The organism is Actinocorallia sp. A-T 12471, from assembly GCF_033875155.1.
Lineage (GTDB): Bacteria > Actinomycetota > Actinomycetes > Streptosporangiales > Streptosporangiaceae > Actinocorallia.
The window spans coordinates 112796-169316 of the sequence record NZ_JAWZTE010000011.1 but is presented as its reverse complement, the minus strand read 5'-3'; the positions used below and the strand labels follow the sequence as shown (position 1 = coordinate 169316).

Annotated in this window: 55 protein-coding genes and 1 pseudogene (2 of these 56 cut by a window edge); 24 read left to right on the top strand and 32 right to left on the bottom strand. The window is 71.0% G+C overall.

The genetic code is table 11. The features are described 5' to 3' along the window. On the top strand, positions 1–1767 hold the 3' portion of the coding sequence (locus R9X44_RS26835; protein WP_319817066.1) for a serine/threonine-protein kinase. Its footprint begins 561 nt before the window's first position; the window shows 1767 of its 2328 coding nt (coding positions 562–2328); the start codon falls outside the window, past its left edge; its stop codon occupies positions 1765–1767. Here R9X44_RS26835 and R9X44_RS26830 read toward each other — a convergent pair. Continuing rightward, a complete protein-coding gene (locus tag R9X44_RS26830; RefSeq protein ID WP_319817065.1) occupies positions 1757–2416 on the bottom strand; it encodes a uracil-DNA glycosylase in 660 nt (219 codons plus the stop codon). The two genes, R9X44_RS26835 and R9X44_RS26830, sit on opposite strands and share 11 nt — an antisense overlap. Positions 2417–2505: 89 nt before the next feature. On the opposite strand from R9X44_RS26830, the gene modA reads away from it, so the two are divergent. Further along, positions 2506–3228 (top strand): molybdate ABC transporter substrate-binding protein, encoded by a 723-nt coding sequence (modA, locus tag R9X44_RS26825; protein ID WP_319817064.1) that lies wholly within the window; start codon positions 2506–2508, stop codon positions 3226–3228. Here modA and R9X44_RS26820 read toward each other — a convergent pair. The 14 genes from R9X44_RS26820 to rimP all read right to left on the bottom strand — a co-directional run bounded on the left by R9X44_RS26820 (position 3225) and on the right by rimP (position 18074). After that, positions 3225–3803: a transglutaminase family protein gene (locus tag R9X44_RS26820; RefSeq protein ID WP_319817063.1), complete on the bottom strand. Its 579-nt coding sequence runs from the start codon at positions 3801–3803 to the stop codon at positions 3225–3227. The two genes, modA and R9X44_RS26820, sit on opposite strands and share 4 nt — an antisense overlap. A 5-nt stretch (positions 3804–3808) precedes the next feature. Beyond that, the gene (gene dapB / locus R9X44_RS26815) at positions 3809–4549 is read right to left on the bottom strand and encodes a 4-hydroxy-tetrahydrodipicolinate reductase (RefSeq protein ID WP_319817062.1); all 741 of its coding nucleotides are present in this window, start codon (positions 4547–4549) and stop codon (positions 3809–3811) included. A gap of 97 nt (positions 4550–4646) precedes the next feature. Further along, on the bottom strand, positions 4647–5975 hold the full coding sequence (locus tag R9X44_RS26810; RefSeq protein WP_319817061.1) for a pitrilysin family protein: 1329 nt from the start codon (positions 5973–5975) through the stop codon (positions 4647–4649). 133 nt (positions 5976–6108) lie between these two features. After that, on the bottom strand, positions 6109–8439 hold the full coding sequence (locus R9X44_RS26805) for a polyribonucleotide nucleotidyltransferase (protein ID WP_319817184.1): 2331 nt from the start codon (positions 8437–8439) through the stop codon (positions 6109–6111). Positions 8440–8708: 269 nt separating this feature from the next. Then, positions 8709–8978, bottom strand: a complete 270-nt coding sequence (gene rpsO / locus R9X44_RS26800) for a 30S ribosomal protein S15 (protein ID WP_319817060.1) — start codon at positions 8976–8978, stop codon at positions 8709–8711. Between the two features lie 178 nt (positions 8979–9156). Further along, positions 9157–10098 carry a bifunctional riboflavin kinase/FAD synthetase gene (locus tag R9X44_RS26795; protein WP_319817059.1) on the bottom strand — a complete coding sequence of 314 codons (942 nt, stop codon included), beginning with the start codon at positions 10096–10098 and terminating at the stop codon, positions 9157–9159. A gap of 124 nt (positions 10099–10222) precedes the next feature. Then, positions 10223–10888: a PAQR family membrane homeostasis protein TrhA gene (gene trhA, locus R9X44_RS26790; RefSeq protein WP_319817058.1), complete on the bottom strand. Its 666-nt coding sequence runs from the start codon at positions 10886–10888 to the stop codon at positions 10223–10225. 179 nt (positions 10889–11067) lie between these two features. After that, positions 11068–11946, bottom strand: coding sequence for a tRNA pseudouridine(55) synthase TruB (truB, locus tag R9X44_RS26785; RefSeq protein WP_319817057.1), 879 nt, complete (start codon positions 11944–11946; stop codon positions 11068–11070). 68 nt (positions 11947–12014) lie between these two features. Next, on the bottom strand, positions 12015–12554 hold the full coding sequence (gene rbfA, locus R9X44_RS26780; protein ID WP_319817056.1) for a 30S ribosome-binding factor RbfA: 540 nt from the start codon (positions 12552–12554) through the stop codon (positions 12015–12017). 3 nt (positions 12555–12557) lie between these two features. Next, positions 12558–12854, bottom strand: coding sequence for a DUF503 domain-containing protein (locus R9X44_RS26775; protein ID WP_319817055.1), 297 nt, complete (start codon positions 12852–12854; stop codon positions 12558–12560). A 119-nt stretch (positions 12855–12973) separates the two neighbouring features. Beyond that, positions 12974–16006: a translation initiation factor IF-2 gene (gene infB / locus R9X44_RS26770; protein ID WP_319817054.1), complete on the bottom strand. Its 3033-nt coding sequence runs from the start codon at positions 16004–16006 to the stop codon at positions 12974–12976. A 109-nt stretch (positions 16007–16115) separates the two neighbouring features. Next, on the bottom strand, positions 16116–16463 hold the full coding sequence (locus R9X44_RS26765; protein ID WP_319817053.1) for a YlxR family protein: 348 nt from the start codon (positions 16461–16463) through the stop codon (positions 16116–16118). A 50-nt stretch (positions 16464–16513) separates the two neighbouring features. Continuing rightward, on the bottom strand, positions 16514–17545 hold the full coding sequence (nusA, locus tag R9X44_RS26760) for a transcription termination factor NusA (protein WP_319817052.1): 1032 nt from the start codon (positions 17543–17545) through the stop codon (positions 16514–16516). Beyond that, positions 17535–18074 (bottom strand): ribosome maturation factor RimP, encoded by a 540-nt coding sequence (gene rimP / locus R9X44_RS26755; protein WP_319817051.1) that lies wholly within the window; start codon positions 18072–18074, stop codon positions 17535–17537. The genes nusA and rimP overlap by 11 nt, the downstream gene beginning before the upstream one ends. Positions 18075–18290: 216 nt before the next feature. Between rimP and R9X44_RS26750 the strand changes: the two genes are divergently transcribed. Together R9X44_RS26750 and R9X44_RS26745 are read left to right on the top strand one after the other, a co-directional pair. Continuing rightward, the gene (locus tag R9X44_RS26750; RefSeq protein ID WP_319817050.1) at positions 18291–18767 is read left to right on the top strand and encodes a hypothetical protein; all 477 of its coding nucleotides are present in this window, start codon (positions 18291–18293) and stop codon (positions 18765–18767) included. Positions 18768–18777: 10 nt separating this feature from the next. Then, complete coding sequence (locus R9X44_RS26745; RefSeq protein ID WP_319817049.1) at positions 18778–19203, top strand: ferritin-like domain-containing protein; 426 nt, start codon at positions 18778–18780, stop codon at positions 19201–19203. Positions 19204–19213: 10 nt separating this feature from the next. Here the strand turns inward: R9X44_RS26745 and R9X44_RS26740 are convergent, their stop codons facing one another. Together R9X44_RS26740 and R9X44_RS26735 are read right to left on the bottom strand one after the other, a co-directional pair. Then, complete coding sequence (locus tag R9X44_RS26740) at positions 19214–20272, bottom strand: SAM-dependent methyltransferase (RefSeq protein WP_319817048.1); 1059 nt, start codon at positions 20270–20272, stop codon at positions 19214–19216. A gap of 23 nt (positions 20273–20295) precedes the next feature. After that, the gene (locus R9X44_RS26735) at positions 20296–21825 is read right to left on the bottom strand and encodes a hypothetical protein (RefSeq protein ID WP_319817047.1); all 1530 of its coding nucleotides are present in this window, start codon (positions 21823–21825) and stop codon (positions 20296–20298) included. A gap of 138 nt (positions 21826–21963) precedes the next feature. Between R9X44_RS26735 and R9X44_RS26730 the strand changes: the two genes are divergently transcribed. From R9X44_RS26730 to R9X44_RS26720, 3 genes are all read left to right on the top strand, one after another. Continuing rightward, positions 21964–23028 (top strand): LLM class flavin-dependent oxidoreductase, encoded by a 1065-nt coding sequence (locus R9X44_RS26730; RefSeq protein WP_319817046.1) that lies wholly within the window; start codon positions 21964–21966, stop codon positions 23026–23028. Then, complete coding sequence (locus R9X44_RS26725; protein WP_319817045.1) at positions 23025–24065, top strand: hypothetical protein; 1041 nt, start codon at positions 23025–23027, stop codon at positions 24063–24065. Before R9X44_RS26730 ends, R9X44_RS26725 begins: the two co-directional genes overlap by 4 nt. Positions 24066–24165: 100 nt before the next feature. Next, positions 24166–25704: an AMP-binding protein gene (locus tag R9X44_RS26720; RefSeq protein WP_319817044.1), complete on the top strand. Its 1539-nt coding sequence runs from the start codon at positions 24166–24168 to the stop codon at positions 25702–25704. Between the two features lie 6 nt (positions 25705–25710). Here the strand turns inward: R9X44_RS26720 and R9X44_RS26715 are convergent, their stop codons facing one another. Continuing rightward, on the bottom strand, positions 25711–26109 hold the full coding sequence (locus R9X44_RS26715) for a Zn-ribbon domain-containing OB-fold protein (protein WP_319817043.1): 399 nt from the start codon (positions 26107–26109) through the stop codon (positions 25711–25713). Further along, on the bottom strand, positions 26106–27248 hold the full coding sequence (locus R9X44_RS26710; RefSeq protein WP_319817042.1) for a thiolase C-terminal domain-containing protein: 1143 nt from the start codon (positions 27246–27248) through the stop codon (positions 26106–26108). The genes R9X44_RS26715 and R9X44_RS26710 overlap by 4 nt, the downstream gene beginning before the upstream one ends. A gap of 122 nt (positions 27249–27370) precedes the next feature. On the opposite strand from R9X44_RS26710, the gene R9X44_RS26705 reads away from it, so the two are divergent. From R9X44_RS26705 to R9X44_RS26685, 5 genes are all read left to right on the top strand, one after another. Beyond that, entirely contained in the window at positions 27371–27871 is a 501-nt protein-coding gene (locus R9X44_RS26705) for a flavin reductase family protein (RefSeq protein ID WP_319817041.1), read from the top strand. Between the two features lie 3 nt (positions 27872–27874). Beyond that, a complete protein-coding gene (locus R9X44_RS26700) occupies positions 27875–29017 on the top strand; it encodes an acyl-CoA dehydrogenase family protein (protein ID WP_319817040.1) in 1143 nt (380 codons plus the stop codon). A gap of 102 nt (positions 29018–29119) precedes the next feature. Continuing rightward, entirely contained in the window at positions 29120–29962 is an 843-nt protein-coding gene (locus R9X44_RS26695; RefSeq protein WP_319817039.1) for a helix-turn-helix transcriptional regulator, read from the top strand. Beyond that, positions 29943–30134: a DUF397 domain-containing protein gene (locus R9X44_RS26690; protein WP_319817038.1), complete on the top strand. Its 192-nt coding sequence runs from the start codon at positions 29943–29945 to the stop codon at positions 30132–30134. Before R9X44_RS26695 ends, R9X44_RS26690 begins: the two co-directional genes overlap by 20 nt. 45 nt (positions 30135–30179) lie before the next feature. After that, on the top strand, positions 30180–30371 hold the full coding sequence (locus tag R9X44_RS26685; RefSeq protein WP_319817037.1) for a DUF397 domain-containing protein: 192 nt from the start codon (positions 30180–30182) through the stop codon (positions 30369–30371). Between the two features lie 54 nt (positions 30372–30425). On the opposite strand, the gene R9X44_RS26680 is transcribed toward R9X44_RS26685, so the two are convergent. Further along, positions 30426–30728 (bottom strand): hypothetical protein, encoded by a 303-nt coding sequence (locus tag R9X44_RS26680; RefSeq protein WP_319817036.1) that lies wholly within the window; start codon positions 30726–30728, stop codon positions 30426–30428. A gap of 186 nt (positions 30729–30914) precedes the next feature. Between R9X44_RS26680 and R9X44_RS26675 the strand changes: the two genes are divergently transcribed. Continuing rightward, positions 30915–32051, top strand: coding sequence for a hypothetical protein (locus R9X44_RS26675; RefSeq protein WP_319817035.1), 1137 nt, complete (start codon positions 30915–30917; stop codon positions 32049–32051). A gap of 45 nt (positions 32052–32096) precedes the next feature. On the opposite strand, the gene R9X44_RS26670 is transcribed toward R9X44_RS26675, so the two are convergent. Continuing rightward, positions 32097–32471 (bottom strand): hypothetical protein, encoded by a 375-nt coding sequence (locus R9X44_RS26670; RefSeq protein WP_319817034.1) that lies wholly within the window; start codon positions 32469–32471, stop codon positions 32097–32099. A 182-nt stretch (positions 32472–32653) separates the two neighbouring features. Here R9X44_RS26670 and R9X44_RS26665 point away from each other — a divergent pair, with 182 nt between their 5' ends. The 3 genes from R9X44_RS26665 to R9X44_RS26655 all read left to right on the top strand — a co-directional run bounded on the left by R9X44_RS26665 (position 32654) and on the right by R9X44_RS26655 (position 35713). Next, positions 32654–33325, top strand: a complete 672-nt coding sequence (locus tag R9X44_RS26665; RefSeq protein ID WP_319817033.1) for a response regulator transcription factor — start codon at positions 32654–32656, stop codon at positions 33323–33325. A gap of 269 nt (positions 33326–33594) precedes the next feature. Further along, positions 33595–35301 carry a sensor histidine kinase gene (locus R9X44_RS26660; RefSeq protein ID WP_319817183.1) on the top strand — a complete coding sequence of 569 codons (1707 nt, stop codon included), beginning with the start codon at positions 33595–33597 and terminating at the stop codon, positions 35299–35301. Positions 35302–35536: 235 nt separating this feature from the next. Continuing rightward, on the top strand, positions 35537–35713 hold the full coding sequence (locus R9X44_RS26655; RefSeq protein ID WP_319817032.1) for a hypothetical protein: 177 nt from the start codon (positions 35537–35539) through the stop codon (positions 35711–35713). On the opposite strand, the gene R9X44_RS26650 is transcribed toward R9X44_RS26655, so the two are convergent. Next, positions 35703–36362, bottom strand: coding sequence for a hypothetical protein (locus R9X44_RS26650; protein WP_319817031.1), 660 nt, complete (start codon positions 36360–36362; stop codon positions 35703–35705). The two genes, R9X44_RS26655 and R9X44_RS26650, sit on opposite strands and share 11 nt — an antisense overlap. 19 nt (positions 36363–36381) lie before the next feature. Between R9X44_RS26650 and R9X44_RS26645 the strand changes: the two genes are divergently transcribed. Next, complete coding sequence (locus R9X44_RS26645; RefSeq protein WP_319817030.1) at positions 36382–36915, top strand: NUDIX hydrolase; 534 nt, start codon at positions 36382–36384, stop codon at positions 36913–36915. 1146 nt (positions 36916–38061) lie between these two features. On the opposite strand, the gene R9X44_RS26640 is transcribed toward R9X44_RS26645, so the two are convergent. Next, entirely contained in the window at positions 38062–38964 is a 903-nt protein-coding gene (locus R9X44_RS26640; RefSeq protein WP_319817029.1) for an SDR family oxidoreductase, read from the bottom strand. Continuing rightward, positions 38954–39730, bottom strand: coding sequence for an SDR family oxidoreductase (locus tag R9X44_RS26635; protein ID WP_319817028.1), 777 nt, complete (start codon positions 39728–39730; stop codon positions 38954–38956). The genes R9X44_RS26640 and R9X44_RS26635 overlap by 11 nt, the downstream gene beginning before the upstream one ends. 101 nt (positions 39731–39831) lie before the next feature. Here R9X44_RS26635 and R9X44_RS26630 point away from each other — a divergent pair, with 101 nt between their 5' ends. The 5 genes from R9X44_RS26630 to R9X44_RS26610 all read left to right on the top strand — a co-directional run bounded on the left by R9X44_RS26630 (position 39832) and on the right by R9X44_RS26610 (position 45915). Beyond that, entirely contained in the window at positions 39832–40578 is a 747-nt protein-coding gene (locus R9X44_RS26630) for an enoyl-CoA hydratase family protein (protein WP_319817027.1), read from the top strand. Further along, positions 40578–41429, top strand: a complete 852-nt coding sequence (locus R9X44_RS26625) for a CoA transferase subunit A (protein WP_319817026.1) — start codon at positions 40578–40580, stop codon at positions 41427–41429. Before R9X44_RS26630 ends, R9X44_RS26625 begins: the two co-directional genes overlap by 1 nt. Before the next feature lie 17 nt (positions 41430–41446). Next, on the top strand, positions 41447–42187 hold the full coding sequence (locus R9X44_RS26620) for a CoA-transferase subunit beta (protein ID WP_319817025.1): 741 nt from the start codon (positions 41447–41449) through the stop codon (positions 42185–42187). Next, complete coding sequence (locus R9X44_RS26615; protein ID WP_319817024.1) at positions 42184–43227, top strand: NAD(P)H-dependent flavin oxidoreductase; 1044 nt, start codon at positions 42184–42186, stop codon at positions 43225–43227. Before R9X44_RS26620 ends, R9X44_RS26615 begins: the two co-directional genes overlap by 4 nt. 222 nt (positions 43228–43449) lie before the next feature. Next, positions 43450–45915 carry a lamin tail domain-containing protein gene (locus R9X44_RS26610; RefSeq protein ID WP_319817023.1) on the top strand — a complete coding sequence of 822 codons (2466 nt, stop codon included), beginning with the start codon at positions 43450–43452 and terminating at the stop codon, positions 45913–45915. A 62-nt stretch (positions 45916–45977) separates the two neighbouring features. Here R9X44_RS26610 and R9X44_RS26605 read toward each other — a convergent pair whose 3' ends face one another. After that, positions 45978–46676: a TetR/AcrR family transcriptional regulator gene (locus tag R9X44_RS26605; RefSeq protein ID WP_319817022.1), complete on the bottom strand. Its 699-nt coding sequence runs from the start codon at positions 46674–46676 to the stop codon at positions 45978–45980. A 384-nt stretch (positions 46677–47060) separates the two neighbouring features. Between R9X44_RS26605 and R9X44_RS26600 the strand changes: the two are divergent. Next, positions 47061–47993 (top strand): annotated as a pseudogene (locus R9X44_RS26600) (FAD-dependent monooxygenase); the annotation flags it as partial. A 324-nt stretch (positions 47994–48317) separates the two neighbouring features. Here R9X44_RS26600 and R9X44_RS26595 read toward each other — a convergent pair. The 6 genes from R9X44_RS26595 to R9X44_RS26570 form a co-directional block, all read right to left on the bottom strand. Continuing rightward, positions 48318–49376: a sulfotransferase gene (locus R9X44_RS26595; RefSeq protein WP_319817021.1), complete on the bottom strand. Its 1059-nt coding sequence runs from the start codon at positions 49374–49376 to the stop codon at positions 48318–48320. Between the two features lie 106 nt (positions 49377–49482). Continuing rightward, a complete protein-coding gene (locus R9X44_RS26590) occupies positions 49483–50478 on the bottom strand; it encodes a LacI family DNA-binding transcriptional regulator (RefSeq protein ID WP_319817020.1) in 996 nt (331 codons plus the stop codon). After that, positions 50475–51854, bottom strand: a complete 1380-nt coding sequence (locus tag R9X44_RS26585; RefSeq protein ID WP_319817019.1) for a GH1 family beta-glucosidase — start codon at positions 51852–51854, stop codon at positions 50475–50477. Before R9X44_RS26585 ends, R9X44_RS26590 begins: the two co-directional genes overlap by 4 nt. Then, positions 51854–52687 (bottom strand): carbohydrate ABC transporter permease, encoded by an 834-nt coding sequence (locus R9X44_RS26580; RefSeq protein ID WP_319817018.1) that lies wholly within the window; start codon positions 52685–52687, stop codon positions 51854–51856. The genes R9X44_RS26585 and R9X44_RS26580 overlap by 1 nt, the downstream gene beginning before the upstream one ends. Further along, positions 52684–53589 (bottom strand): sugar ABC transporter permease, encoded by a 906-nt coding sequence (locus R9X44_RS26575; RefSeq protein ID WP_319817017.1) that lies wholly within the window; start codon positions 53587–53589, stop codon positions 52684–52686. The genes R9X44_RS26580 and R9X44_RS26575 overlap by 4 nt, the downstream gene beginning before the upstream one ends. Positions 53590–53671: 82 nt before the next feature. After that, entirely contained in the window at positions 53672–54970 is a 1299-nt protein-coding gene (locus tag R9X44_RS26570) for an extracellular solute-binding protein (protein ID WP_319817016.1), read from the bottom strand. A 388-nt stretch (positions 54971–55358) separates the two neighbouring features. Between R9X44_RS26570 and R9X44_RS26565 the strand changes: the two genes are divergently transcribed. Continuing rightward, on the top strand, positions 55359–56402 hold the full coding sequence (locus tag R9X44_RS26565) for a thiolase C-terminal domain-containing protein (RefSeq protein WP_319817015.1): 1044 nt from the start codon (positions 55359–55361) through the stop codon (positions 56400–56402). A gap of 62 nt (positions 56403–56464) precedes the next feature. Here the strand turns inward: R9X44_RS26565 and R9X44_RS26560 are convergent, their stop codons facing one another. Beyond that, on the bottom strand, positions 56465–56521 hold the final stretch of the coding sequence (locus R9X44_RS26560; RefSeq protein ID WP_413774990.1) for a TetR/AcrR family transcriptional regulator. The gene runs 618 nt beyond the window's last position; only the last 57 of its 675 coding nucleotides appear in the window; its start codon lies beyond the right edge, outside the window; its stop codon occupies positions 56465–56467.

The following is a 56521-nucleotide window of genomic DNA, read 5'->3' as shown; positions in this document are numbered from 1 at the left end:
GGAGACGAGCCCTCCGCGGCCTCCGACGTCTTCTCCTGGGCCTGTGTGATCGCCTTCGCGGGCACCGGACGCGGCCCCTTCGAGGGCGGGACCATGCCGGAGATCCTTTACCGCATCTCCCACGACCCGCCCCGGCTCGACGGCCTCGACCCCGCCCTGCTCCCCCTCGTCTCCCGCGCCCTCACCAAGGACCCGTCCCGCCGCCCCACGATCGGCGAGGTCCTGACCGCCTTCACCGGCACGACCGACCCCGGCTTCGAAGCCGTCGGCCACCTCCACGAAAACACCCTCCCCTCCATCGAAGCCACCCCGACCTACCCCACCGACGCGCCCCCGCCCGCCGCCCCCACCCCTCTCCGCTCGCTCCCCAACACCGCCGCCCCTCTCCACGTACTCCCCGACGGCTCCGTACCCGGCTGGCCACCACCAGACGACACCCCACCAGCCCCGTCCCTACCGAACACCCCACTCCGCGAAGGCCCACACCCCAACAAGGCCCTACGCGAAAACGCGCTGCCCGACGAGGCCCTACCTGAAGGCGCGCCGCCCGACGAGGCCCTGCGCGAACGCGCACGGGCCGACGAGGCGCTGCCAGCACTCCGCGAAGGCGCGCTGCCCGATGCGGCGCTACCGGGGTTGCGCGAAGCCGCGCAGGCGGGCGAGGCAGTGCCAGCGCTCCGCGAAGGCGCGCCGCCCGACGAGGCCCTGCGCGATCGCGCACGGGCCGACGAGGCGCTGCCAGGGCTACGCGAAGGAGCGCGGGCCGACGCGGCAGCGCGAGTCCTGCGCGAAGGCGCGCCGCCCGACGAGGCGCTACCAGTCCTGCGCGAAGGCGCGCCGCCCGACGAGGCGCTACCAGTCCTGCGCGAAGGCGCGCCGCCCGACGAGGCGCTACCAGTCCTGCGCGAAGGCGCGCCGCCCGACGAGGCGCTACCAGGGCTCCGTGAAGGCGCGCGGGCCGACGCGGCAGTGCCAGGGCTGCGCGGAGGTGTGCTGCACGACGAGGTGGTGCCAGGGGTGGGTGAAGGTGTGGGGGTGGGTGGGGTGGTGCCTGTTGTGCCTTCGCCGCGTGGGGTGCGGCAGGGGGCCGCTGCCGCGCGGGGGGCGGACGGGTCGCCGTTCGTCGCGGTGTCGCCCGAAGGGCCGGTGCGCGAGGCCGACTCCCCCGCGACGCCGCCCACGCCGACGATGTCGCCGTCACGCTGGACCACCGGCGCGGGCGACCTCACCGGCCCGCAGGACCCCGCCGACGAAGCGAGCGCCGAGGAGCCGACCGACCCCGGCGCGTTCCCCGCCGAGGGCGCGGCCCGGGTGGGCCTGCGCACCGGCATGGTCGCGGGCGTGATCGCCGGCCTGCTCGTGCTCCCCCTGCTCGCGGTGCTCCTGTGGGCGCTGACCGACGGCGGCGACGCCAACGGCGATGCGCCAGCACCGCAGTCCGCAAGCCTCCTCGCGGTCCCCGACGCCTTCCTCGGCACCTGGCGCGGCGAGGTCGTCCGCACCGGCGACAAGAAAGCCGAGTACCCGGTGACCGTCACGCTTACCGGCGGCGCGCTCGGCGAGCGGATCGGCACGAGCGAGGCGCGCGGCTGCACCCGCGACCTCACCCTCACCAAGGCCGACGGCGTGCAGCTGCTCGTCATCGAGAGCGGGACGGGCCAGGGCTGCGCGGGCGCGGCACCGGTGACGCTCTCCCTCACCGGCGCCGACCTCGTCTACGGCCTCGACGACGGCGCGACCACCGCCGTAGGCGCGCTCACCAGGTGATCTCCGGCTGCCCGGAGTCCGCGAGCGCCTTGTTGACCTTGCTGAACGGCTGCGTGCCGAAGAAGGTGCGCGCGCTCAGTGGGCTCGGATGCGCCGACTCGTGCACCACATGCTGCGGGTTCGTCACCAGCGCCGCCTTCTTGCGCGCGTACGCGCCCCACAGCACGAACACCACACGCTCTTCCTTGGCGTTCAGCGCGCGGATCGCCGCGTCGGTGAACTCCTCCCAGCCCTTTTTCGCGTGCGAGCCCGCCTCGCCCGCGCGCACGGTGAGCACCGCGTTGAGCATCAGCACGCCCTGCTCGGCCCACCGGGTGAGGTCGCCGCTCGCGGCCGGGGCGACGCCGAGGTCGGCGTTCAGCTCCTTGTAGATGTTGCGCAGCGAAGGCGGCAGCTTGACGCCCTCGCGGACGCTGAAGCTCAGCCCGTGCGCCTGGCCGGGCCCGTGGTAGGGGTCCTGGCCGAGGATGAGCACGCGCGCGTCGGCAAGGCAGGTGTGCCGGAACGCGTTCAGCAGGTCTTCCCTCGGCGGGTAGACCGTGCCCGCGGTGTACTCGGCCTCGACGAAGGAGCCCAGCGCCGCGGTGGCGAGGGGATCGAGGTCCATGGCGTCGCGCCAGTCCTCCGGAAGCTGCTCGATCAAGTCCATGTGCCGACCCTAGCCACCGCCACCGACAGAAACCTGGGTTACGGGTATCTGGGACGCGGGGCGTGCTTCCTCCCGTTATGGTCTTCCCCATGCGTGCCCTGGTGATCGCCCTCGTGCTGCTCGCGTCCACCGGGTGCGCCGCCGGTTCCGGCGGCCCGGTGACGCTGCGCGTCCTCGCGGGCTCCTCGATGACCGAGGTGCTGCGCGACCTCACCGCCGTCTACCACCAGAACGCCCCGCATGTCAGGTTCCGGCTCGACTTCCGCGGCGCGCAGGAACTCGAGGACGAGATCGACCGCGCCGACGTCGTCGCGGCGGGCGACGTCAGCGCGCTCGACCCGGTCCGCGCCGACCTCGCCACCCCCTACCTGGTGGCCGCCGACTCCCTGACGATCGCGGTCGCGCCCGGCAACCCCCTCGGCCTCACCGGCGTCCGCTCGCTCACCCGCAAGAAGCTGCGCGTCGTGCTCGGCGCGTCGGTCGGCCCGCTCGGCCGCTACTCCCAGGACGTCCTCACCAAGGCGGGCGTCCCGGTCGAGCAGCGCTCGGAGGAGGTCGACTCGCGCGACGTCCTCGACCTCGTGCGCTCCGGCCGCGCCGACGCGGGCCTCGTCTACCTCACCGACATGAAGACCGCGGGCGCGGCGGCGAGCAGCGTCGCGATCCCCGCGGCCTTCAACGTCAAGGCGCAGTTCCCGGTGGCCGCCGTCAAGGACTCCAAGCACCTCCCGGAGGCGACGGCGTTCGTGGAGTGGCTCGCGGGCGCGGAGGCCGGGGGCCTGTTCCACAAGTACGGCTTTCAGGCCCCCTAGTCGAGGCTCGAGGGCAGCCTTCCCGCGCACAGGGTGGCGCGGTCCTCGGCGTCGCGCAGCGCGCTCAGCACCGACGGGTGCGGCTGCGCGAACACCTGCGCGTAGGTCGTCTCCCCCGCCGAAGGGTCGGGCCGGTAGGCGAGGATGTCCTCCTCGGCCGAGAACCATGTCCGCAGCCCGGGCCGGTCCCCGCGCGGATCAAGCCTGATCCACCGGTCTTCCAGCTGGACGACGACGAACCCGTGCAGGACGAACCCGCCCTCATCGTCTGAAAGCCGCTGGTAGCCAAACCCCGAAGGGATGCCCGCGAGCCGCAGCAGCGCCACATACAGGTGGTCCTTGGCGTAACACAGCCCGGTCCCCTGTTCCAGCACGTCCGAGGCGCGCCACGGCACCCTGGGGTCGTCGGCGTCGCCGGAGTGCGTGATCTCGTCCCGCACGTGGTCGAACGCCGCGTGCGCGTAGGCGAGGTCACCGTCCGGGAACCGCGACGACAGCTCCTGGATCGCCGGATGCTCGAAGTCGACGGCCTCCGAGGCCCCCAGGAAGTCCCAGGGCTCCCCGACGAACTCCATGACGCTCACAGGCCGAGCAGCGGTTCGAGGCCGATGGTGAGCGCGTCAGGCAGTCCCGCGACCTTGCGGACGCCCAGCAGCACGCCGGGCATGAACGACTCGCGGTTCATCGAGTCGTGCCGCAGCGTGAAGATCTCGCCGTGCCCGCCCAGCAGCACCTCCTGGTGCGCGACGAGCCCGGCCAGGCGCACGGAGTGGATGCGCACGTCTTCGACGCTCGCGCCGCGCGCCCCGTCGATCTCGGCGGTGGTCGCATCCGGCATCGGGGCGCAGCCCGCCTCGCGGCGCGCCTCGGCGATGAGCTCGGCGGTCCGGTAGGCGGTGCCGCTTGGCGCGTCGGCCTTGTTCGGGTGGTGCAGCTCCACGACCTCGACGGACTCGAAGAACGGCGCGGCCCGGCGCGCGAAGTCCATCATCAGCACCGCGCCGACGCCGAAGTTCGGCGCGATGAGCACCTTCGCGCCGGGCTTGTCGGCCTGCCAGCGCCGCACCTGCTCGACCCGCTCGGGGTCGAACCCGCTGGTCCCGACGACGGCGTGGACACCGTTCGCGATCAGGTACTCGAGGTTGTCCATGACGACGCCGGGGTGCGTGAAGTCCACGACGGCCTCCGCGCCCTTCAGCGCGTCGAGGGAGTCGCCCTGGTCAACGACGGCGACGAGCTCCATGTCCGCCGCGCCCTCGACCGCACGGACGACCTCGGCGCCCATCCTGCCGCGTCCGCCAAGCACCCCGACCTTGATCATGGAACCCTCCGAGCCTTGAACAAATCTCTCAAAAAGTGCACACTTACCAGAGGCGGGAACCGGGTCAACGCGCCGACCCGGCTCCCGCCACACCCCGTCAGACGGGGAACTCCCTGCCCTCGAACGGGCCGATCACCGTCAGCGTCGGCCGCTGCTCGAGCAGCTCGGACGCCAGCGCGTTGACCTCGTCGAGGGTGACGCCGTCGATCCGCGACAGCACCTCGTCCACCGGCATCAGCCTGTCGTAGACCAGCTCCGCCTTGCCGATCCGGCTCATCCGCGACCCGGTGTCCTCAAGGCCGAGCACGGTCGAGCCGCGCAGCTGGCCCTTGCCGCGCGCGAGCTCCTCGGCCGTCAGACCGCCCGAGGCCGCCTTGGCGAACTCCTCCTGGCAGATCTTCAGCACCTCGTCCACCTTGCCCGGCTGGCAGCCCGCGTACAGGCCGAACGAGCCGGTGTCGGCGTGCTGCGAGGTGTAGCTGTAGACCGAGTAGGCGAGGCCGCGCTTCTCCCTGACCTCCTGGAAGATCCGCGAGGACATCCCGCCGCCGAACGCCGCGTTCAGCACACCGAGCGCGAAGCGCCGCTCGTCGGTGCGGGCCAGCGCAGGAACGCCCAGCACAAGGTGGGCCTGCTCGGTGTCGTCAACGATCAGCCGGGTCCCGCCGCCGAGCGTCGGGGTCGGCTCGCCGCCGATCCGCGCGGGCGTCGGCAGGTCCGCGCCGCTGAGCCGGCCCGCGAACGCCTTCTCCACGAGCGCGACCACCTTGGCGTGGTCGACGTTGCCCGCGACCGCCACCACGAGGTTGGGCGCGTTGTAGTGCGAGTGGTAGTAGCGCGCTATGCCGTCGCGCTGGAGCGCGTTGATCGTCTCGACGGTGCCGAGGATCGGACGGCCCAGCGGCGCGTCCCCGTACAGCGCGATGGAGAACTCGTCGTGGATGAGGTCCGACGGGTCGTCGTCGCGCATCGAGATCTCTTCGAGGATGACGCCGCGCTCGGCCTCCACATCGGCCTCCTCGATCAGCGAGGAGGTCAGCATGTCCGACACGACGTCCACCGCGAGCGGCAGGTCCTCGTCGAGGACCCGCGCGTAGTAGCAGGTGTACTCCTTGGCGGTGAACGCGTTGAGGTCGCCGCCGACCGCGTCCATCGTCGCGGAGATCTCCAGCGCGGTGCGGCGCTCGGTGCCCTTGAACAGCAGGTGTTCCAGGTAGTGGGTCGCGCCCGCGTCGGCGAGGTCCTCGTCGCGCGAGCCGATGCCCGCCCAGATCCCGAACGCCACCGACCTGACCGTCGGCATGGTCTCGGTGACGACCCGCAGGCCGCCGGGCAGCACGGTCCGCCGGACGACGCCGACCCCGTCCGCGCCCGGGTGGAGGACGACTGTGCTGCCGGATTCCTGCTCCACGGCTGGGATGCTCAACTGATTTCTCTTTCCGGTCGCCGGTTGCGGTGGCCGCGACGGCGGCCGGGGGGCCAAGCGCGAACCGACCGGTCCGCCGAGGGGCGGAACCGGCCGGTCGACACGCGCGTTGGCGATGGTGCCTGGGGGGTGATCAGGAGTTGCGGTCCCGGTCGCCCCGGTCGCCCCGGTCGGAGGCGGGACGGCGGGTACGGGTGCGGCGCGGCGGACGCGAGCCGCCCTCGCCGTCGGCTGCGCCCTCACCGGACGCGGCCTGCTCGGCCGGGGCGTCGCCGGAGCCGCCCGAGGCGGCCTCCTTCTCGATGACCTCGACCGGGACCAGCGACAGCTTGCCGCGCGGGTCGATCTCGGTGACCTCGACCTGGATCTTCTCGCCGACCTTGATGAAGTCGTCGACGTTCTCGATCCGGACGCCGCCGTGCAGCTTGCGCAGCTGCGAGACGTGCAGCAGGCCGTCCTTGCCCGGCATCAGCGAGACGAACGCGCCGAAGGTCGTGGTCTTGACCACGGTGCCCAGGTAGCGCTCGCCGATCTCCGGCATGTGCGGGTTGGCGATCGAGTTGATCGCCTGCCGCGCCGCCTCGGCCGACGGGCCGTTGGTCGCGCCGACGTAGATCGTGCCGTCGTCCTCGATCGTGATCTCCGCGCCGGTGTCGGCCTGGATCGAGTTGATCATCTTGCCCTTCGGGCCGATGACCTCGCCGATCTTGTCCACCGGGACCTTGATCGTGATGATGCGCGGCGCGTACTCGCTCATCTCGGCGGTGCCCTCGATGGCGTCCTGCATGACGTCCAGGATCGCCAGGCGAGCGCCGCGCGCCTGGCGCAGCGCGGCGGCCAGCACCTCGGCGGGGATGCCGTCGAGCTTGGTGTCGAGCTGGAGCGCGGTGATGAGCTCCTTGGTGCCGGCGACCTTGAAGTCCATGTCGCCGAACGCGTCTTCGGCGCCGAGGATGTCGGTCAGGGTGACGTACTCGCCGCCCTCGTGGATCAGGCCCATCGCGATGCCCGCGACCGGGGCCTTCAGCGGCACGCCCGCGTCCAGCAGCGACATCGTGGACGCGCAGACCGAGCCCATCGAGGTGGAGCCGTTGGAGCCCAGCGCCTCCGACACCTGGCGGATCGCGTAGGGGAACTCCTCGCGGGTCGGCAGCACCGGCAGCAGCGCGCGCTCGGCGAGCGCGCCGTGGCCGATCTCGCGGCGCTTGGGCGAGCCCACGCGGCCGGTCTCGCCGACCGAGTACGGCGGGAAGTTGTAGTTGTGCATGTAACGCTTGGTGCGCTCGGGGTTGAGCGTGTCGATCGTCTGCTCCATCCGGAGCATGTTCAGCGTGGTGACGCCCAGGATCTGGGTCTCGCCGCGCTCGAACAGGGCCGAGCCGTGCACGCGCGGGATCACGTGCGCCTCGGCCGACAGCTGCCGGATGTCCTTGACGCCGCGGCCGTCGATGCGCACGCCGTCGCTGATGATGCGCTCGCGGATGAGCTTCTTGGTGAGCGAGCGGATCGCCGCGGGGATCTCCTTCTCGCGGCCCTCGAAGCGCTCGGCGAGCTTCTCCACGGCGGTGGCCTGGATCTCCGCGAGGCGCTCCTCGCGCTCCTGTTTGCCCGCGATGGTCAGCGCGGCGGCGAGGTCGCCGGACACCTCGGCGGTGACGGCCTCAAGCGCGTCCTCTTCGTAGTCGAGGAAGACGGGGTACTCGGCGGTCTCCTTGGCGGCGACGGCGGCGAGTTCGACCTGGGCCCGGCACAGTTCCTTGATGAACGGCTTGGCCGCCTCGAGGCCCTGCGCGACGGTCTCCTCGGTCGGGCCGACCGCGCCGTCGTTCACCAGGTTCAGGGTCGCCAGCGTGGACTCCGCCTCGACCATCATGATCGCGACGTCGCCGTCGGCGAGGGTGCGCCCGGCGACGACCATGTCGAAGGTCGCGCGCTCGAGCTCGGAGTGGGTCGGGAACGCCACCCACTGGCCGTCGATCAGCGCGACGCGCACGCCGCCGATCGGGCCGGAGAACGGCAGGCCCGCGAGCTGGGTGGACATCGACGCGGCGTTGATCGCGGCGACGTCGTACAGGTGGTCGGGGTCGAGCGACATGACCGTCACCACGACCTGGATCTCGTTGCGCAGGCCCTTGACGAAGGACGGGCGCAGCGGCCGGTCGATGAGCCGGCAGGTGAGGATCGCGTCCTCCGACGGACGGCCCTCGCGGCGGAAGAACGAGCCGGGGATGCGCCCGGCCGCGTACATCCGCTCCTCGACGTCGACCGTCAGCGGGAAGAAGTCGAGGTTGTCCTTCGGCCGCTTGGAGGCGGTCGTCGCGGACAGGATCATGGTGTCGTCGTCGAGGTAGACGACGGCGGCGCCGGCCGCCTGGCGCGCGAGACGGCCGGTCTCGAAGCGCAGCTTGCGGACGCCGAAGGAGCCGTTGTCGATTACGGCTTCGGAGCTCTGGGCTCCGTCGATGCGGACGGCATCTGACACGGGAAACCTCCTGGTTTCGTCGTTCCCCGCTCCACGTCTCCTCGCCCGAGATTCCCCGCCGGTCTTCGATCGAAGCCCGCGGATCCTTGATCCGATGGCCACTACCGAGGACCGGCCCTCGAATGCGTCGGAAGAACGTTCGCGGGCTTGCTTGTTCTTTACTTGTGCTTCGCGCTCGCCGGGCCCGCGGTCAGCGGGTCCGGTTAGCAGGAAGGGAGTGACCCGGCTTGCGGGTCACTCCCTTCCTCGCGCTAGCGGCGCAGACCGAGGCGCTCGATCAGCGCGCGGTAGCGGCTGATGTCCTTGTTCTGCAGGTACTTGAGCAGCCGGCGGCGGCGGCCGACCAGCAGCAGCAGCCCGCGGCGGCTGTGGTGGTCGTGCTTGTGCGCCTTCAGGTGCTCGGTCAGGTCGTTGATCCGCCGGGTCAGCAGCGCGACCTGGACCTCCGGTGATCCGGTGTCACCCTCACTGGTCGCATACTCGGCGATGATCTGGTTCTTGACGGCGGTGTCCAGGGACACGTGACTCCTTAGATGTGCTCGACACCCGCAGCCCCTTCCCGACGGCTTCAGGAGCCCGGGACGGCCGCAGTGTGCGTTCTGTCCGAGGCCCGCCGCTATGAGGGCGCAGCGGGCAGCGCCGGGACCGCGGTCCCGGTGACTACTTACCGTATCACGGCGATCCGGGGGTGGATGACCGTCAGCGGGAGGTCGCCTCGCGGGCCACCGCGACGTCGTGGTTCATCTCCTCGATGAGCGCGTCGATCGAGTCGAACTTCAGCATCCCCCTGATCCGGGAGACGAAGTCCACCGCGACGTGCTCGCCGTAAAGGTCGAGGTCGTCACGGTCCAGGGCGTATGCCTCGACGGTACGGGCCACGCCCTCGAAGGTGGGGTTCGTCCCGATCGAGATGGCGGCGGGCCAGCGCGCGTCGGGGTAGCGCTCGGAGTCGCAGACCAGGAAGCCCGCGTAGACGCCGTCGGCCGGGATCGCGGTGTGCGGCACCGACTCGACGTTGGCGGTCGGGAAGCCGAGCCCGCGGCCCCGCTGGTGGCCGCGCACCACGACGCCCTCCACCCGGTGCGGGCGGCCCAGCTCGTGTGCCGCGTCCTCGACGCGTCCGTCGGCCAGCGCGGCCCGGATGGCGGTGGAGGAGATCGTGTCCCCGTCAGCAAGCAAAGGAACGCCCTCCGCCTCGAAGTCGTATTTCTCACCGAGTTCCCGCAGCAGCGGGACGTCGCCCTTGGCCCGGTGACCGAACCTGAAGTCCTCGCCCACGATCACATGGGCCGCGTGCAGCCGGTCGACCAGCACGGACTGGACGAACTCGTCGGGGCCCATCCTGGACAGCTCAAGGGTGAACGGGATGACCATGACCGCGTCCGCGCCGAGCTCCCCGAGCAGCGCGGCCCTGCGCGCGCCGGAGGCCAGCAGCGGCGGGTGGCTGCCGGGGCGCACCACCTCGTCGGGGTGCGGGTCGAAGGTGATCACCACGCTGGGCAGGCCGAGGTCGGCGGCGAGCCGCGCGGCCCGTCCGACGACGGTCTGGTGTCCCCGGTGGACGCCGTCGAAAACTCCGATGGTGACGACCGATCTGCCCCAGTCTTGGGGGACCTCGTCAAGGCCGTACCAGCGCCGCACCTGCTCGCTCCCTCAGTCCGTCGATCCCGTACACCGGACAAGCCTGCCATGGGGGGTCTGAAGGCGAGTAACCCGCACCCCCCGTCCCGAGACTCTACCGACCGCCGGGGCCCGGCGCGGGACCCTAGGCCCGGTAGACGACCAGGGATACCCCCACGTAGTGGCAGGTGTAGGCGGCGATGGTGAACGCGTGGAAGACCTCGTGGAAGCCGAACCAGCGGGGCGACGGGTCGGGCCGCTTCAGCGCGTAGACGACGCCTCCGGCACTGTACAGGGCCCCGCCCGCGACGATGAGGACGCCCGCGACGATCCCCGCCCCGCTCAGGAAGTCGGGCAGGGCGATGACCGCGAACCAGCCGAGCGCGATGTAGGCGGCGGTGGACAGCCAGCGCGGCGCGCCGAGCCAGCACGTGCGGAAGATCACGCCGGCGATCGCGCCGGTCCACACCCCGGCGAGGATCACGATCCGGGTCGTGCCCTCCAGCGCGAGCAGCGCGAACGGCGTGTACGTCCCGGCGATGATCAGGAAGATGTTGGCGTGGTCGAAGCGGCGCATCGCGGCCTCGCCGCGCGGCCCGAACTGGTTGCGGTGGTAGGTCGCGGAGATGCCGAACAGCAGGCATGAGGTCGCCGCGTAGATCGCCGCGCCGATCCGCGACTGCAGCGTGGGGCCGAACGTGACGAGGACGAGCCCGCCGAGCACCGCGGCGGGGAACGCGCCGAGATGGAGCCAGCCGCGCAACCGTGGCTTGAGCGGCGGCGGGACCATGCGCTCCAACGTGGCGACCATGCTCGGGTGACCTCCCACAAGGTTGACGGCGAAGGCGGCCCGCGCCGTCTAAGCTACGTACCCGTAGGTTACGCCATCGTAGGTTTGGTCGGAAGCCGCATCCGGCCGCCCGGGCAGGGACCTTGGTCACTCCGGGCGGTCACTCCAGGGGGTCACTCCGGGCGGTCACTCCGGGCGGGTCACTCGGCCGCGAAGACCGCGAGGGGCTTGGCCTTGCCGCCCTTCTCCTCCACCAGCGACAGCAGGGTCCCGTCGGGCGCGAAGACGCCGATGGGACCGTCGCCCAGGCCGAGCGCCGGGAGCCTGCCCCCGTGCCGCACCAGGGCCGCCTCCTCCTCGGTGACGTCCCTGCGCGGGAACGCCGCGGAGACCGCCTCGGCTATCGGCAGGATGACGCACTCCTCGGCGAGCTGCTCAAGCGTGCGCGCCTGGTCGATCGTGTACGGACCCACGGCAGTGCGGCGCAGGGCCGTCAGATGCCCTCCGACGCCCAGGGCGGCCCCAAGGTCGCGGGCCAGCGCCCGGATGTAGGTCCCCGACGAACAAGTCACCGTGACGTCGACGTCAACGAAGTCCCCGGTACGGCGGATCTCGGCGATCTCGAAGGCGTGGATCGTCACCGGACGCGCCTTCAACTCGACGTCCTCGCCCTGCCTTGCCCGCTTGTAGGCGCGCTCCCCGTTGACCTTGATCGCGCTGACCTGCGGCGGCACCTGCTGGATCAGCCCGGTCAGCGCCTTGATCCCCACCGCGATCTCGGCGTCGGCGACGTGTCCGGCCGGGGTCGTCCCGGTCGGCTCGCCCTCGGCGTCGTCGGTGTTCGTCGTCTGCCCGAGCCGGATCGTGCCGTCGTAGGTCTTGCTGGTCAGGGCCAGATGGCCGAGCAGCCGGGTGGCCTTCTCGACCCCGACGACCAGCACGCCGGTCGCCATCGGGTCGAGCGTCCCGGCGTGGCCGACGCGGCGGGTGCCCGCCAGCCGGCGCATCCGGGCGACGACGTCGTGCGACGTCCACCCGGCGGGCTTGTCCACGATGACCAGGCCGGAGACAGAACTCACCTTGCATCCTTTAACGAGTTTTGACCTGGGCCGGGCGCTTGAACACGCCCGGCCCCGGGACTGACGGGTCACTTGCGATCGTCGGAGTCCTCGACGTCGGCGATCTGCTCGTCGAGGTCGTCGTCCTCGAACTCGTCATCATCGTCTTCGAGCTCGTCATCTTCGAGCTCATCGTCCTCGAGCTCATCGTCCTCGTCGGACTTGTAGGGGTTGGCGTCGCCCGCGTGGGCCGCGCCGACCGCCTTGGCCGCCACCTCGGCGTCCTGCTCCTTGGCCTTGGCCAGCAGCTGCTCGATGTGGTGCGCGTTCTCGATGACCTCGTCGGGCACGAACGTCAGCGACGGGGTGTGCCGGATGCCGGTCTTGCGGCCGACCTCCGTGCGGATGATCCCCTTTGCGCTCTCCAGCGCCGCGGCCGTCCCTGCCTTCTCCTCGTCGGTTCCGTACACCGTGTAGAACACGGTCGCCTCGCGGAGGTCGTTCGTCAGCTTCGCGTCCGTGACCGTCACGAACCCGAGCCTGGGGTCCTTGACCCGCCGCTCCAGCATCTCCGCCACGATCTGCTGAATCCGGTCGGCGAGCTTGCGCGCCCGCGCCGCATCCACCATGGCTTACTCCTCGTCGTCGTAGATCCGCTGCCGCGCCGACAGCAGGTCGATCTCGGGGCGGCCCGCGACGAGCCGCTCACACTGCTCCATCACGTCGCGGCAGTTGCCCGCAGTCGCCGAGACCACCGCGATCCCTATCTCGGCTCTGCGGTGCAGGTCCAGGCCGCCGGTCTCGGCGACGGCCACCGCCGGGAAGCGCCTGTGCACCTCGGCGATGATCGGCCGGACCACGCCCCGTTTCTCCTTGAGCGAGTGGACATCACCCAACAGGAGGTCAAGCGTCAATGCTCCTACGAACATGTGTTCCCGGTGTGTCTAGGAATGGCCTACGCGTCCGCAGCCCCGGGCCGCTGCCTTCAACGGTAGGCGACATGGGGAACGCCCCGGGGAGAGAACCCCCGGGGCGTTCCTGTGAGCCGTCAGGCGCGGGGCTTCTCCCGCATCTCGAACGTCTCGATGATGTCGTCGAGCTTCAGGTCCTGGAACCCGATGCCGATACCGCACTCGAAGCCCTCGCGGACCTCGGTGACGTCGTCCTTCTCCCTGCGGAGCGAGGAGACGGTGAGGTTGTCGGCGATGACCCTGCCCTCCCGGACCAGCCGCGCCTTGCTGTTGCGGTTGACCGTGCCGGACTGGACCATGCAACCGGCGATGTTGCCGATCTTCGGCACCTTGAAGACCGCGCGGACCTGGGCGGTGCCGAGCTGGGCCTCCTCGAACTCCGGCTTGAGCAGACCCTTGAGGGCCGCCTCGACCTCTTCGATCGCCTGGTAGATGACCGAGTAGTAGCGGATGTCGATGCCCTCGCGGTCCGACAGCTCCTGCGCGTTGCGCTCGGGCCGGACGTTGAAGCCGATGATGACCGCGCCCTCGGAGGCGATCGCCAGGTTGACGTCGTCCTGCGTGATCGCGCCGACGCCGCGGCGGATGATCCGCAGGGAGACCTCGTCGCCCACGTCGATCTTGAGCAGCGAGTCTTCCAGGGCCTCGACCGAACCGGACACGTCGCCCTTGAGGATGAGCAGCAGTTCCTGCCGCTCGCCCTTCTCGAGCTCCTTGAACATGTCCTCGAGCGAGAACTTCGGCCGGCTGCGCAGCAGTTCGGCGTTGCGCTTGCGCGCGGCCCGCTTGTCGGCGATCTGACGCGCCATCCGGTCGTCCTCGACGACCAGGAAGCTGTCGCCGGCGCCGGGAACCGCGGTGAGGCCGAGGACCAGCACCGGACGCGACGGGGTCGCCTCCGACACGTTCTGGCCGTTCTCGTCCAGCATCGCCCGGACGCGTCCGTGCGCGCCGCCCGCGACGATCGAGTCGCCGATCCGCAGCGTGCCGCGCTGGACGAGCACGGTCGCCACGGGCCCGCGGCCCTTGTCGAGGTGGGCCTCGATCGCGACGCCCTGGGCGTCCTGGTCGGGGTTGGCCCGCAGGTCGAGTTCGGCGTCGGCGGTGAGCACGATGGCCTCGAGGAGGCCGTCGATGTTCAGGCCCTGCTTGGCGGACACGTCAACGAACAGGGTCTGGCCGCCGAACTCCTCGGCCACCAGGCCGTACTCGGTGAGCTGGGCCCTGACCTTCGTCGGGTCCGCGCCCTCCTTGTCGATCTTGTTGACCGCCACGACGATCGGCACGCCGGCCGCCGTCGCGTGGTCGATCGCCTCGGTGGTCTGCGGCTTGACGCCGTCGTCGGCGGCGACGACCAGGACCACGAGGTCGGTGGTCTCGGCGCCACGGGCACGCATGGCGGAGAACGCCTCGTGACCCGGGGTGTCGATGAAGGTGATCTTGCGCTCTTCACCCTCGACCTCGGTGGCGACCTGGTAGGCGCCGATGTGCTGGGTGATGCCTCCGGCCTCGCCCGCGACGACGTTGGCGTTGCGGATGGCGTCGAGCAGCTTGGTCTTACCGTGGTCGACGTGACCCATGACGGTGACGACCGGGGGCCGCGCGGCGAGCTGTTCCTCGCCGCCCTCGTCCTCGCCGAAGTCGAGGTCGAAGGACTCGAGCAGCTCGCGGTCCTCGTCCTCGGGGCTGACGACCTGGACGTTGAAGTCGAGCTCCGCGCCGAGCAGCTGGAGCGACTCCTCGCTGACCGACTGCGTGGCGGTGACCATCTCGCCGAGGTGCATCATGATCGCCACGAGCGACGCGGGGTTCGCGCCGATCTTCTCGGCGAAGTCCGTCAGCGTCGCGCCCTGGGCGAGGCGGATGACCCTGCCGTTGCCCCGGGGCGCGTTGACGCCGCCGATGGCGGGCGCCTGCATGTTGTCGAACTCTTGACGCCGCTGCTTCTTGGACTTGCGCCCACGCGCCGGACGTCCACCGGGACGGCCGAACGCGCCGGCCGTGCCGCCGCGACCGCGACCGCCGGGGCCGGGACGGCCACCGCCGCCGCCGAAGCCGCCGCCGGGACGGCCTGCGCCGCCACCGCCACCGGGACCGCCGCCCGGACGGGCGAAGCCGCCGCCACCGCCGCCGGGACGGCCACCGCCGCCACCGGGACGGGCGAAGCCGCCGCCGCCACCGCCGCCACCGGGACGGCCACCGCCGCCACCGCCGGGACGGGGACCACCGGGGCCACCGGGACGCGCGCCCTGCTGCGGGGGACGCGAAGGCATGTTCATCGGGGAGGGACGCGGCCCGCCCGGACGCGGCGGCATGCCGCCGGGGGCCGGACGCGGACCACCGGGACGGTCGCCGCCGCCCTGCGGGCCGGGACGCGGCGCGGCGGGACGGGGCCCGCCGGGACGGTCGCCGTCACGCTGGCCGCCCTGCGCCGGGCCGCTGGGCCTGGGGCCGGGACGCGGACCGGGCTTGGGCGCGCCCATGCCGGTGTTGGTCGAGCTGAACGGGTTGTTGCCGGGGCGCGGGCCACCGGGACGCTGGCCGCCACCGGGGCGCTGGCCGCGCTCCTGCGGGGCCGGGCGCGGGCCGGGACGCGGGCCTGAGCCCGACGGACGCGGGCCGGGACCCGGACGGGGACCGCCACCACCACCGGAGGCGGGGGTGGGCGGGCCCTGCTGCGGCGCCGGGGGGACCGGCGGACGCGGCGCGGCCGGGGCCTGGGGGGCCTGCGGCACCTGGGGAACCTGCGGCGCGGCGGGGGCCGGGGGCGCGGACGGCGCCTGGGCCACCTCGGCGGGGCGCGGACCCGGACGGGGTCCGGGGCGCGGGCCGGGACGCGGACCGCCGCCGGGGCCGCCCTGGGCGGGACCCGGCTTGGGCGCGCCGCCTACGCCGGGCTTGGGCCCGGGACGCGGCGCGGAGGGACGGGGGCCGCCACCGCGGCCCGAGGGAGACTTACCGAACGCTTCGGTGAGCCGACGAACTACAGGCGCCTCGATAGTCGAGGACGCCGACCGGACGAACTCGCCCATTTCCTGGAGCTTGGCCATGACGACCTTGCTCTCTACACCGAACTCCTTGGCGAGTTCGTACACCCGGACCTTGGCCACTGCACTCCCAATCTGGCCCGGGGCGTGTCTCCGGGCCGTCGCTAACCAGTCATCGCCTACTGCTCATCGAGCGCTCATAGCAATCTCGACCTGCTTCCGACTAGATGTCTTACGTTTCTTCGCTTCCCTGTACATACCGGAGCAGAACAGAACTATCGGGCAAAGCTTCCAGGCGCAAGGCCCGGGAGAACGCCCGACGTCGGATCGCCAGCTCCAGACACCGGGAATCGGGATGCACCGAAGCACCCCTGCCCGGCAGCCGCTTGCGCGGATCGGGGACGAGAACGCCCCCCTCCGCGACGACTCGCAACAAGTCAGCGCGGACCGCACGGTCCCGGCAGCCCACACACGTGCGCTGCCTTCGGTGACTCCGCCGATGCCTTCTCCGCCCGGTCTCACCTGGCAGGTCTTCGCCTTGCCGGTACGTGCCGCGCGGGTTGTCACCCTGCAGAGTCATGCCTCGCCTGTGCCGTGGATCGCGGGGCCGAATGGCCACCATGCACCAGTCTACCCCGCCGAAGCCTCGGCGGCGTCTGGGGTCTCGTCGCCGGGTCCGGCCGTACCGTCCCCCGCCTGCGCGGTGTCCGGACGGATGTCGATCCGCCAGCCGGTCAACCGCGCCGCGAGCCGCGCGTTCTGGCCCTCCTTGCCGATCGCCAGCGACAGCTGGTAATCCGGCACGATGACCCGCGCGACGCGCTGCTCGGCGTCGATCACCTCGACGGCGTTAACACGCGCCGGGGACAGGGCATTCCCGACGAACGTGGCCGGATCGTCCGACCAGTCGACGATGTCGATCTTCTCGCCGTGCAGCTCGGTCATCACGTTGCGGACCCGGCTGCCCAGCGGGCCGATGCACGCGCCCTTGGCGTTGACCCCGCTCTTGCGCGAGCGCACCGCGATCTTCGTACGGTGACCTGCCTCACGCGCGATCGCCGCGATCTCGACGGTGCCGTCGAGGATCTCCGGCACCTCCAGCGCGAACAGCTTGCGCACGAGGTTCGGGTGGGTGCGGCTCAGCATCACCGACGGACCACGGTGGCCCTTGCGGACCTGCACGATGTACGCCTTGATCCGCTCGCCGTGCTCGTAGCGCTCGCCCGGCACCTGCTCCTGCGGCGGCAGCACCGCTTCCAACTTGCCCAGGTCGACCTGCACGTTGCGCGGGTCCTTGCCCTGCTGGATCACGCCGGTGACGATGTCGCCCTCACGGCCCGCGTACTCGCCGAAGGTCAGCTCGTCCTCGGCGTCGCGCAGCTTCTGCAGGATGACCTGGCGCGCGGTGGTCGCGGCGATCCGGCTGAAGTCGTCGGGGGTGTCGTCGTACTCGCGGGCGTTGCCGCCCTCCTCGTCGACCTCGGTCGCCCAGACCGTCACATGGCCGGACTTCTTGTCCAGCTCCACCCGTGCCTTGGGGGCTGCGCCCTCGGTGCGGTGGTAGGCGATCAGCAGCGCGTCCTCGATCGCCCTGACGACAAGGTCGAAGGAGATGTCCTTCTCGCGCTCAAGACCGCGCAGCACGTTGATGTCAATGTCCATGAGTCTCCCCTTCCTCGTCGTCGGCCTCGATCCGGCGGAACTCCACCTGGACCCTGCCAGGCCCCAGCCCGGACAGCGGGAAAGCCCGCTCGGACCCGGCGACCTCGATGCGGACCTCGGCCTCGTCGGCGGCGACCACGCGCCCCTCGACGGTCTCGGCCGGCCCCTGCTCGTCCTGGGTGAAGGCGACCTTGACGAGCCTGCCCGCGGCGCGCCTCCAGTGCCTCGGCTCCGTCAGCGGGCGGTCCACCCCCGGGGAGGTGACCTCCAGCACGTACGGGCTCCCGCCCAGCACGTCGGTCTCGTCCAGCGCCTTGGACACGGCCCTGCTCACGACCGCGATGTCGTCGAGGCTCACGCCGCCGTCGGCGTCCACGATGACGCGGACCACCCGGCGTCTGCCCGCCTGGCTGATCGCGACGTCCTCAAGGTCATGGCCGGACTCGCCCACCACGGGCTCGAGCAACTCGACCAGCGCGGCCTTCTGACGGTCCCCTCGAACGCGCCCGTCGCGCGCTCCTGCGCTCACGGGACCCTCCTCGGCTCTACTTATCGGCTCTATCGGTAGCTATGCCTACGCTCTGACCAGACAAGACTATCGACAGCCGGAGCCCCGAGTGTGTATTCGCACTCGGGGACCCCCCGTGTGGCATGCTTGCAGCCACTCCAAGCCGTATCTCGCCGTCTTCCCCGCGCCGTCCGTCCCGGTGTCGTCGCCCATCGGGAAGGCGTGGAAGGAGCCCGCGTGGCCGTCCCCCTGTCCCGTCGGTCGGTGCTCGCCGGATTGACGACCGCGGGACTCGTTTCGGCCTGCGCGGCCCCGGACTTGACGCCGGAACCGGATGTCGCGGTCCTGCTCGGCGCGATCTCCGACGAGGAGAACCTGATCTCCCTGTATGAGAAGACGGCTTCGCTGCACGCGGATCTTCCCGAGTCGTGCGCGCTGGCGTTGAAGGACCACCGCGCGCACCTGGAGACCCTGCGCAAGCACTACCTTCCGGGCACGGGCGGCGTCACCGCGACCCCGTCGGTGGCCTCGGCCTCCCCCGCCGAGCCGCCCGCCGAGCGGTCGGCCGCGCTGGCGCTGCTGCGCCGCACCGAGCGCGCGGCGGCGGCGTCCCGGCTGAAGGACGTCACGGCGGTCGCGCCGGGGATGTCCCAGCTTCTGGCAAGCATCGGCGCCTGCGAGTCAGGCCACGCGACCGCCCTGTCCCTGGGCTGAGGGATTCCGCATGTCCGCAGTCACCGCGCTCCAGACCGCCCTCGCCGCCGAGCACCGAGCCGTCTACCTCTACGGCGTCATCGGGGCCCGCTCGGCGATCTCCGCGCGTCCCCGCGTCACGCGGCTGTGGGAGCGGCACAAGCTCCGCCGCGACGACCTCATCGCCTACCTCCAGGCCCGCAAGGCAGAGCCGGTGGCTTCCGCGGCGGCCTACCCGGTCGCCGACGGCAAGACCCCGGCCGAGCTGGCCGCGCAGGTCGAAGCCGACGTCCTCACCGCCTACGTGCCCCTGGCGGGCGCGCCCTCCAAGGCCCTGCGCACCTACGCGGCCACCGCGATGCAGGACGCCGCGGCCCTTCAGACCCGCTGGTCGCGCACCGCCCCGACCACGCCCTTCCCCGGCCTCACCCCGTCGGACCTGACCCCCGACGCCTGATCCGCGCGGGTCAGGCGGGCTTTCTGGCGATGACGATGTCGCGCAGGATCGCCTGGTCCACGCGGTGGGCGAAGTCACGGTAAGGGCCGTCGTTCAAAGGCGTCAGGCCCGCTGAGGTCAGGATCGCCAGGGCGTCTTCGCGGGGCGTCACGTGGGTGTTCCAGGAGATGCCCAGGGTGCCGCCCGGCTTGAGCAGACGGGTCCACGCGGGGACGGCCGCGCGTAGGAGCTCGGAGGGGCTGCGGGAAAGAGAGGTCTGGGTACGGGCTCCGTGCTGGACGCCGTAGGGGGCGTCGGTGACGATCGCGTCGAAGGAGTTGGCGGCGAAGAACTCGGGGGCCCGGACGGTGTCGGCGTTGACGACCGTGAGACGGCGTTTGTCGCCCGCCTTGTAGTCGTCCTTGGACAGCCCGAGGGTGAGGTCGAGCTTGCGGCCGACGAGCTTGCGCTCGCGCCGCACCGGGACGAGCTCGACGGTGTGCTTGAGCCGCTTGCGCTTCAGCCAGGTCTTGAGGAAGCCCGCGTACGCCTCGAAGTCCTTGGTGTCGATGTCCATGCCGTCGGCGTTGAAGCCGTACATGAGGGCCTGGTTGAGGGTCGTGCCGCGCCCGCACATCGGGTCGAAGATCCGCAGCGTCTTGCCGCGTCCCTCGGGCCCGGTCATGTCCGGGCCCGAGGCCGCCGCCCAGACCGTCACGTTGAGCAGCATCTTGGTGAACTGCTCGTTCGTCTTGCCGGGGTACTTCTGGATGGTCAGGAGGTCGTCGTCGAGCCGGTCGAGCCGGTGGACGGCGACCGGGTGCAGGCCGCCGTCGTCGGCGATCCTGAACAGCGCGTACAGCGCCGACAGGTTCGACAGGAACGCGATCTCGCGCTCGGTCGGGTCGGGCAGCGTGAACGTCAGGTAGGGCACGCCGCCGAACGCCTCGGCGGCCAGGTCGCTGATCCGGCCGCCGAGGATCTCGCGGTCCAGGACGCCGAGTTCGGCGGACATCAGGCCGATCGAGGCGTCGGCGTACACCCGGTTGGCCGACGGCAGGACGAGGACGCCATAACGCTGCTTGCTCACCGGGGAATTCTAGGGCTGCGGCATCAGCGGTCGCGGACGGTGACGATCCCGCCGATGACGCCCACGTGGGCCGCGCCGTCGGGGGTGAGGGTGACCGGGGCCCAGTTGTTGTCGAAGAGCTTGCCGGTGCCGGTGAGGACCTTGTAGGCGGTCTTGCCGGTGTGGAAGTCGATGGCCGTCAGGTACCAGGCGTCGATGCCGTCCTTGCGGGGTTCCTTGGTGTAGGCGTACACGAGGCCGCCGGGAACGCTCGCCTTGGCGACGGTGGAAGGGCTGCGTTCCTTGCTCGTCCAGACCGTCTTGCAGCCGGAGTCGGTGATGTCGATGCGGGACAGGCCGCCGTGGGACGACGCGCCCGCGGCGAGTTCAACGAAGTTGCGGTAGCCGGAGTTGTTCTCCACCACGAGACTGCGGCCGAACCCTATGAGGGAGTTGTCGGTGGCGGACTTGCCCGGCTTGAACACCGGCGTCTTGCACAGCCGCTTGCCGTCCTTCATCCGGTAGACGAGCACGTTCATCCTGGGCTCGGCGTTGTCGGTGATGGCTACGAGCCCGCCTTGCAGCAGCGTGGGCGTGGTCCCCGAACCCTGGTCGAGCTGGCCGGACTTGCGCCGCGTGCCACGGTCGTAGGTCTTGCGCCAGACGACCTTCGGCGTGCCCTTGGCGTCGGCGCGGAACCGGTACAGGGCGTGGTCGCTGACGACCGAGACCCCGTCGCGGCTCGCGGCGAAGGAGTTCTGGATCTGCTCGCCCCTGAGCCGGATCACCTTGACCTTGCCGGTCTTGGGGTTGATGGTCCCGATGCGCCCCTTGCGGGTGACCCACCAGATGTTGCCCTTCCAGTCGGGCTGGACCGAGGTGATGGGGTCGCAGACGCCCTTCGGCTTCGGCTTGCTCCACGTCGGGCAGGAGTGCGGGACGTACTTCTTGAGGTTCCAGTCGTCGGTCACCTTGAACTTCCAGCCCTTGCCGTCGCGTACGTGCGCGAAGCGGCGGACGTGGAAGTTGGAGTCGGCGAGGACCGCCCTGTCCTTGTTGTCCAGGTAGTAGTACGCGCCGCCGGAGGTGTCGGTAAGGACGGCGTCGAGATCGAGGCTCGTGACGGCGTCGACGGTGGAGGGCCGGGCGGGCAGCGCGTACGTCGCGAGGTCCTGCATCGTCTTCGGGTCGATGAGGCGCAGCGTGAAGGTGCCGACGTTGGTGCACTGCGCGACGATCAGCCGTGTGCCCGCCGCGTAGTTGACGGTCGAGCACAGCGCGGGCAGGCCGCCGGCCTTGGCGGTGGAGACGACCTCGGGGTTCCGCCCGAGCGGCCCGAGGAACGGATAGGTGTCGGACGCCCAGCTGTCGGCGTGCATGGCCGCCGTTCCCGGCTTGGCCATGTGCGGGTTGGCGGGGACCGGAGAGCCCGGGATGGGCTTGGGATGCGCGGGCGAGCCGATGTAGGCCGGGACTTTGTCCTTGCCCGGCCCGTCGGGAACTGGCGCGGCCGACGCTGCGGTCGCGCCGAGTACCGGGGCCAGGATGCCGGAGATGACCATGATCCACCGCATGGGGCGTCACCTTAACCTGTTTTGTCGATAGGAAAAAGCTGCTATCGCACTCCCCGCCGCGCGACTTGTTCGGACCGGACGGCCGCTGCTAGTCTACCAAGCGAGCGCTTGGTTAACACAAGAGAGCGGAGGCGGGGCATGACCCTTCGGATCAGCGTCGGGTACGAGCTGGAGGTACGCGGACGCAGCCGCGAGGTCGAGAGCCGGGCGTTCCGGAACGTGCTCGACCAGGTCGTCCTCGCCGACGAACTCGGCATGGACACCGCCTGGTTCGTCGAACACCACTTCACACGCGGGTTCTCCCACTCCTCGGCCCCCGACCTCGTCCTCGCGGCGGCGTCGCAGCGGACGAGCAACATCCACCTCGGGCTCGGGGTCGTGCTGCTGCCGTTCCAGTCGCCCATCCGGACCGCCGAACGCGTCGCCACCCTCGACGTGCTGTCCGGCGGCCGCGTGGAGTTCGGCACGGGACGCGGCGCGTCACCCCTGGAGTACCAGGCTTTCCAACGGCCGTTCGAGCAGTCGCGGCAGCTGTGGGAGGAATCCCTCGAAGCCGTCCTGGCGATCTGGAACGCCGACGGACAGCCGATCACCCGCAGCAGCGAGTACTTCGAGATCCCCAACGTCTCGGTCTACCCGCGGCCCACCCAGGAGCCGCACCCGCCCGTCTGGGTGGCGTCCACCTCCCTCGAGGGCTTCCTCGCGGCGGGCAAGCAGGGCTACAACCTGCTCGGCATGACGATGCTCAAGGGCATCGACGACGTCGCCGAGGACATCGCCGCCTACAAGGCGTGCCTCGCCGAGAACGGGTTCGACCCCGAGTCGCGGCGGATCGCGATCATGATCCCCTGGTACGTCGGCCAGACCCGGCAGGAGGCCGTCGAGACCGCCTCCGACCCCGTCCTTTGGTACCTGCGCCGCCAGGTCAACCTGGTTGCGCCCCCGAGCTACACCGACGCCAGGCACGCCACCCACCGCGTCCTGGGGCAGCAGGCCGTCGCCATGCCGCCCGAGGAGGCCATGGACATCCTGCGCGACAACCTGATGGTCGTCATCGACGACGTCGAGGGCTCGCGCAAGGCGGTCGAGCGGCTCGAGGCGGCGGGCGCGACCGACCTGATCCTGCAGGCCCAGGTCGGCGGCCTCGACCACGAGCACGTCACCGACTCGATGCGGCGCTTCATGAACGAGGTGATGAAGTGAGCTGGCTCACCCGCGAGAGTCTGCCCGCGGGCGCTTCCGCGCGCGGACTCCTGCTGGTCTCCCCCGACGCCGACGCCGTCGTCCCGCTCTCCCCCGCCGACCGGGCGGCCGCCCTTGAGCTGACCGCCCAGACGCTCGCGGCCGCCGGGCTGCGCGCGTCCGACCGGGTGGTCGTCGCGCTGAACAGCGACGGCGAGCTCCAGGGCTCGTCGCTGGCCGAGGCGGTGCTCCCCGTCGCGGCGGCGGCCGCCTCGGTGGGGCCGCGCGGAAGGCTGCGGCTGCACCGCGCGCTTGAGCAGACCCGGGCGAACGTGCTCATCACCACACCGTCGGGCGCGATGGACTTCCTCGCGCGGCTGCACCTGGAGTTCCTGCTCGACCCGCTCGACCTGGAGCTCGACCGCATCCTGCTCGTCGGGGAGATCCCGTCGCGCAACTGGCTGCGGCAGCTGGAGACCGAGTTCGAGGCCGACGTCGTGCAGCTGTTCGCCGACCCGTTCTTCGGCGTCCCGGTCGCGTACGGGCCGGCGCTGACGCCGGTGCGCGACGGGCTGATCGGCCTCGCGCCGCCCGCCAAGGACGAGCTCGTCGCCGACCACTCCGGGCCCGCCGAGATCGTCGTCACGCCGACCTGGCACAGCACGCTCGGCGGCGCGCACCTGCGGACCGGCTGGTTCACCGCGGGCGGCGCGACCCAGCCCGTCCACACCGCGGGCGAGCACCTCGTCGTGCGCGGCCGCTGGCTGTCGCTGCCGCGCGTCACCGACGTGCTGTCGCGTATCGACGGGATCAGCCACTGGAACCTCGAGGTCTCCCGCGAGGGCACCCTCGACCGCGCCGTCCTGCGCGTCACGTTCGCCCGCGACAGCCTCGTGCGCAATCCGATGTGGTCGGGCCGGATCTCCCAGGCCCTCGTCGGGGTGACGCCGGTGGCGATCGAGGTCGCCGTCACGCCCGAGGCCGTCGAGACGCCGGTGCCGCCGACCGTGACCGACCTGCGCGGCCACCACCTGGGCCGCGACCGCGCGTCCCTCTGATCCGCGACGGGCCCCCGGAATCCCGGGGGTCCCGCCCGTCCCCCGGCCGGGTCCTCCTGGCGGGCTCCCGGCCGCCCCCCGCGAGCCCGAGGAGCTGACGATGGAAGTGGAGCCGGTACCGGACTGGGGCACGATCCCGCGCATGCTGCGCGACCGCGCGCGCACGCACGGCGCGGTGGAGGTCGTGTCCGCCGACGACGTGACGCTGACGCTGGCGGAACTGAAAGACAGGGCCGCGCAGGTGGCCCGAGGGCTCATCGCCCTGGGCGTCGAACCCGGAGACCGCGTAGCGATCTGGGCGCCTAACACCCCCGATTGGGTCGTCACCTGTTACGGCCTGTGGGACGCCGGAGCGGCCGTCGCGCCTCTGTCGACGCGCTTTCGCGGCATCGAGGCCGCCGAGGTGCTGCGCAAGACGGGGGCCAAGGCGCTGTTCGTCGCCGAGGGGTTCATGGACACCTCCTACCTGGCGATGCTCGAAGGCCACGACCTGCCCGACCTCAAAGCCGTCGTCCCGTACGGCGGCCCGGAGTGGGCGGAGTTCTTGGCGCGCGGTGAAGACGTCTCCTTGGAGGCCGCCGAGGAGCGCGCCCTTTCCGTCAAGCCTGACGGGCTCGCGGAGATCATGGCCACCTCCGGGACCACGGGCACGCCCAAGGGCGTCATGCTCCAGCACTGGCAGCTCCTGCGCGGGTACTGGGACTGGTCGGGGCTGGTGAGCGTCCGCGAGGGCGACAGGTACCCGATCATCGCCCCCTTCTCGCACGGCTTCGGCATCAACGCGGGCCTGCTCGCGTGCGTGCTGCGCGCGGCGACGATGATGCCGATCCCGCTGTTCCAGCCCGACCGGCTGCTCGACCTCATCGAGACCCGGCGCGTCAGCGTCATCGCGGGCGCACCGGCGATGTTCTTCAAGCTGCTCGACGAGCTGCCCGGCCGCGACGTCTCCTCGCTGCGGGTGGCGATCTGCGGGGCCGCCGCGGTGCCGCCCGAGCTGATCCGGCGGATGCTCGCCGAGGCCGGCGTGGAGCGGATGATCAACGCCTACGGCCTCATGGAGGGGACCGTGGTGTCGATGACGCGGCCCGGCGACCCGATCGAGGTCATCGCCGGGACCACCGGCCGCGCGGTCCCCGGCGTCTCGCTGCGGATCGTGGACGACGAGGGCAAGGACCTGCCCTCGGGTGAGCGCGGCGAGATCCTCGTCGGCGGCTACGGCGTCATGCCGGGCTACTGGCAGGACCCCGAGCGCACCGCCGAGGCGGTCGACGCCGAAGGCTGGCTGCACACCGGCGACATCGGCACCCTCGACGAGCACGGCAACCTCGCGATCGTGGACCGCAAGAAGGAGATGTTCATCGCCAACGGCTTCAACGGCTACCCGGCCGAGATCGAGGCCCTGCTTCTGCGCTGCCCCGGCGTGTCCCAGGTGGCCGTCGTGGGGATTCCCGACGCGGCGATGGGCGAGGCGGCGTGCGCGTTCGTCATCGGGAGCGCGTCGCCGGAGGACGTCAGGGCGTGGGCGAAGGACAACATGTCGAACTACAAGGTGCCCCGACGGGTCGTGCCCGTCGAGGCGCTTCCGTTGAACGTCAACGGGAAGGTGGACAAGCTCGCGTTGCGGGCCTCGGTCTCCTGAGCCGTACTACTCGGCAGGGGTCCACTGGACAAGGCCGTCGATGAGGACCGCGCGTAGGCGGAGGCCGGGGACGAGCGTCGCAGGGTCGGCGGCGTTCCCGGCCTCGTCTACGAGGTTGCCGTACATGAGGATGTCTTCGCCCTCGTCCAGGCGGACGCACACGACGGCGTACGGCACGGGAAGGTTCGGCATGAACCTCTGGTGGTTGACGATCCAGCTGTACACCGCGCCCGTACCGCGCGCCGGTATCCAGTCGCTGTCACGCGAGCGGCACCTGTTGCACAGGGCGCGCGCGGGGAAGCGCGGCACGCCGCACGCGGTGCAGCGCTGGAGCAGCAGTTCCCCCCGGTCCACCGCCTCCCACCAGGGCGCGGAGTCGCGGTCCGGGTCAAGCCGTGCGGTCATCGCTCGCCTCGCAGGATCAGGGCCGACGTTCCGGCAAGCACGTAGCCGGGTTGCGCGGTCGACAGCGCGACCTGCGCGCCCTCGACCTGCCGGTCGCCCGCCGTCCCGCGCAGCTGTGCGACGGCCTCGGCGACATGGTTGATGCCGTGTACGTACCCCTCCGACAGGAACCCTCCGTGGGTGTTCACCGCGGGCCCCTCCCCCGACTCGACGTACGGGCCGCCCTCTCCCTTGGCGCAGAACCCGTAGTCCTCGAGTTGCACCAGGACGGAGTAGGTGAAGCAGTCGTACAGCTCCGCTACGTCGATGTCCCCTGGACCCACTCCGGCCATCGCGTACAGGCGGGGAGCCATACGGGCCGCCTCGGTGACCGTGAAGTCGGTGGGTACGCCGGAGAAGAAGGAGTCGCCGCCTCCCCAGGCCGCCCCGGAGATGAGGACGGTCGGCTGGGCGAGGTCGCGGGCGCGTTCCGCCGACGTGATGACGACCGCGCAGGCGCCGTCGGTCTCCAGGCAGCAGTCGAGCAGCCGGAACGGCTCGGCTATCCAGCGGGAGGCGAGGTAGTCGTCAAGCGTGATGGGGTCGCGCTTGAGCGCGCGCGCGTTCTTCACCGCGTAGGCGCGTTGGCGTACGGCGATCGCGCCGAGCTGTTCGTGCGTGGTGCCGTACGCGTTCATGTGCGCGCGCGCGTACATGGCGAACTGCTGCGGCGGAGCGAAGTAGCCGTACGGGGCCTGGTACTGGGAGTCGAAGATGGGGGCCGCTCCCCTGCCCGTCCCGCCCATCCGGAACTCGCTGCGCGCGTTGATGGCCCGGTAGACGACGACGGTACGGGCCACCCCGGAGGCGACCGCCATCGCGGCCTGCCCTATGACGGAGTGCGAGACGCTGCCTCCGCCGAACTGGTCGAGGTACCAGGAGACGTTCGTCAGGCCGAGCGCGGGGGCGACGACCCAGGGCGGGGTGGAGTCGCCGACGCGGTGGGTGGCCAGGCCGTCGACGTCGTCGAGGGTGAGGCCGGCGTCGTCGAGTGCGGTGAGGATCGCGTCCATGGCGAGGGTCAGCGTGGAGACCCCTGAGTTCTTGCTGAACGGGGTGTATCCCACGCCGACCAGGGCTGTCTTGTCGCGGAAGGTCACACCCCAGAGGTTAACCGAGCAAGCGCTTGGCTGGCTAGTTGACAGTCGGGTACGGCGGCTTCTACATTCGTAAGCAAGCAAGCGCTTGGCTAATACTCCTACCGACCGGAGGGCAGCGCCCGATGACCACCGCATCCGTGAGCGATCTCAACGGCCGTCGGCTCCGGGACGTCCTCGGGCACTTCGCCACGGGCGTCGTCGCCATCACCGCGATCGACCCGGCGAGCGGCAGGCCCACCGGCCTTGCGGCCAACTCCTTCACGTCGGTCTCGCTCGACCCGCCGCTCGTCGCGTTCTGCGTCGCGCACACGAGTTCGACCTGGCCGCTGCTGCGCCGCGCCGACCGGATGTGCATCAACGTCCTCAGCGAGCCGCAGACGGCAGTGTGCCGCCAGCTCGCGGTCAAGGGCGGCGACAAGTTCGCCGGGGTCTCCTGGGGCGCCTCACCGCAGGGCACGCCGGTTCTGGACGGCGCGCTGGCCTGGCTCGAGGTGTCGGTGGAGGCCGAGCACCGCGCGGGCGACCACGACATCGTCGTCGCGCGCGTGCACCATCTCGACGTCCACCACGACGGCGAACCGCTGGTCTTCTACCAGGGCCGCTACGGCCGCTTCGAGGGCTGAGCGTTGAGCGAGGCGTTCCGCGCCGAGGTGCGCGACTTCCTCACCGCCGGCCTTGACGGCGACTTCCGCGACGCGCGCGGCCTCGGCGGCCCGGGACGCGAGCACGAGGGCTTCGACATCAGGCTCGCCTGGGAGAAGCACCTGGGCGCGCACGGATGGACCTGCCTCGGCTGGCCCAAGGAGTACGGCGGCCGTGACGCGACCCTCGCCGAACAGGTCGTCTTCTTCGAGGAGTACGCCCGCGCCCACGCCCCGCACAGGCTGGGCCACATAGGCGAGGGCCTGATAGGCCCGACCATCATCGACTACGGAACCGAGGAACAGCGCGCGCGCTTCCTGCCGCCGATAGTGCGCGGTGATGAGCTGTGGTGCCAGGGGTACTCGGAGCCGGACGCCGGGTCCGACCTCGCCAACGTGCAGACGAAGGCGGTCCTCGAAGGCGGCTCATGGGTCGTCACCGGGCAGAAGGTGTGGACGTCGCTCGCGCACGTCGCCGACTGGTGCTTCGTGGTCTGCCGTACCGAGCCCGGCTCACAGCGCCACAAGGGCCTGTCGTATCTGCTCGTCCCCATGCGGCAGGACGGGATCGAGGTACGTCCGATCATCCAGCCGACCGGCACGAGCGAGTTCAACGAGGTCTTCTTCGACGGCGCGCGCACCGACGCCGCCCACATCGTCGGCGCGCCCGGCGAGGGCTGGCGCGTCGCCATGGCGACCCTCGGCTACGAGCGCGGCGCGTCGACCCTCGGCCAGCAGATCGGCTTCCGCCGCGAGTTCGACGCCGTCGTCGCCGTCGCCCGCGCCCACGGCACCCTCCCCGAGCTCCGCGACAGACTCGTCCGCTCCTGGACCGAGCTCGAACTCATGCGCCTCAACGCCCTCCGCACCATGCGCTCTCTAGGCGCGGGCGAACCGGGCCCCGAGGTCGCCGTGGCCAAACTCTTCTGGTCCGAATGGCACAGGAGGCTGGGCGAGATCGCCCTCGACGCAGCGGGCCCCTCCGGCCTCCTCGCCGACGCCGCCCCCTACGACCTCTCCGAACTCCAGCGCATCGGCCTCTTCAGCCGCGCCGACACCATCTACGCCGGCTCAAGCGAGATCCAACGCAACATCATCGCCGAGCGGACGCTGGGGCTTCCCAAATAGTCGTGGTGGCGATTCGGATTTCCACCCCTAAACCCGGGACCTCGCAATACGCTCGGTTTCGAACGGACGGTCACCGACCGAACACCACAGAGGGGTGGTGGTATGTCGCAGATTTTCCAGATTCCCGAGGAATCGCCGGTACCCGAGGCTCAGCACAACCTGCATTCCCACTTCGCGGACACGTTGCGGGTGCTGCGTCAGCTCAAGGGCGTGACGCAACTCGACGTGGCCCGGGGGATCTTCGTTGCGCGGGAGACGTACACCGGATGGGAGAACCAGCGGGCGCTGCCCGACAACGACAACTGTGAGTCGCTCGACGGGTTCTTCGGCACCGGCGAGTACGTCCTGAACCTTCGGGAGCAGTGCCGACGGGAACACGTCGCGAGCTGGTTCGAGGCGTTCTCCGAGTACGAAGCCAAGTGCCGGGAGCTCCGTAGCTACGTGCCCTTCTACATCCCGGGTGCGTTGCAGACCGAGGGCTACATCCGCGCGATCTCCGGGGCACCGGTAGACGAGGAGCGCTTGGCCATGAGGCTCGCGAGAAAGGACAAACTGCTCAGACCAGAGAATCCCGCGCACTTCTTCGCGGTTATCGACGAGGCCGCGCTCATCCGAACGTGGCGACGGCCCGCCGCCATCCGGGAACAGCTCGCTTCTCTTCTTGAGATGGGAGCCCTCCCGAACGTCCACATCCAGGTCACTCGCCTGGACGTCCCCGCGCACGCCGGTGGTGCCGGTGCGCTGACCATCGCCACGATGCCGGATCGCAGCCGCGCCGGCTGGGTCGAGGCCCAGTTCGGCGGACGGCTAATCCAGGACCACAACGAGATCTGCGACCTGGCCCTGGTGTTTGATGAGATCAGGGGAGTCGCCCTTTCCGAGGAGGCTTCCCTGGCTTACATCGAACAGATCATGGAGATGATGCATGGCGATCGAGTGGCGTAAGAGCAGCTACAGCGGCGGAAACCTCGACAGCGAGTGTGTCGAGCTCTCCACGAACACCCCGGACGCCACGCTCGTCCAGGACTCCAAGAACCCCGGCGTGTACCTGACGCTGTCAGCGGGCGAGCTCGCCTCGTTCGTCAACCGCGTCAGATCAGGCAACCTCGACCGCTGACCCCGATCCCGGAAGCAGTTTCCACCTCGCAGATGGAGATGATGCATGACGATCAACTGGCGTAAGAGCAGGCGCAGCCAGGACGACCTCAACAGCAACTGCGTCGAGCTTTCCACGAACACCCCGGACGCCACCCTGGTTCAGGACTCCAAGAACCCCGGCGTGTACCTGACGCTGTCAGCCGGCGAGCTCGCCTCGTTCGTCAACCGCGTCAGGTCAGGCAACCTCGACCACTGACCCCCGATCTCGGAAGCGGTGTTCCACCTTGTGTGTGGAACACCGCCTGATCGTCTACTGGCCCTGGTCGGCCGAGAGCACCTGGGCGACCCTTTCCGCGGCGGCGGGCACGTCGCTCGCCTGCGCGATGCGCTCGGCCCACGACCACCAGAACCACCAGCCGTCCGCGCCCTGCTCCGCAAGGATGTTCTCCGTCAGAGCCGAGGCGGCCGGGTTCATCACGTGCAGGCTCGGCTGGGTGCCCAACGGCACAGTCAGCCTCACCCGCAGCCCACGCCCGACGAGTTCGTCGCCGAGCTTCTCCAGATATGCGATCCGCGTCTGCGTCGACGCGGACGTCCCCGTGGTGTCAGGCATTCCCGTTGCTCACTTTCCACACAGATTCGCGTGGCCCGACTCCGCACACGATTCCGCCGTCGGCGCGAACCCGCAAGCGCCATCGCCGCATCTAGTTCACGGACCCCCCTAAGGAACTAGGACGGGCTGCCGAACGGCCGTCCCCGATATAGGTTCTTCACGGCGATACAGACGAAGGGCAAGGCGATGGCGACCGACCCGTACGAGACCAGGAGCGACACCCCCCTCCCCCGCCAGGGCACTCCCACCCCGGAGCCCGCGGAACCCGACAAAACGGTCCCCGCTCCCCTTCCCGCTCCCCCGGCGTCAGACGAGTCCCCGGCGCCCGAGACCTCCTTCGACGTCCAGGTCTCCCCGCCCGCCAACGACCCGCCCCCCGCCACGTCCTTCGACGTCCCCGTAGCGGGCTCCCCCAAGCCCCCCCAAGGCTCCTCCCAGCCTCCGGCCCAGCCCGGCCAGTTCGTCCTCCCCCCGGACTCCCCCTACGCCCAGCCCGCAGGCTCCTACGGCTCCCAGCCCCCCGCCCCCCAGGGCCAGTCCCTCTACGAGACCCGCCAGGACCCGCCCCAGCAGGGCGCACAGCAATCCGTGCAGCAGTTCCCCCTGCCCCCGCAGCAGGGCTACCCTCCGCAAGGCCACCACCCCCAGGGCGCGCAGCCTCCAGGCCCGGCACAGCACCCGCAAGGCCCGCCGCCACAGCAGCCCCCCGGCCAGCAGCCCTACCAGGCCCAGTACGCGCCGCAGGGCCAGCAGCCGTATCCCCAGCAGCCTTATCCGCAGCAGTACGGGGTGCCACAGCAGCAGGGCGTACAGGAGCCCCAAGCCAAGCCGGTGCCTCCGTCCTGGCACCGCCAGCACTACGCGATCGGCCTGTTCCTCATCGTCTTCGGCATCATCAACCTCGCCCTGGGCTTCCTCGGCTTCGCCGACCGCGAGAAGGAGATCGCCGAGTACCTCTCCGACGGCATCGCGGCCCCCGTCCTCATCGCCGTCAAGGTCGCGCAGGCGGTGCTGCTCGGCGTCGCGGTCATGGCGGTCGTCCGCAGGCGCAGCGTCCTGTTCCTGCCCGCCCTCCTCGCCTGGACGGGCGGCTTCGCCGTCCTCACCGTCCTCGACCTGGTCTCCGGCACCTTCACCACCCTCATAGAACACCTCATCTACACCGCCGCCTTCGCCGCAGCCCTCTTCCTCTCCTACGCCCTCAGCGTCAAAGCAGGCACCACCGCCACCACCGCCACCCCCAACCCCGCCACCCCCACCCCCCAAAGCCTCTCCCGCACCCAAGAATTCGCCCTGAACACCCTCAACCGCCTCCACCGCTAACCCCCCGCCCGCACACGCCCCCGCGCGCGTGCGGGCAGGCGGGGGTCAGGCGGGGAGTGGGGGGCGGGACAGGGCCAGGACGACGGTGACCACGGTCAGCAGGATGCCGGTCGCGGCGATGACCACGAGGACCGCGGGGACGCCGGACACGAAGAAGGCGGGCAGCGCCGTCAGCGCCGAGAGCACCCGCGACGCCGCCATCACGCGGATGCTGAGGCGGCTCCCGGTCCGCCACGCGTGCACGACGGCCACGAGCGTGACGACGCCGAGGACGGCGCAGGTGATGAGAATCCCTTGCGGGGGCGCCTGGTCGCCGGCGTCGTCGGGGACGGTGAAGACGCCGATCGCGTCGCCGAACCCGAGGAACGCCCCGAGGCCGAGCCCGATCTTGTTCTTGACGCCGAGGGGAACGCGCTCCATGACGTGACTCCTTCTGCTCCGGAGGGCCGACGGCGTCCGGTGACGCCGCCGTCGCCAAGAAGCGTCCGTCGCACGCCGTTCCCCGCGCCCGGGTGGATGTTCCCGACATTCCGGGAGAATCACCCGGGCTCTCCGGGAGGATTCCCCCTGAAATCCCGGCGCTGTTCCCGCATCATCGGAGCATGGGTCCTCTGCGCGTCCTCATCGTCGACGACCACCCCGTGGTGCGGCGCGGCATGGGCGCGCTGCTCGGGTCGTTCGAGGGCGTCACCGTCGTCGCCGAGGCCGCGACGGGCGCGCAGGCACTGCGCGAGGCGCACCTGACCCGTCCCGACGTCGTCGTCATGGACCTGGCGATGCCCGAGCTCGACGGCGTCGAGGCCACTCGCCGCCTCCTCGCGCTGCTCCCCGACACCGCGGTCCTCGTCGTGACCATGTTCGAGGACGACGACACACTCGTCTCCGCGATCCGCGCCGGAGCCCGCGGCTACCTCCTCAAAGGCGCCGACCAGGACGAGATCCTCGCCGCGCTCCGCTCGGTCGCGGCGGGCCACCTCGTGGTCGGCCCGGGCGTCGCCGCCCGCCTCGTCGGCAGACTCGACGCCCCCGCCCCACCCCCCGCCTTCCCGGGCCTCACCCCCCGCGAACACGACATCCTCGCCCGCCTCGCCCGCGGCCTCGGCAACGCCGCGATAGCCGCCGACCTCGGCCTAGCCCCCAAAACCATCGCCAACCACATCTCCACCCTCCTCACCAAACTGGGCGTGACCACCCGCGCCGAAGCCACAGCCCTGGCCCGCCAAGCCGGCCTATCCCCCCACCCCACAACAAGCTCTCAACCCAAAGAATCCTAGAACCAAGAGACACAGAGCAGAGAGGCTTGGAGTTGAAAGGCTTTGGGATGAGAGATTTGGGGTTGAGGGACTTGGGGGTGAGGGTTTTGGGGGCGAAGGTTGAGGGGTGGGAGGTTTGGGGGTGGGGGGTTCTGGCGGGGGTTGGGGTTGCGGGGGCTGTGGGTGGAGTTTGGGAGGGGTGGGGGGCGTTCGGCGAGGTTTGGGGGGTTGTGGTGGCTGTGGTGTTGGGCGGGGGGTGCGCGGTCTCGGGGTGCGTGGTGTTGGGGCGGGTGCCTGGCGACCCGGCTGGGCGGCTGCTGGCCGCGGCGGGGGCGGGGCTGCCCTGGGCGGGCGTGGTGACGGTGTGGGCGGGGCGGCCGTGGGGGGAGGCGCTGCTCTACGCGGTGGGCGGGACGCTGATACCGGCGGCGCTGCTGCGGGTCGTGCGGCCCAGGCCGTCGCCGGGGGTGTTGCGGGCGGCGGACGCAGCTGTGGCGTGCTGTGCCCTGCTCTGCGCGGTGGGGACGGCGGCCGGGTGGCCGTGGGTCGTGGGAACCGCGGCCGTCGCGGGCCTCGGCGTCCTGGTGTGCGCGGGGTGGCTGCTGTACGAGGTCACCTCCGGGGACGACAGGCGGCGGGTGCTGTGGGTGGTGCTCGGCGCGGCGGCGGCGATCCCGCCCGCGCTGGTCTTCCAGGCGTCGGCCGACACGCTGCCGCTCGGCGAGGCCGCCGTCGGCGGGGTGTTCGCGTCGCTCGTGCTCGTCCTTCCGCTCGCGGCGGCGGTCTCGCTCGTCTCGCCCCGGGCCTTCGACATCCGCGCCGTCATGCACGCCGCCTGCGTGCACGGCGTCATGCTGCTGCTGACGGTCGCGGTCTATCTGGGCGGCGAGGCGCTGGCGACGATGCTGCGCGGCGGCCCGCCCACCCAGGGCACAAGGCTCCTCCTCGTGGCGGCCGTCGCGCTCGGCTACGAACCCGTGCGCCGCAGGCTCGGCGCGACCATGGACGAGCTGCTGTTCGGCGGGAGCGCCGACCCGGTCTCCACGATGACGCTGCTCGGCTCGGACCTCGCGGACGGGTCGGAGCCCGCGCGCTGGCTGCACACCCTGCGCGAGGCCCTGGGTGTGCCCGGCGTGGCGCTGCGCGTAGGCGACGGGGTCGTCGCGATGTCCGGCGAGGTCGGGTCCGAGGCCGTCGCGACGCCGCTGCGGGTGGGCGCGGGACATGTCGGCGAGCTCGTCGTCATGCCCCCGGCCGAGCGGCTCGGCCTGCCCGCGCCGACCGCCGCGATCGTCGCGCTGGTCGCCGCGCCGCTGGCGCAGGCGCTGCACGCGATGCGGCTCAGCGAGGAGCTGCGGGCCTCGCGCGGCAGGGTGGTGGCCGCGCTCGAGGAGGAGCGCCGCCGCACCCGCAGGGACCTGCACGACGGCCTCGGCCCCACCCTCACCGGCATCGCCTACGCCGCCGACGCCGCCGCGAACCTCGTCGCCGCCGACCCGGCCCGCGCGCTGGAGACGCTGCGCCAGTTGCGCGCCGACGCCGGCGACGCGATCGCCGAGGTGCGCAGGATCGTCTACGGCCTGCGCCCGAAGGCCCTCGACGAGCTCGGACTCACCGGCGCGATCCGCCAACGCGTCTCGGGCCTGCACACCGCCTCCGGCGTCCCCCTTGACGTCGCCGTAACGGCCCCCGAAAGGTTCCCGCCTCTACCGGCCGCCGTAGAAGTCGTCGCCTACCGCGTCGCCGTAGAGGCCCTGACGAACGTCGCACGCCACGCCCCCTCCCCCACCGCCTCCCTGACCCTCGCCCTAGACGACGGCCACCTGCACATCACGGTCACCGACCCCGGCTCCGCCCCCGCCCCCTGGACCCCCGGCGTCGGCCTCACCGCCATGCGCGAACGCATCGAGCACATAGGCGGAACCCTCTCCCTCCACCCCTCCCCCTCCCACATCCACGCCCGCCTCCCCCTCCACCTCCCCCACGCCCCCACCTAACCCCCATTCCCAACCCCACCCAAACCACCCCGACACCCCCGCGTCAGAAAGCAGCACGCCGCCGCGCACACGTCGCCCCGTCAGAAGGCGGCACAGCGCCAGGCAGAAGTCGCCGCGTAAGAAGGCGGCGCGGCGCAGGGCATACGCCACCGCGTCGGGAGGCCGCGCAGCACAAGGCGGCCGACGTGACCCGTCAGCAGGCGACGCGACGCGGGGGCGGCCAACATCCCCCGTCATGAGCAGCACGACGCTGAGCAGACGACGTGACGCCAGGAGGCGACGCGACGCCGAGGCGGCCGACGCCACCCCGTCAGAAGGCGACGTGACGTCAGGAGGCGGCGCGACGCCGAGGCGGCCGACGTCGCTCCGTCGGGAGGCGGCGCGGCAGGGGCGGCGGGGCGTCAGGGGGTGAGGAGCCAGGTGACGGCGGTCATGGTGCCGGGGGCGACCTCGGTGTAGCCGGCGTCGCGGATGTGGACCGTGGCGCGGGCGACCGCTTCGGGCCAGGGGAAGGCAAGGAGGTGGACGGGGGCGCCTGCGGTCAGCCAGGCGGCGCGGTCGCCGGGTGGGAGGGTGCGGTAGAGCAGGTGGGCGGCGTGGCCGGATTGGGCGGCGGCCTTGCCGGTGCTCATCTTCGCGTCCGGGTTGTGGACCAGCACGGCGTACGGCTCGGCCGGGGGTTCGGTCTCGGCGTGCGCGAGGTCGGTGCCCGCGATCTGGAGCTTGGCGATCGCGGGAGGCACCTCGGTCACCGGCCCCGGCGGGAACGCGCGGACCTCAGCCCCGCCGCGCGCGACGGTCACCCCGGGCAGCGCCGCCAGATCGCGCCAACGCGCCCCTCTGGCCCGCCGGGTGACCTTGCGGATGCGGCCCTCCTCCCAGCGTGCGACGGCGTCAGCGAAGCGCTCGTCGGCGAGCAGGTGCACCACGGCCGACGCGGCGGCCTCGCAGACCGCCTCGTGGGAGGGAGGGTCGAGTTTCTCCGCCCGGATCGCGAGTTGCATGGCCCAGGGCGGCTCGCCTTCCGGGTCGTCGTGCACGACGGGCGGATGGTCGCTCATCCCCCGAGATTAGGGCAGGATGAGGCGCGTGCGGACAGAGAGTTCACGTGAGATCTACCGGAACGCCTGGATGAGCCTGCGCGAGGACCACATCACCCACCCCGACGGCTCCCCCGGCCTGTACGCGGTCGTAGACAAGCCCGCGTGCGTGTGCGTCATCGCGGTCGACGGCGACTCCTTCCACCTCATCGAGCAGTTCCGCTACCCGCTCGGGCGGCGCTCGTGGGAGTTCGTGCAGGGCACCTGGCCGCACGAGGGCCCTCCCGGCGAGGAGCTCGCGCGCGCCGAACTCGCCGAGGAGACCGGCCTGCGCGCCGACACGCTGCGCCACCTTGGCCGGATCTCCGTCGCCGCGGGCCTGACCAGCCAGGAGTGCGACGTGTTCGTCGCCGGCGGCCTCACCCAGGGCCCGCACGCGCGCGAGAGCACCGAGCAGGAGATGCAGCACGCGGTCTTCACCCGCGCCGAGCTCGACAAGATGCTCCGCGACGGCGTCATCGCCGACGGCATCACCCTCGCCGCCTACGCGCTCTATCTCCTGCACACCCCCTGAATCCCGCGCCTTGTGCCGGAGTGAGGCACCCGATTTCTGGGGAGGATTCGGGGTTTCCGCGTCATAGAACCGCCGCCCGTGGGTAGATGAGGCGGTGACGGGGGGGCGAGCGCAGCGGGAGGCGGCGTGGCCGGAGAGATTCCCGGGACGGGGACGTTCTTCGTCGGGATCGACGTGCAGCCGGGCCGCTACCGGTGCGCCGAGGGCAAGGGCGGCTGGTGGGTGGTGTTCGGCGGGCCGTCCGGCGACGAGCCCACGGGCGCGTGGCCGCTGGAGCCGGGCCCGGCCGAGGTGGAGATCTCGCACGACGACTTCGCTTTCGAAACCCGCGTGCCGTCGACCTGGACCATGGTGTCGCCCGCGTCGCCCGACCGGGCCGAGCGGCAGCGGCCGCGGCCGGTCGCCGATCCCGAGCTGCGCGGCGAGCTGGACGCGGCGGTGGCGCGGCGCGGTCCCGTCGCCCGGTCCGCGCCTTTTGTGCTGGCCACGCTCGGGTTCCTCGTGTGCTTCCTGTTCCAGGACGAACAGTGGCTGCTCGGCCTGCCGCTGATCGCGCTGGCGTTCGGCGCGCGCAGGCTGCTCGACGAGGTGCGGCGGGACGGCGCACTGCGCGCCAGGGGCGACAAGTACCTCACCGAAGACGATTTCGACACCGAGGCGGCCGCGCTGCTGGTGCGCGCGCAGCGGGCCGCCGACATCGTCAAGGGGTCGCTCGTGGTGCGCGAGGGCCTGCTGGAGGAGCTGGACCCCGCGCTCGAGCTGCCGCGTCAGGAGTGGGAGATCGCGCAGGTCCTGGCCCGCCAGACCAGGCTGCGCCGCGACGCCGACGCGCTCGCCACGGTCTCCGGCACCGCCGAGGTCGCCGCGGTGAACGCGGCCCTCGCCCCACAACAGGCCAAACTCGACATCTCGGTCTCGGCGGTGACGCGCAGGGTCGAGGCGCTCGAGCGGTACGCGGCGCGCACCCGCGAGGCCGACGCCGCCCTGCGCGCCTGCCGCCGCCTGGAAGACCTCGGCGCGCACGCCCGTGAGTACGACGACCTCGTCGCCGACGCCGTGCGCGACGACCTCGCCCTGCCGACGATCGAAAGGCTCACCGCGCAGAGCGACGAGCTCCTGCGCACCCTGCGCGAGCGCCTCGAGGAGTCAGCCGGCGCCGTAGACGGGCTCGGGGGCTTCGGCCTCGTCGAGCAGCCCGTCGACGGCCGCGCCGACCTCGGCGGGCGCCCAGCGGGCCCCGCGGTCGAGGCGGGGGCCGTGCCGCCACCCCTCGGCGACGCCGATGACGCCGCCCTCGACCTCGAAGACCCGCCCGGTGACGTGCGCTGACGCGGCGCTGCCCAGCCACACCACGAGCGGCGAGACGTTGCCGGGGTGCATGGCGTCGAAGCCGGAGTCGGGTTTGGCCATCATGTCGACGAACACGTCCTCGGTCATGCGGGTGCGCGCGGCCGGGGCTATGGCGTTGACGGTGACGCCGTAACGGGCGAGTTCTGAGGCGGCTATCAGGGTGAGGGTGGCGATGCCGCCCTTGGCCGCGCCGTAGTTGCCCTGTCCTACCGAGCCGAGGAGGCCCGCGCCGGAGGAGGTGTTGATGACGCGCGCATCCGGCTGCCTGCCTGCCTTGGCCTCCTCGCGCCAGTAGGCGGCGGCGTGCCTCAGCGGGGCGAAGTGGCCCTTCAGGTGGACGCGGACGACGTCGTCCCACTCGGTCTCGCTCATCGACACGAGCATCCTGTCGCGGACAAAACCGGCGTTGTTCACCAGGACGTCGAGGCGGCCGAAGGTCTCAAGCGCGGTCCTGACGAGCCCGGCCGCGCCGTCCCAGCTGGCGATGTCGTCGCCGTTGGCGACCGCCTCGCCGCCGAGGTCCTTGATCTCGGCGACGACCGACTCGGCGACGTCGCTGGTGCGTCCGTCGCCGTCAAGGGCGGTGCCGAGGTCGTTGACGACGACCTTCGCGCCCTGCCGCGCGAACTCCAGGGCGTGTTCGCGGCCGATCCCGCGTCCGGCCCCGGTGACGATGACGACCCGGCCTTCACAGAGCATTGGGCGCTCCTCCTGTCTGGTTGCGTTGCACGAGGTACTGCCAGGCGGCCTGTTCGCCGCCGCCGTCGAGCGTCAGGGTGCTTCCGGTGACGTGCGGGGCGGACGCGAGGTAGAGGCAGGCCGCGGCGACGTCGTCGGGGCCTGCGAGGCGTCCTGCGGGCACGGTCTCCCGGATGGCGCGCAGCGTCTCTTCCCCGCCGTAGTGCTCGGCCTGGTCGTCGCCGCTCTCGGCGAGCCCTACGACGACGGTGTTGACGCGCACCTTCGGGGCCCACTCGGCGGCCAGACACGCGGCCAGGTGGTGCAGCCCCGCTTTGGCGGCCCCGTACGCGGCGGTACCGGGCGACGGCCTTGTCCCGCTCACGCTGCCGACCATGACGATCGCGCCTTCGTCCATCAGGGGGTAGGCCGCCCGGGCGACGTACAAGGGTCCGAGCAGGTTGAGTTCGATGACGCGTTGCAGAAGGCGGGGAGGCGCCTCCGCAACGGGTGCGTAGGGTCCGCCTCCGGCGTTGTTCACGACGACGTCCAGGCGGCCGTACTCGGCGCGGATGTCGTCCATGAGCCTTGCGACGTCTTCCGGGTCGCGTACGTCGCACGGAAGGAAGTGGCCCGGGGCGTCCCCGGTGTCCTTGCGGGCGCAGACGACGACGCGGGCCCCGGCGGCGGCGAAGGCCCGCGCGACGCCCGCGCCGAGGCCCCGCGTACCGCCGGTGACCAGCGCGACCCTGCCGGTGTAGTCGTGGACAAGCGTGCCGACGCTCAACTGACCCTCCTCGTTCGCCGCGTGCTACCGTACCAAGCAAGCGTTAGGTGAAAACAGTGCCCCGCCCCCGGTGAGTCGGGCCGTACGCAGAGGGATGTGCATTGGGGATCACGCATGGGACGCCCGCGCCCGGGGTGGCCGAGGTCGTCATGGACGCGCCGCCGGTGAACGCGCTGACCGTCAAGGGCTGGTTCGAACTGGCCGACGCGATCACCGCGGCCGGACGGGACCCGCAGATACGCGCGGTCATCCTGCGCGCCGAAGGCCGCGGCTTCAACGCGGGCGTGGACATCAAGGAGATGCAGCGCACCGAGGGATTCGAGGCGCTGCTCGGCGCGAACCGCGGGTGTTACGCGGCGTTCGCGGCGGTCTACGACTGCGAGGTCCCGGTCATCGCCGCGGTCCACGGGTTCTGCCTGGGCGGCGGCATCGGCCTCGTCGGCAACGCCGACGTGATCGTCGCGGCCGAGGACGCCACGTTCGGGCTGCCCGAGGTCAACCAGGGCGCGCTGGGCGCTGCCACGCACCTGGCGAGGCTCGTGCCGCAGCACCTGATGCGCGCGATGGTCTACACCGCGCGCACCGCGACGGCCGCGCAGCTGCACGCGTTCGGCTCGGTGCACACCGTCGTGCCGCGCGAGCGGCTGCGCGAGGCCGCGCTCGAGGTCGCCGGGCAGATCGCCGAGAAGGACCCGCTGGTGATCCGGCGGGCCAAGGAGTCGCTGAACGGCATCGACCCGGTGGACGTCAAGCGGTCCTACCGGTTCGAGCAGGGCTTCACGTTCGAACTCAACCTCGCGGGCGCGGGCGACGCGCACCGCGACGCCTTCGTCTCCCGGGAGCGCTGATGGGACGGCAGATGACGGTCGAGGAGATCGTCGGGTCGGTGGAGAGCGGCATGACGCTCGGGATCGGCGGCTGGGGCTCGCGCCGTAAGCCGATGGCGCTCGTGCGCGCGCTGTGCAACTCGCCTGTGCGGGACCTCACGGTGATCTCCTATGGCGGCGCGGACGTCGGTCTCCTTTGCGCGGCCGGGAAGGTGCGCAAGCTCGTCGCGCCCTTCGTGACGCTGGATTCGATCGCCCTCGAGCCGCACTTCCGGCAGGCGAGGCAGAACGGGACCATCGAGTTCGAGGAGTACGACGAGGGCATGTTCATGTTCGGCCTCTACGCGGCCGCGCACGGGCTCCCCTTCCTGCCCACCCAGGCGGGCCTCGGCTCCGACGTACTGGCGACCAACCCTCGCCTGAAGACGGTGGCCGACCCCTACGGCGGCGAAGAACTCATCGCCGTCCCCGCGCTAAGGATGGACGTCTCCTTCGTCCACCTCCAGCGGGCCGACTCCCGGGGCAACGCCCTGTACCTCGGCGGCGACCCCTACTTCGACGACCTGTACGCCAAGGCAGCCGACCGCGCGTACGTGTCCTGCGAGAAGCTCGTGGACACCGCCGACCTGCTGAAGGAGGGGCCGGTCCAGGCCCTGCTCGTCAGCAGGGCGCAGGTCACGGGCGTGGTGGAGACCCCGAACGGGTCGCACTTCACCACCGGCGACGACGACCGCCGCGACGAGGCGTTCCAGCGCCACTACGTCGAGGCCGCGGCCTCCCCCGAGGCGTGGGCGGCGTTCCGCGCCCGCTTCCTCGACGGCGACGAGGCCGCCTACCAGGCCGCCGTCCGCGCCTGGCGCGAAGAGCAGTGAGCGGAGAGGAGAGGGCGATGGGCGAGACCCTGACGGCCACACGGGCCGAGGTGTGCGCGGCGGCGTGCGCCGACATGTTCCGGGGCGACGGCGAGATCGTCGCCGCCGCGGTCGCGGGCATGACCCCCGCGCTCGGCGCGCGGCTCGCGCGCGCCACGTTCGAACCCGGCCTGCTCACCACCGACGGCGGCCCCTACCTGACGGCCGAGCCTGTGCCGCTCGGCGCGCCGGCGGGCGACGTCGAAGGCTGGCTGCCGTTCCGCGAGCACCTGTGGCTCGTGTTGAACGGGCGGCGGCACGTGTGGCTCGGCCCGTCGCAGATCGACCCGTTCGGCAACTGCAACATCAGCCACATCGGCCCCGCCGACCGGCCGAAGTCCCAGCTCCTCGGCTCGCGCGGCGCACCGGGCAACACCCGGCTGAACCCGACGAGCTTCTGGATTCCGCGCCACTCCACCCGGGTTTTCGTGGAGAAGGTGGACTATGTCTCGGGTGTCGGCAACGACCGGGGCGCGTTCCAGCTGCGCGGGGTCGTCACCAACCTCGCGGTCCTCGACTTCGCGACGGCCGAGGGCAGGATGCGGCTGCGTTCGGTCCACCCGGGCGTCACCGTCGACGACGTCGTCGCCGCGACCGGGTTCGCGCTTGAGCTCCCCGCCGACGTGCCCGAGACCCGCACCCCGACCGCGGAGGAACTCCGCATCATGCGCGAGGTGCTCGACCCCAAGGGCATCCGTGAGCGGGAGGTGCGGGCGTGAAGACCGCGCTGACGGAGCTCACCGGCATCCGGTACCCCATCGTCCAGACCGGCATGGGGTACGTCGCGGGAGCGCGCTTGGCGGCGGCCACCTCCGCCGCCGGAGGGCTCGGCATCATCGCCGCCTCAACGCTCACCCTCGAGGAGACCGCGAAGGCGATCCGCGCGGTCAAGGAGCGCACCGACGCGCCCTTCGGCGTGAACATCCGCTCCGACGCCGACGACGCGGCCGAGCGCGTCAAGCTGATGATCTCCGAGGGGGTGCGGGTCGCCTCGTTCGCCCTCGCGCCCTCCCAGGCGCTCATCGGGACGCTGAAGGACGCGGGCGTGGTGGTGATGCCCTCCATCGGGGCGCGCAGGCACGCGGAGAAGGTGGCGGCCTGGGGCGCGGACGCGGTCATCGTGCAGGGCGGCGAGGGCGGCGGCCACACCGGGCCGGTCCCTACGACGGTTCTCCTTCCCGACGTCGTGGACGCCGTGGACATCCCCGTCATCGCGGCCGGAGGGTTCTTCGACGGACGCGGCCTGGTAGCCGCGCTGTCGTACGGCGCGGCGGGGGTGGCGATGGGTACGCGGTTCCTGCTGACCTCCGACTCCCCGGTCGGCCAGGACGTCAAAGACGTCTACCTGGGTAAGGGCGTGCGCGACACCGTCGTCACGACGCGGGTGGACGGGATGCCGCACCGGGTCCTCACCTCCGACCTCGTCACGCGGCTCGAATCAGCGGGGCCGGTTACCGGCCTCGTACGCGCGGTCGCCAACGCCGCGCGTTTCAAGCGCCTTTCCGGCCTTTCCTGGGCGGCGATGCTGCGCGAGGGAAAACGCATGAAACACGGCAGGGAACTGACGTGGGCGCAGGTCCTCATGGCGGCCAACACGCCGATGCTGCTGAAGGCCGCGATGGTCGACGGCCGCGCGGACCTCGGCGTGATGGCGTCCGGGCAGGTGGTCGGGCTCATCGACGACCTGCCGTCCTGCGCTGAGCTCATCGACCGGGTGATGAAGGAGGCCGAGGACGTCCTCGGCAGGCTGCCCCGCTGAATCCGTCACGGGTGCCCGGAGAAGGACTTTTGAACTTCCGGGCACCCGCCGGTGAATTCCCTGAATTCTCGGACATGAGACGCCGGTCGTTGTGGAAACCTCCTAAGGAGAGATCACCTGCGTCCCGGTATCTAGGGTGAATCGCCACTGTTCCCAACCTTTGGGGCGAAGCATTCTTGCGCTGGAGATCTCCCCCGCCTCCGATGCCCCCAAGGAGATTCCGTGGCAACCCCTCACGCGACGTCCACCCGGACGTCACGTCTTGCCTGGCTGCTCGCCGCCGCGAGCCTGCCCGTCGCCCTTGCCGTCGCGCCGCCCGCGCACGCCGCGTCGGCCGACCTCGTCATCGCCGAGGTCTACGGCGGCGGCGGCAACTCGGGCGCGATCCTGAAGAGCGACTTCATCGAACTCGCCAACGCAGGGACCGCGCCGTTCGATCTCACCGGATACAGCCTCCAGTACGCGCCCGCCAACCCCGGCGCGAGCACCACGTGGCAGGTCACCCGTCTGACGGGCTCCGTCGCGCCCGGCAAGCGCTTCCTGGTCAAGCAGGCCGACGGCACCTCGACGACGTCCGTGCCGCTCCCCTCGCCCGATCTCACCGGCACGATCGCGCTCGCGGCCGGCGCGGGCACCGTCGCGCTCGTCGCGGGCACCGCGCCGCTCACCTGCAAGACCGCCGCCGACTGCGCGGCCGACGGCTCCATCAAGGACCTCGTCGGCTACGGCGCGGCAGTCATACGTGAAACGTCCCCCACCGGGGCGCTCGGCGCGAACGCGTCCGCCGCGCGCGGCCCGTCCCTCGCCGACACCGACGACAACAGCGCCGACCTGCGCGTCCAGCTGCCCAACCCGACGAACGCGGCGGGCGAGACCTACCAGGTGACCCCCAACGGCGGCACCCCGCCCACCGAGCCCGGTGACCAGCGCATCCGCGACGTCCAGGGCAAGGGCAGGATCTCGCCCTACGACGGCAAGCGGGTCGAGGGCGTCCCCGGCGTGGTCACCGCGGCCGCCGCCGACGGGTTCTGGATCCAGGACACCGCGCCCGACCGCGACGACGCCACAAGCGAGGGCATCTACGTCTACACCGGCGCGTTCCCGCCCGGCGTCCTTCCCGGCGACTCCGTCCTGGTGTCGGGGACGGTCAAGGAGTACTGGCCCACCACCGACGCCAACCAGACCCTCACCGAGCTGACCGACCCGGCCTCCACCGTGCTGTCGGAGGGCAACCCGCTGCCCAAGCCCGTGCCGGTCGCGCTGCCCGAGCGTTACACCGTCAACGGATATCTCGACAACCTCGCGCTGAAGCCCTCCAAGACCGCGCTCGACTGGCTTGAGGCGCGCGAAGGCATGCTGGTGTCCGTCGCGGACGTCAGGGTGGTCGGCGCGACCGCGTACGGCGAGATCTGGGTGCAGACCAAGCCCAAGCAGAACCCGAGCGAGCGCGGCGGCACCGTCTACGCCGGGTATGACAAGCAGAACAGCGGACGCATCCAGCTGCACGCACTGGGCACCGCGCCGAAGGTCGACGTCGGCGACACGCTCAAGGGCGTGTCCTCGGGGCCGCTGCACTACCAGAACTACGGCGGCTACTCGATCCACACGACGGTGTTCGGCACCGAGAAGGACGGCGGCATCAAGCGCCAGGTCGTCGCGCCGCTCCCGGCCAACAGCAAGGCCGTCGGTATCGCGACCTACAACGTGGAGAACCTGTCCGCGCGTGACGCCGCGAGCAAGTTCGAGCAGCTCGCCGAGGGCATCGTGCACAACCTCGGCTCGCCCGACATCGTCGCCCTTGAGGAGATCCAGGACAACACGGGCACCCTGAACGGCGTCGAGGACCCGACCGTCGCGGCCGACCAGACCCTCGCGAAGTTCACCGCGGCGATCCAGGCGGCGGGCGGCCCGGCCTACGAGTGGCGGCAGATCGACCCCGTCGCGCACTCCGACGGCGGCGCGCCCGGCGGCAACATCCGCCAGGTGTTCCTGTTCAACCCGGCGCGCGGCGTCACGTTCGTCGACCGGCCCGGCGGCGACGCGACCACGCCGGTGAAGGTCGTGACGACCAAGACCGGCAAGGGCGGCAAGGACGTCAACGTGTCCCTGTCGGTCTCGCCCGGCAGGATCGACCCGGCCAGCACCGCGTGGAACGCCAGCCGTAAGCCGCTCGTCGGCGAGTTCACGTTCCAGGGCAGGCAGCTGTTCGTCATAGCCAACCACTTCAACAGCAAGGGCGGAGACCAGCCGCTGCACGGCCGCAACCAGCCGCCGGTACGGATCACCGAGGCGCAGCGGCTCCAGCAGGCCGCGCTGGTCAACGCGTTCGTCGACGACCTGTCCAAGGCGAGCAAGAACAAGGCCGAGGTCGTCGTGCTCGGCGACATCAACGACTTCGAGTTCTCGCAGGTCATGGACGTCCTCACCGGCAAGGGAAAGGCGCTCAAGCCGCTCATCGAGACGCTGCGGCCCGACCAGCGTTACAGCTACATCTACGACGGCAACTCCCAGGCGCTCGACCACATCCTGCTGAGCCCGTCGATCCGGAACTTCGGCTACGGCATCGTGCACATCAACGTGGAGTTCGCCGACAAGGCGAGCGACCACGACCCGCAGCTCGTCAGGCTCCTTGAGCCGGGCAAGCCCGGTAAGCCGGGCAACTCCGGCCTGCCTTACCTGGTGAAGTAACCCCTCTACAAAGCCCGGAGAGCGAGCGCGCTTGAAGCGCGTTGCTCTCCGGGCTTTTCGCTTCAGCTGTCCGGTGAGGAGCCGATGAGGGCTTCCACGCCGGTGAGGATGCAGGAGAGGCCGAAGTCGAGCGCCCTGTCCTGGCCCTCCGGGGACGCCAGGGCCGCGGTGAGGGCCGGGTAGCGTTCGGCGCGCTCGGCGAGCAGTGCGCCGATCGTGGCGGCCATGTGGCGCTCCACGGCGCTCTCGGGGACCGCCGCGCCCTGCTGGGCGACCATGCGGACGTGGCCGGTGAGCGTGGCGGCGACGTCGAGGATCTGCGGACCCGTCAGGCCGGTGCCGGTGAGCGCGGCGGTGGCCCGCTCCATCCAGTCGAGCTCGTTGGGCCCGATCGGGCGCGAGCCCACGGTCGCCTCCAGCGTCCACGGGTGCGCGGAGAACCTGGCGAACATGTGCCGCGCCCAGGCGTCAAGCCCGGCCCGCCAGCCGCCCGACGGGAGCTGCGGCGGCACGCCCAGAGCGTGGTCGGTCATCAATGCGACGAGCTCGTCCTTGCCGGGAACGTACCGGTACAGGGCCATTTTGGTGACGCCGAGGCTTTCGGCGACCCGCTGCATGGTCACCGCGGCGAGCCCTCCGGCGTCGGCGAGCTCGATGCCCGCGGCGGTGATCGCCTCGAGCCGCAGGGTGGGCCTCGGCCCGCGGGTCGGCGGAACCGGCCGCCCCCACAGCAGTTCGATCGCCGTCGATCGCGCGGTCATCACTGTCCTCCTCGCACCGGACTCGCACCGGACTCGTGTCGAGCTTCCCACCGAAGTCGCCGCACACCCGCATCGACCCCGCACACACCCCGGCGCACACCGGCTCACACCTCAACTCGCACCCGGCTCGCACCCGGCCCGCACCTCAACTCGCACCCGGCTCACGCCCCGGCTCGCACCCGGCCCGCACCTCAACTCGCACCCGGCTCACGCCCCGGCTCGCACCCGGCCCGCACCTCAACTCGCACCCGGCTCAGACGCCGGATCGCGGCCCGGATCGTGCCTCGGTTCGACTCTGGGTCGGGGTGGGGTTGCGCGGGGCAGAAACTGTGTCTAGAGTAAACAGTGTCCGACAGACACAGTTTCTGAGAAGGGAAAACGATCATGCGTACCTCCGAACTTCGCGGGTTGCGGGTGCTGATCTCCGGCGCGAGCGTCGCCGGGCCCGCCGCCGCTTACTGGCTCGATCATTACGGCTGCGCCGTCACCGTCGTGGAGCGCGCGCCCGGCGTCCGGCCGGGCGGCCAGGCGATCGACGTGCGCGGTCCCGCGCTCGACGTCGCCGAGCGGATGGGCATCCTCGAAACGCTGCGCGCCAGGGCCGTCGGCATGCGCGGCATGTCCGTGGTCGACGGCGACGGAACCGAGCTGTACCGCAGCGAGGAGCGGACCGTCAGCGGCGGGGAGCTCGCCAGTCCCGACATCGAGATCCTGCGCGACGACCTCGCCCTGGCGATCGTCGAGGCGGGCGGCACCGGCGTCGAGTACCTCTTCGGCGATTCGATCGCCGCGCTGGAACAGGACGAAGACGAGGTCCGGGTGACCTTCGAAAGCGGGCTGCGGCGCACCTTCGACCTTGTGGTCGGCGCGGACGGGCTGCACTCGAACGTGCGCCGCCTGGTGTTCGGCCCCACCGAGCGGTACCTGCGGCCGCTCGGCACCTGTATGGCGGTGTGCACCGTGCCGAACTTCCTCGGCCTCGACCACTGGCAGGTCATGCACCAGATGCCGGGCGGCGGCATGCGCGGCGCGATGGTGATGAGCGCCCGCGACAACACCGAGGCCCGCGTCTACTTCATGTTCGACCCCGACGATTCCTTCACCTACGACCACCGCGACGTGCCGGCCCAGAAGGAACTCGTGGCCCGCGCCCTGGCCGGGGACAGCTGGCACATGCCGCGGCTGCTCGAGCTGATGCGGGAGTCCCCGGACTTCCACTTCGACTCGGCCGCCCAGATCCGCCTCGACGCCTGGTCGCGCGGAAGGGTCGTCCTGCTGGGCGACGCCGCCTACTGCGGCTCACCGCTGTCCGGCCAGGGCACCACCATGGCCATGGTCGGGGCCTATGTCCTGGCCAGGGAGCTGAGCGCGGCCGGGGGCGATCACACCGCGGCCTTCGCCGCCTACGAGAACGATCTGCGCTCCTACGTCGAGGCCAACCAGGCGATGGCGCTGTCCACCATGGCCGCCCGCCGCGCCCAGGTCGAGCAGGAGACCGCCGGCGACAAGGAGGCCGCCGACGCGCTCGCCGCGGCCGACGCCGAGTCCTTCAACGAGATCGTCTCCTCTTACCGGCTGACCCCACCCCGGGGTCAGGATGGGGTGGGGGGTTCGGGGACTCGGGAGGGGAGCGTTCGGGCGTTAGTCGTTGGGCAGGTGGAGGCGGGAGGCCGCGGGGACCCGGTAGGTGAACTTGCGCTTCAGTTCGACGGCCTGGCGCTTGCGGCTCTCGCCGAGGCGGCGGCTGCGGATCTTGCGCAGTTTGCGGAGCTTCTCCTTGTCGGGCTGCGCGCCGGCGGGGGCCGCGAACTCGTAGCCGTGCTTGGAGATGAGCGAGCCGGCGACGTGGTCGACGAACGCGAGGTCCTCGGCGGTGAGCTCCTTCTCCCAGGTGCGCATCGCGTCGGTGTTCACCGGCTTGGCGACCTCGGTGAACGGGGTGCCGGTCGGGATGTCCTTGGCCTCGTGGTGGTGCAGCATCGCGTCGGTCCCCGCGGGGTCGAGGCCGAGGAAGGAGATGAGCTGGGCGACCACGACCTCGGGGTTGGTCACAAGGTCCTCGTAGTAGATGTTCATGAACTGGTCGGGGCCGAGCCGACGCCGCCAGGTGTCGGCCGACTCGACCGAGCGGGTCCACATCTCCGTCGCCGACGGCAGGCCGCCCCAGCTCCAGCCGATCCGCTTCATCGAGGAGATCGCGCCGCGCGGGTCGCGGATGATGTTGACGAACTGGGCGTTGGGGAACAGCCCGTACACCGCGTTCATGTTCAGGATGTAGTGCGGGCGCTTGTCCCCCCAGCGGGGTTTGCCCTGCTTGGCGGCGGAGGCGGCGAAAGCTGCCGCGATGAGGGATCCGATGGTGGGCGGAGCGGCGGCGAGAGCGTCCGACAGCTCGTCCTCGGTCAGCGAGAGCCTGGGGTAGCGGGTCTTGGGGGTCTCCACGATCCACTGGGCGACCGCGCGGCGCTCACGCTCCACGGTCAGGTCCCCGAACGCGTCACGGCGACGCCAGGCCGGGACCACGAAATACGTCTCGTGCGGCATGGCGAGTTCGGGATGGCTGTTCAACATGCTGCGCAACAGGGTGGTGCCGGACCTCGGGCACCCCCCGACGAAAACGGGCCGCCGCGCCTCGCTCACATGCCCGGACACCTGAGCTTGACCGAAGGTTGCACGAGAGGCGGAGGAATTTTGGAACATGGCACGCGAGGATAGGCGCAAATACCTGTAAACCCAAGAAGATCCCGATGAAGTTTTCCTAAAGGGTAAAACCTCTATGCCAAGTAGGAAATATCCGTAAAGCCTCTCAACTCGACTCGCGCACCACGAGATAGGTGTCGAGGATCACTGCCGGAGAGGAGATCTCACGCCCCTGGATTCTTGCCACGAGAAGCTCGGCCATCGCCCGGCCCATCTCCTCGACGGGCTGGTGGACCGAGGTGAGCGGCGGCACGGTGAGCCGGGCCGAGGCGGAGTCGTCGAACCCGACGACGGCGACGTCGCCGGGCACGGAACGGCCCGCGAGGCGCAGTTCCCGCATGGCGCCTATCGCCATCGGGTCCGAGGCCGCGTAGACCGCGTCGAGGTCCGGCACGCGCGCGAGCAGGTCGCGCATCGCCGCCGCGCCGCTCTCCTCGGAGAAGTCGCCGAACGCGACGTCGCCGGGCGCGCCGAGCACCTCGCGGTACCCCTCGAGACGGTCGACGCCCACGCCCATGTCCTGGGGTCCGGCGATCGTGACGATGCGGGACCTGCCGCGGTCGAGCAGGTGCTCGACCGCCAGGCGCGCGCCGCCGCGGTTGTCGGCGTCCACGTAGGCGACCGGGGTCTCCCCCGGGGTCGTGCCGGCCCTGACCGTCGGCAGGCCGCCTTCCTCGAGGTGGCGCGGCAGCGGGTCGTCGCCGTGCAGCGAGAGCAGGAGCGCGCCGTCGACGTGCTGGCCCGTGAGGTAGCGGGTCAGGCGCTCGTGGTCGGCCTCGCTCTGCGCCATCGCCAGCAGCAGCTGGAACTCGGTCTCGGCGAGGCCCGCGCTGATCCCCCGGATGATCCCCGCGAAGAACGGCTCACCCCAGATCCGCTCCTCCGACTCCGAGACCACGAGGGCGACGGTGTCGGTCCGGCGGGTGACGAGCGTCCTGGCGGCCGGGTTGGGCACGTAGCCCAGCTCCTCGATCGCCTTGCGCACGGCCTCACGCGCCTGCGGGCTTACCTTTGGGGAACCGTTGATCACCCTGGAGACGGTGCCGCGCCCGACTCCGGCGCGCGCGGCGACCGCCTCAAGGGTGGGGCGCTGGTTGTTCACGACAGACCATTGTGCCGGGCCACCCCGCCGTACCAGCGCGCGCTGGCCTTGGGGGTGCGGACCTGGGTCGTGTAGTCGACGTGCACCAGGCCGAACCGCTTGCCGTAACCCCAGCCCCACTCGAAGTTGTCCATGAGGGACCACGCGAAGTAGCCCTTCAGCGGGACGCCCGCGGCGATCGCGTCGTGGCACGCGGCGAGGTGCGCGGCGATGTAGTCGAGCCGTTCGGTGTCGGCGACCTCGCCGTCCACGAGCTCGTCAACGTACGCCGCGCCGTTCTCGGTGATGTACAGCGGGACGGGCGGGTACTCCTTGGCGACCCTGGTGAGGATCTCGTACAGGCCCTCGGGGTCGACCTCCCAGCCCATGTCGGTCACCGGGCGGCCCGCGTTCACGAACGCGACGTGCTCGGCCCCCGGCCACGGCGACGCCGACGCGAACGGCGACGTCGCGACGAGCCCCGCCGCGTCCGGGTCGGCGGTGACGGTGTGCCGCGAGTAGTAGTTGACGCCGAGGAAGTCGACCTTGCCCCCGATGGTCTCGAGGTCGCCCGGCAGGACCACGTCGGAGAAGCCGAACGGTTCGAGGTCGGCGACCACGTCGGCCGGATAGGAGCCGCGCAGGAGCGCGTCGAGGAAGAACCTGTTCTGCAGGCCGTCGATGCGGCGTGCCGCGTCGAGGTCGGCCTCGGTCTCCGAAACCGGGGAGACCGCGTACAGGTTCGGCGCGGCCCCGACCAGGCAGCCGTTGCCGCGCAGCGTGGGCGCGGCGAGGCCGTGCGCGAGCAGCAGGTGGTGCGCGGCCCGGACGGCCTGTTCCGAGGAGCGCAGGCCGGGCGCGTGGTCGCCCGAGCCGTAGCCGAGGAACGCCGCGCACCACGGCTCGTTCACCGTCATCCAGTGCTTCACCCGGTCCGACAGCGCCTCGTGCGCGAGCTGGGCGTACTCGGCGAACCGGTACGCGGTGTCGCGCTCGGGCCAGCCGCCCGCGTCCTGGAGCTCCTGAGGCAGGTCCCAGTGGTAGAGCGTCGCGTACGGGGTGATGCCCTTGGCGAGCAGCTCGTCGACGAGCCTCTTGTAGAAGTCGAGGCCCGCGCCGTTCACGCCGCGCCCGCCCGGCTGGACGCGCGGCCACGACAGGGAGAAGCGGTAGGCGTTGAGGCCGAGCGACCCCATGAGCGCGACGTCGTCGGCGTACCGGTTGTAGTGGTCGACCGCGACGTCGCCGTTCTCGCCGTTCAGCACCCGGCCCGGCGTGTGGGCGAAGGTGTCCCAGATCGACGCGCCGCGGCCGTCGGCCGTCACGGAGCCCTCGATCTGGTAGGCGGCGGTGGCCGCGCCCCAGGCGAAACCGTCAGGGAACCCCCGAGTGGCCATTACTTCACGGCTCCTTCCATGATGCCGCCGACGATCTGGCGGCCGAACAGTACGAAGATGACGATCAACGGCAGCGTGGACAGGGCGGTCCCGGTGAACACGAGCGTGTAGTCCTGGAAGTGCGCGCCGTTGAGCGCGGAGAGGGACAGCTGGACCGTCGGATTCGACGGGGTCAGCACGACCATCGGCCAGATGAACTCGTTCCAGGTCTGCATGAAGGTCAGCAGGCCGAGGACGGCGATGGCCGGGCGCAGCGCGGGAAGGACGATGCTCCAGTAGATCCGCAGGGTCGAGCAGCCGTCGACGCGCGCTGCCTCGATCAGCTCGTCCGGGATCGCCTGCTCGGCGTACTGCCGCATGAAGAAGACGCCGAACGCGTTGACCAGGAACGGCAGGATGACGGCCTTCAGCTCGCCGGCCCACCCGAGCTTCACCATCATGATGTAGAGCGGGATGATCCCCATCTGCTGGAGCGGCACGGCCATCGTCAGCAGCACCACCACGAGCAGCTGGTTGCGGCCCTTGAAGCGCAGCTTGGCGAACGCGAACCCGGCGAGGCTGCTGAGCAGCACCACCGACACCGTCACCGTCGTGGCGACGATCGCGGAGTTGGTGAGGCCGAGCAGGAAGTTGGCGTCCCGCATCCCCCACAGGCGTTCCAGGTTCTCGCCGAGGTTGCCGCCCGGCAGCAGCGGCGGCGGCACCTGGCCGACGACGTCGTTGCTGCGGGTGGCGATGATGAACATCCAGTAGATCGGGAACGCCGACAGCACGAGCGCGGCGAAGAGCGCGAGCCTGGTCAGCACGGTCGCCTTGGGCAGGGTGTCTTTCACTTTGCGCCCCCGATCCGCCGGGTGAACAGGAAGCTGATGAACGAGACCAGCAGGATGAGCAGGAAGAGCATCCAGGCGACGGCCGAGGCGTAGCCGTAGTCGCGGTCGCGGAACGCGTTCTCGTACATGTACATCGCGACGGTCTGGAACTGGCCGAGCGAGCCGCCGCCGACGTCGCCCTGGGCGAACATGACGGGCTCGGTGAACAGCGACAGGCCGCCGATCGTTGACGTGAGCGTCGTGAAGATGATCGCGGGCTTGAGCATCGGGACGGTGATCTGCCAGAACTGGCGGCGCGACGAAGCGCCGTCGATGGACGCGGCCTCGTACAGGTCGCGCGGGATGGCCTGCATGGCGGCCAGGTAGATGAGGGCGTTGTAGCCGGTCCAGCGCCAGTCGACCATCACCGAGATGGCCGTCCATGACGTCCATTTCTCGGCCTGCCAGTCGAGCCCGTCGGTGCCCAGCAGCCAGTTGAACGCGCCGTAGTCGCGGGCGAACAGCTGGCCGAAGACCACCGCGACGGCGACGATCGACGTCACCATCGGCACGAGGATGCCGAGCCGGTACAGCAGCCGGAACCGCATCCGCTTGTTCAGCGCGTTGGCCAGCATCAGGGCCAGCAGCAGCTGCGGGACTGTCGCCAGGACGAACATGCCGAGGGTGTTGAAGACCGCGTTCCAGAAGTCGGCGTCCACGACGAGGTCGCTGTAGTTCTGGAGGCCGAGCCACTCGCGGTCGCCCGCCAGCTCCCAGTCGTGCAGCGACACCCAGACGGTGAAGCACAGCGGGAACAGGCCGAAGATGGCGAAGAGTATGAAGTAGGGCGAGACCAGGAGATACGGGGCGGCCTTGAGGTCGAGCCACGTGGCGGCCCGGGCCAGGGGCCGGTTCTGCTTCATCGGGGTGCCTTTCGCGGACATGGGAAACGGCGCCGCCCTTCGTCAAGGGGAGTGGGCGGCGCCGTCTCTCGGGCCGGAGTGGTTACTCGGCCTTCTTGCGGCCGTCCTCGATCGCCTTCGTCCAGCCGTCGGCAGGCGAGAGCTTGCCCTGGCCGATGGCGATCAGGATGTCCTCGAACACCGTCCTGACCTCGACGTTCTTGACGCCGAGCTGAACCGGCTGGAGGGAGCTCGCGCCCGCCGCGAAGATCTCGCCGACCGGGGCGTCGTTGAAGTAGTCGTTCTTGGCCTCGGCGACCTGCGGGTCCTTCAGGGCCTGCGGGGACGTCGGGAGCGCGTTGACCGCCTTGAACGCCGTGATCTGCGACTCGGGGCTGGTCAGGAACTTGGCGAGCTCAGCGGCCTCCTCGGGGTGCTCGCTCTGCTTGGGCACCGCGAGGTAGGAGCCGCCCCAGTTGCCGCCGCCGCCGGGCACCGCGGCGACGTCCCACTTGCCGGCGTAGGCGTCGCCGGAGTTCTCCTTGATGACGCCGAGCATCCAGGCCGGGCAGGCCATGGTCGCGAAGGAGTCCTTCTTGAAGCCGGTCTGCCACTCGGGCGTGAAGCTCTTCAGGCCCGCCGACAGGTCCTTGGCCTTCAGGGAGTTGACGGTGTCGAACGCGGTCTTGACGGCCGGGTTCTTGTCCGCGACGTAGGCGTCGGAGGCGTCGAAGTAGGTGTAGTTGCCGTTCTTCGGGGCCTCCTGCGACAGGATCGCGTTGAACAGCGCGGCCGGGCCGTCGACGAACTTGGTTCCGGAGACCTTGCCCTGGAACTTCTCGCCGGTCGCGGTGTAGTCGGCCCAGGTCGGCCAGAGCTTGCCGACCTCGTCGCGGGCGGTGGGCAGTCCTGCCTTCGCGAACAGGTCGGTGCGGTAGCACATGGCGAGGCCGCCGACGTCGGTGCCGAGCGCCATCAGGCTCGAGCCGTCGAGGCTCTTGCCGAGGTCCCACTTCCACTTGATGAAGTTGGACTCGAGCTCCGCGCCGCCGTAGGAGTTGAAGTCGATGAACCTGTCGGACTGGCCGCGCAGGCTGGTGAGGATGCCCTCCTCCAGTGCGACGACGTCGCCCGCGCCGCTGCCCGCCTCGAGGTACTGGAGCAGCTTGGGCACGTAGACCTTCTCGTGCTCCTTCTCGTTGCGGTGCTCGATCTTGACGCCGGGGTGCGCGGCCTCGTACTGCTCGAAGAGCTCCTCGTACCCGAACGCGCCGAACGTGTCGACGGTCAGGGTGATGTCGCCGGAGGCGCTGTCGTCGTCGGAGCCGCCGCACGCGGTGCTCGCGGCGAGCACGCCGGCGAGCACGGCCGCCAGGGCTGCGGACTTACGGCTGAACTTCATGGGGGTGTTCCTCCCGGGGTGGGGATGGGGGGTGGTCGAAGCTGTGGGAGCGCTCCCACGCATCACAGCCCCAGGACGCGGGTCGCGTCAAGTGTCCGATATGTAACCGTTATTTTTCGTTTCGGCGCACACTCGGCCGCGATTTACCCAAGCAAGCGCTTGCCCTTGAAGCTGTTTCGCGTTAGCTTGCTGGCATGCCCTCGGGACCGTCCTTCCAGAAGATCGCGCAGGTGATCGCAAGGCTCTCCCGGGACCGGGCCCGCCGCCCGCGGTGGATGGATCGCGCCCCTTCCGCCGCGGACGGCGTCCGCGTTCGCACCGCCGCCGGACGGCGGCGGTGACCGCGCGCCAGTCCTTTTCGGACAGGACTGCGGTGGTCGGTATAGGCATGTCAGAAATTACCCGTGCCTCAGGGGTGACCCCGCTCGCGCTCGCCCTCACCGCCGCGCGCGCGGCGCTCGCCGAGGCCGGGATCGAGCGGCCGGACGCGATCCTCAGCTACCACCTCGGCGACTCGGCCCCCGTGCTGTATGTGGCCCGTGAGCTGGGCGTCACCGAGATCGGGTGGCACAACGAGCTCTACGGCGGCGGCACCCAGTGCGCGTCGATCCTCGGGGACGCGGCGCTGCTGGTCTCGTCGGGAATCGCCAGGTCGGTGCTGGTGTACCGGGCGCTCAACGGCCGCTCGGGCAAGCGAATGAACAACCTCGGGCTGAAACTCGGCGAGGGAGCCGAGGAACAGTTCACCCACCCGTACGGCATGGCCGGGCCCGTGCACCAGTTCGCGCTCGCCGCCCAGCGCTACCTGCACGACCGCGGGCTGACCGAAAACCACCTCTCGACGGTCGTCCGGCGCTCGCGCGCGCACGCGCTCGACAACCCGCGCGCCCTCGTGCGCAAGCCGATGACGCACGCCGACTATCTCGCCGAGCCCATGATCGCCTCACCCCTGCGCCGCGCCGACTGCTGCCAGGAGACCGACGCGGCGTGCGCCCTCGTCGTCGCCGCGCCGCGCCCCGGCGCGCCCCGCATCCGCGCCGTCGTGCGCGGGGGCGGGCCGGGCTGCTCGACCATGGACCGGGCCGACGACGTCACCCGGACGTTCGGCCACTACCTGGCCGGGCCGCTGTACGACGCGGCGGGCATGAAGCCGTCGGACATCGGCGTCGGGCTCCTGTACGACGCCTACAGCTGGCTCGTCCCGCGTCAGCTCGAGGACTTCGGCCTCCTGGCCCGCGCGGACCTCGCCGACGGCCTCGCGGACGCCCTGGACCGCGTGAACCCGCACGGGGGCCTGCTGTCGGAGGGGTACGTCCATGGGTTCAACAACACCGCCGAGGCGGTCCGGCAGGTCCGCTCGGGCGCGGGCCCGGCCCTGCTGACCGGTTTCGGCGGCTCCTACGGCTCCGCCGCGATCCTCACCCCCGGTTGACGTCCGGGCACGCCGAAGTCCCGCCGCCTGGTCGGCGACGGGACAGGGTGGAACGGGCCCGGCTAGTGGGTGACGATGCCGTCGAAGAGGACCTTGAGGTAGTGCTCGGCCAGGCCCTC

Excerpts from the sequence above, each read along its gene's own strand:
- R9X44_RS26830 (WP_319817065.1), bottom strand. The coding sequence starts at position 2,416 with ATGGACTTGATCGAGCAGCTTCCGGAGGACTGGCGCGACGCCATGGAC.
- modA (WP_319817064.1), top strand. The coding sequence starts at position 2,506 with ATGCGTGCCCTGGTGATCGCCCTCGTGCTGCTCGCGTCCACCGGGTGC.
- R9X44_RS26820 (WP_319817063.1), bottom strand. The coding sequence starts at position 3,803 with ATGGAGTTCGTCGGGGAGCCCTGGGACTTCCTGGGGGCCTCGGAGGCC.
- dapB (WP_319817062.1), bottom strand. The coding sequence starts at position 4,549 with ATGATCAAGGTCGGGGTGCTTGGCGGACGCGGCAGGATGGGCGCCGAG.
- trhA (WP_319817058.1), bottom strand. The coding sequence starts at position 10,888 with ATGGTCGCCACGTTGGAGCGCATGGTCCCGCCGCCGCTCAAGCCACGG.
- rbfA (WP_319817056.1), bottom strand. The coding sequence starts at position 12,554 with ATGGTGGATGCGGCGCGGGCGCGCAAGCTCGCCGACCGGATTCAGCAG.
- R9X44_RS26775 (WP_319817055.1), bottom strand. The coding sequence starts at position 12,854 with ATGTTCGTAGGAGCATTGACGCTTGACCTCCTGTTGGGTGATGTCCAC.
- R9X44_RS26765 (WP_319817053.1), bottom strand. The coding sequence starts at position 16,463 with ATGACTCTGCAGGGTGACAACCCGCGCGGCACGTACCGGCAAGGCGAA.
- nusA (WP_319817052.1), bottom strand. The coding sequence starts at position 17,545 with ATGGACATTGACATCAACGTGCTGCGCGGTCTTGAGCGCGAGAAGGAC.
- R9X44_RS26745 (WP_319817049.1), top strand. The coding sequence starts at position 18,778 with ATGTCCGCAGTCACCGCGCTCCAGACCGCCCTCGCCGCCGAGCACCGA.
- R9X44_RS26735 (WP_319817047.1), bottom strand. The coding sequence starts at position 21,825 with ATGCGGTGGATCATGGTCATCTCCGGCATCCTGGCCCCGGTACTCGGC.
- R9X44_RS26730 (WP_319817046.1), top strand. The coding sequence starts at position 21,964 with ATGACCCTTCGGATCAGCGTCGGGTACGAGCTGGAGGTACGCGGACGC.
- R9X44_RS26720 (WP_319817044.1), top strand. The coding sequence starts at position 24,166 with ATGGAAGTGGAGCCGGTACCGGACTGGGGCACGATCCCGCGCATGCTG.
- R9X44_RS26715 (WP_319817043.1), bottom strand. The coding sequence starts at position 26,109 with ATGACCGCACGGCTTGACCCGGACCGCGACTCCGCGCCCTGGTGGGAG.
- R9X44_RS26705 (WP_319817041.1), top strand. The coding sequence starts at position 27,371 with ATGACCACCGCATCCGTGAGCGATCTCAACGGCCGTCGGCTCCGGGAC.
- R9X44_RS26695 (WP_319817039.1), top strand. The coding sequence starts at position 29,120 with ATGTCGCAGATTTTCCAGATTCCCGAGGAATCGCCGGTACCCGAGGCT.
- R9X44_RS26690 (WP_319817038.1), top strand. The coding sequence starts at position 29,943 with ATGGCGATCGAGTGGCGTAAGAGCAGCTACAGCGGCGGAAACCTCGAC.
- R9X44_RS26685 (WP_319817037.1), top strand. The coding sequence starts at position 30,180 with ATGACGATCAACTGGCGTAAGAGCAGGCGCAGCCAGGACGACCTCAAC.
- R9X44_RS26680 (WP_319817036.1), bottom strand. The coding sequence starts at position 30,728 with ATGCCTGACACCACGGGGACGTCCGCGTCGACGCAGACGCGGATCGCA.
- R9X44_RS26675 (WP_319817035.1), top strand. The coding sequence starts at position 30,915 with ATGGCGACCGACCCGTACGAGACCAGGAGCGACACCCCCCTCCCCCGC.
- R9X44_RS26670 (WP_319817034.1), bottom strand. The coding sequence starts at position 32,471 with ATGGAGCGCGTTCCCCTCGGCGTCAAGAACAAGATCGGGCTCGGCCTC.
- R9X44_RS26665 (WP_319817033.1), top strand. The coding sequence starts at position 32,654 with ATGGGTCCTCTGCGCGTCCTCATCGTCGACGACCACCCCGTGGTGCGG.
- R9X44_RS26655 (WP_319817032.1), top strand. The coding sequence starts at position 35,537 with ATGAGCAGCACGACGCTGAGCAGACGACGTGACGCCAGGAGGCGACGC.
- R9X44_RS26650 (WP_319817031.1), bottom strand. The coding sequence starts at position 36,362 with ATGAGCGACCATCCGCCCGTCGTGCACGACGACCCGGAAGGCGAGCCG.
- R9X44_RS26645 (WP_319817030.1), top strand. The coding sequence starts at position 36,382 with ATGAGGCGCGTGCGGACAGAGAGTTCACGTGAGATCTACCGGAACGCC.
- R9X44_RS26640 (WP_319817029.1), bottom strand. The coding sequence starts at position 38,964 with ATGCTCTGTGAAGGCCGGGTCGTCATCGTCACCGGGGCCGGACGCGGG.
- R9X44_RS26625 (WP_319817026.1), top strand. The coding sequence starts at position 40,578 with ATGGGACGGCAGATGACGGTCGAGGAGATCGTCGGGTCGGTGGAGAGC.
- R9X44_RS26620 (WP_319817025.1), top strand. The coding sequence starts at position 41,447 with ATGGGCGAGACCCTGACGGCCACACGGGCCGAGGTGTGCGCGGCGGCG.
- R9X44_RS26605 (WP_319817022.1), bottom strand. The coding sequence starts at position 46,676 with ATGACCGCGCGATCGACGGCGATCGAACTGCTGTGGGGGCGGCCGGTT.
- R9X44_RS26595 (WP_319817021.1), bottom strand. The coding sequence starts at position 49,376 with ATGTTCCAAAATTCCTCCGCCTCTCGTGCAACCTTCGGTCAAGCTCAG.
- R9X44_RS26585 (WP_319817019.1), bottom strand. The coding sequence starts at position 51,854 with ATGGCCACTCGGGGGTTCCCTGACGGTTTCGCCTGGGGCGCGGCCACC.
- R9X44_RS26575 (WP_319817017.1), bottom strand. The coding sequence starts at position 53,589 with ATGAAGCAGAACCGGCCCCTGGCCCGGGCCGCCACGTGGCTCGACCTC.
- R9X44_RS26570 (WP_319817016.1), bottom strand. The coding sequence starts at position 54,970 with ATGAAGTTCAGCCGTAAGTCCGCAGCCCTGGCGGCCGTGCTCGCCGGC.
- R9X44_RS26565 (WP_319817015.1), top strand. The coding sequence starts at position 55,359 with ATGTCAGAAATTACCCGTGCCTCAGGGGTGACCCCGCTCGCGCTCGCC.